General features: G+C 43.5%; 36 protein-coding genes and 1 pseudogene. 27 read left to right on the top strand and 10 right to left on the bottom strand.

The features are described from left to right. Window positions 1–829: division plane positioning ATPase MipZ (locus E1160_RS13500; protein WP_155156040.1), on the bottom strand; the 829-nt coding region annotated here is incomplete at its 3' end. 113 nt (window positions 830–942) lie between these two features. Continuing rightward, complete coding sequence (locus tag E1160_RS13495) at window positions 943–3300, bottom strand: Tex family protein (protein WP_155156038.1); 2358 nt, start codon at window positions 3298–3300, stop codon at window positions 943–945. Between the two features lie 130 nt (window positions 3301–3430). On the opposite strand from E1160_RS13495, the gene hrpB reads away from it, so the two are divergent. Beyond that, window positions 3431–5947 carry an ATP-dependent helicase HrpB gene (hrpB, locus tag E1160_RS13490; RefSeq protein WP_155156036.1) on the top strand — a complete coding sequence of 839 codons (2517 nt, stop codon included), beginning with the start codon at window positions 3431–3433 and terminating at the stop codon, window positions 5945–5947. A 3-nt stretch (window positions 5948–5950) separates the two neighbouring features. Here the strand turns inward: hrpB and E1160_RS13485 are convergent, their stop codons facing one another. Together E1160_RS13485 and E1160_RS13480 are read right to left on the bottom strand one after the other, a co-directional pair. Continuing rightward, on the bottom strand, window positions 5951–6409 hold the full coding sequence (locus E1160_RS13485; RefSeq protein ID WP_155156034.1) for a PAS domain-containing protein: 459 nt from the start codon (window positions 6407–6409) through the stop codon (window positions 5951–5953). A 132-nt stretch (window positions 6410–6541) separates the two neighbouring features. Continuing rightward, window positions 6542–7546, bottom strand: a complete 1005-nt coding sequence (locus E1160_RS13480; RefSeq protein WP_155156032.1) for a 4-hydroxyproline epimerase — start codon at window positions 7544–7546, stop codon at window positions 6542–6544. Window positions 7547–7734: 188 nt separating this feature from the next. Between E1160_RS13480 and E1160_RS17175 the strand changes: the two genes are divergently transcribed. The 3 genes from E1160_RS17175 (at window position 7735) to E1160_RS13470 (ending at window position 10938) form a co-directional block, all read left to right on the top strand. Beyond that, complete coding sequence (locus tag E1160_RS17175; protein ID WP_218048898.1) at window positions 7735–8100, top strand: EamA family transporter; 366 nt, start codon at window positions 7735–7737, stop codon at window positions 8098–8100. Window positions 8101–8111: 11 nt separating this feature from the next. Then, a complete protein-coding gene (locus tag E1160_RS17170) occupies window positions 8112–8603 on the top strand; it encodes a DMT family transporter (RefSeq protein ID WP_328597157.1) in 492 nt (163 codons plus the stop codon). A 124-nt stretch (window positions 8604–8727) separates the two neighbouring features. Next, a complete protein-coding gene (locus E1160_RS13470; RefSeq protein ID WP_155156030.1) occupies window positions 8728–10938 on the top strand; it encodes a methyl-accepting chemotaxis protein in 2211 nt (736 codons plus the stop codon). Between the two features lie 31 nt (window positions 10939–10969). Here the strand turns inward: E1160_RS13470 and E1160_RS13465 are convergent, their stop codons facing one another. After that, entirely contained in the window at window positions 10970–11605 is a 636-nt protein-coding gene (locus tag E1160_RS13465) for a GntR family transcriptional regulator (RefSeq protein ID WP_155156028.1), read from the bottom strand. A gap of 130 nt (window positions 11606–11735) precedes the next feature. Beyond that, window positions 11736–12308: a helix-turn-helix domain-containing protein gene (locus E1160_RS13460; RefSeq protein ID WP_218048897.1), complete on the bottom strand. Its 573-nt coding sequence runs from the start codon at window positions 12306–12308 to the stop codon at window positions 11736–11738. Between the two features lie 166 nt (window positions 12309–12474). On the opposite strand from E1160_RS13460, the gene metZ reads away from it, so the two are divergent. The 23 genes and pseudogenes from metZ (at window position 12475) to E1160_RS13345 (ending at window position 40636) form a co-directional block, all read left to right on the top strand. Beyond that, complete coding sequence (gene metZ, locus E1160_RS13455) at window positions 12475–13659, top strand: O-succinylhomoserine sulfhydrylase (protein WP_155156024.1); 1185 nt, start codon at window positions 12475–12477, stop codon at window positions 13657–13659. A 33-nt stretch (window positions 13660–13692) separates the two neighbouring features. Next, window positions 13693–13941, top strand: coding sequence for a rhodanese-like domain-containing protein (locus tag E1160_RS13450; protein WP_155156022.1), 249 nt, complete (start codon window positions 13693–13695; stop codon window positions 13939–13941). A gap of 462 nt (window positions 13942–14403) precedes the next feature. Further along, window positions 14404–14859, top strand: coding sequence for a division/cell wall cluster transcriptional repressor MraZ (locus E1160_RS13445; RefSeq protein WP_218048896.1), 456 nt, complete (start codon window positions 14404–14406; stop codon window positions 14857–14859). Beyond that, window positions 14859–15821: a 16S rRNA (cytosine(1402)-N(4))-methyltransferase RsmH gene (rsmH, locus tag E1160_RS13440; protein ID WP_155156018.1), complete on the top strand. Its 963-nt coding sequence runs from the start codon at window positions 14859–14861 to the stop codon at window positions 15819–15821. Before E1160_RS13445 ends, rsmH begins: the two co-directional genes overlap by 1 nt. Further along, window positions 15818–16183 carry a cell division protein FtsL gene (gene ftsL / locus E1160_RS13435; RefSeq protein ID WP_155156016.1) on the top strand — a complete coding sequence of 122 codons (366 nt, stop codon included), beginning with the start codon at window positions 15818–15820 and terminating at the stop codon, window positions 16181–16183. The genes rsmH and ftsL overlap by 4 nt, the downstream gene beginning before the upstream one ends. After that, complete coding sequence (locus E1160_RS13430; protein ID WP_218048895.1) at window positions 16180–17922, top strand: peptidoglycan D,D-transpeptidase FtsI family protein; 1743 nt, start codon at window positions 16180–16182, stop codon at window positions 17920–17922. Before ftsL ends, E1160_RS13430 begins: the two co-directional genes overlap by 4 nt. Before the next feature lie 47 nt (window positions 17923–17969). Then, on the top strand, window positions 17970–19409 hold the full coding sequence (locus tag E1160_RS13425; RefSeq protein ID WP_155156014.1) for a UDP-N-acetylmuramoyl-L-alanyl-D-glutamate--2,6-diaminopimelate ligase: 1440 nt from the start codon (window positions 17970–17972) through the stop codon (window positions 19407–19409). Beyond that, entirely contained in the window at window positions 19406–20899 is a 1494-nt protein-coding gene (locus E1160_RS13420; RefSeq protein ID WP_155156012.1) for a UDP-N-acetylmuramoyl-tripeptide--D-alanyl-D-alanine ligase, read from the top strand. Before E1160_RS13425 ends, E1160_RS13420 begins: the two co-directional genes overlap by 4 nt. Then, complete coding sequence (gene mraY, locus E1160_RS13415) at window positions 20889–21974, top strand: phospho-N-acetylmuramoyl-pentapeptide-transferase (protein ID WP_155156010.1); 1086 nt, start codon at window positions 20889–20891, stop codon at window positions 21972–21974. The genes E1160_RS13420 and mraY overlap by 11 nt, the downstream gene beginning before the upstream one ends. Before the next feature lie 33 nt (window positions 21975–22007). Further along, window positions 22008–23420 (top strand): UDP-N-acetylmuramoyl-L-alanine--D-glutamate ligase, encoded by a 1413-nt coding sequence (murD, locus tag E1160_RS13410; RefSeq protein ID WP_155156009.1) that lies wholly within the window; start codon window positions 22008–22010, stop codon window positions 23418–23420. Beyond that, on the top strand, window positions 23420–24559 hold the full coding sequence (locus tag E1160_RS13405) for an FtsW/RodA/SpoVE family cell cycle protein (RefSeq protein ID WP_155156007.1): 1140 nt from the start codon (window positions 23420–23422) through the stop codon (window positions 24557–24559). Before murD ends, E1160_RS13405 begins: the two co-directional genes overlap by 1 nt. Next, a complete protein-coding gene (murG, locus tag E1160_RS13400) occupies window positions 24556–25731 on the top strand; it encodes an undecaprenyldiphospho-muramoylpentapeptide beta-N-acetylglucosaminyltransferase (RefSeq protein ID WP_155156005.1) in 1176 nt (391 codons plus the stop codon). The genes E1160_RS13405 and murG overlap by 4 nt, the downstream gene beginning before the upstream one ends. Next, on the top strand, window positions 25728–27140 hold the full coding sequence (gene murC / locus E1160_RS13395; protein WP_155156003.1) for a UDP-N-acetylmuramate--L-alanine ligase: 1413 nt from the start codon (window positions 25728–25730) through the stop codon (window positions 27138–27140). The genes murG and murC overlap by 4 nt, the downstream gene beginning before the upstream one ends. An 8-nt stretch (window positions 27141–27148) precedes the next feature. Further along, window positions 27149–28099, top strand: coding sequence for a UDP-N-acetylmuramate dehydrogenase (gene murB / locus E1160_RS13390; RefSeq protein ID WP_155156001.1), 951 nt, complete (start codon window positions 27149–27151; stop codon window positions 28097–28099). Continuing rightward, window positions 28100–29029 (top strand): D-alanine--D-alanine ligase, encoded by a 930-nt coding sequence (locus E1160_RS13385; RefSeq protein WP_155155999.1) that lies wholly within the window; start codon window positions 28100–28102, stop codon window positions 29027–29029. It begins immediately after the preceding gene. After that, window positions 29017–29889 (top strand): cell division protein FtsQ/DivIB, encoded by an 873-nt coding sequence (locus tag E1160_RS13380; protein ID WP_155155997.1) that lies wholly within the window; start codon window positions 29017–29019, stop codon window positions 29887–29889. The genes E1160_RS13385 and E1160_RS13380 overlap by 13 nt, the downstream gene beginning before the upstream one ends. Before the next feature lie 53 nt (window positions 29890–29942). After that, a complete protein-coding gene (ftsA, locus tag E1160_RS13375) occupies window positions 29943–31181 on the top strand; it encodes a cell division protein FtsA (RefSeq protein WP_218048894.1) in 1239 nt (412 codons plus the stop codon). A 150-nt stretch (window positions 31182–31331) separates the two neighbouring features. Then, a complete protein-coding gene (gene ftsZ / locus E1160_RS13370; RefSeq protein ID WP_155155995.1) occupies window positions 31332–33161 on the top strand; it encodes a cell division protein FtsZ in 1830 nt (609 codons plus the stop codon). 261 nt (window positions 33162–33422) lie between these two features. Further along, window positions 33423–34391 (top strand): UDP-3-O-acyl-N-acetylglucosamine deacetylase, encoded by a 969-nt coding sequence (lpxC, locus tag E1160_RS13365; protein WP_235914146.1) that lies wholly within the window; start codon window positions 33423–33425, stop codon window positions 34389–34391. Window positions 34392–34603: 212 nt separating this feature from the next. Next, window positions 34604–35413 carry an outer membrane protein assembly factor BamD gene (locus E1160_RS13360; protein ID WP_155155993.1) on the top strand — a complete coding sequence of 270 codons (810 nt, stop codon included), beginning with the start codon at window positions 34604–34606 and terminating at the stop codon, window positions 35411–35413. A 42-nt stretch (window positions 35414–35455) separates the two neighbouring features. Further along, window positions 35456–37123 (top strand): DNA repair protein RecN, encoded by a 1668-nt coding sequence (recN, locus tag E1160_RS13355; RefSeq protein WP_155155991.1) that lies wholly within the window; start codon window positions 35456–35458, stop codon window positions 37121–37123. A 1-nt stretch (window position 37124) separates the two neighbouring features. Next, a pseudogene (gene ligA, locus E1160_RS13350) lies at window positions 37125–39206 on the top strand (NAD-dependent DNA ligase LigA); the annotation flags it as partial. 131 nt (window positions 39207–39337) lie between these two features. Continuing rightward, complete coding sequence (locus E1160_RS13345) at window positions 39338–40636, top strand: S8 family serine peptidase (protein WP_155155987.1); 1299 nt, start codon at window positions 39338–39340, stop codon at window positions 40634–40636. 28 nt (window positions 40637–40664) lie between these two features. Here the strand turns inward: E1160_RS13345 and E1160_RS13340 are convergent, their stop codons facing one another. The 4 genes from E1160_RS13340 to E1160_RS13325 form a co-directional block, all read right to left on the bottom strand. After that, the gene (locus E1160_RS13340) at window positions 40665–42668 is read right to left on the bottom strand and encodes an aminopeptidase P family protein (protein ID WP_235914145.1); all 2004 of its coding nucleotides are present in this window, start codon (window positions 42666–42668) and stop codon (window positions 40665–40667) included. 357 nt (window positions 42669–43025) lie between these two features. After that, window positions 43026–43919 (bottom strand): 50S ribosomal protein L11 methyltransferase, encoded by an 894-nt coding sequence (locus E1160_RS13335; protein WP_155155985.1) that lies wholly within the window; start codon window positions 43917–43919, stop codon window positions 43026–43028. A gap of 35 nt (window positions 43920–43954) precedes the next feature. Continuing rightward, window positions 43955–46354 carry an ATP-dependent helicase gene (locus tag E1160_RS13330; protein WP_155155983.1) on the bottom strand — a complete coding sequence of 800 codons (2400 nt, stop codon included), beginning with the start codon at window positions 46352–46354 and terminating at the stop codon, window positions 43955–43957. A gap of 96 nt (window positions 46355–46450) precedes the next feature. Further along, window positions 46451–48319, bottom strand: a complete 1869-nt coding sequence (locus E1160_RS13325) for a chloride channel protein (RefSeq protein WP_155155981.1) — start codon at window positions 48317–48319, stop codon at window positions 46451–46453. Between the last annotated feature and the right edge of the window lie 204 nt (window positions 48320–48523).

Below are 48523 nucleotides of genomic sequence, written 5' to 3'. Positions count from 1 at the left end.
CGTCTAACCTTTTTGTTACTCTCGGCAACCATAAAGTGCGCAATATTTCTCTAATCTCTTGACGAGCTGCAATATGTGAAAGCGAAACTCTTTCGCCTGGCATTTTCGACTCAATCATATCTAGAACTGTTCGTCCGGTTGGAAATAGTTCCCGATAAATTGCACGTTCAGAGATACCCGGCGCTATACGAAACCCCATTTTATTGGAAAGAATAGCTAAAGCATCTAATATTCTAGCTGTATTTCTTGAACGCGAATTACCCAACCTATTACGCAAAACAATCCAATCCATGCCAGCGCGATCACGTTCAAATCTTTTTTGTCGTTGAGTCATGACAATACGTGCGTAATGATTTGGTTTACACTCTTCGATTGGTCCGTCATCCACCTCAACCAAAAGATCAAGATCAATAAAACTGTCATTCATAGGTGTCACCAAACTATCAGCAAATGTATGTCCGATACGTGATACATGAACATCCGCCCCAGGTGTATCCATAATGATAAAATCATATGAATCTCGAAAAGCCTCAATTTGACTTTCCAATTGTTGTGACATATCTCGTTTAGCTTCTTCCATGCTATCAAAAGCACTATTCACTAAACAAGTATGAGTAGGCATCGGAAGCCAAACGCCCTTATTCTCACAATGCTTTTTCCGATTTTCCAGATATCTGGTTAAGCTTTTCTGATTTATATCTAAGTCGATGGTGGCGACGGTAAAGCCAAGTCGCAACAACCCAATAGCCGAATGAAAAGCAGCGGTCGTCTTACCAGACCCACCTTTTTCATTCCCAAACAGAATGACATGAGCTTTATGATCTGCCACATAACACCTTAAAATGGTTTAATTCATTGAAGATTAAACAAGCTATTACGAAAGGCAAAGTAAAAAATGATAAAGAGAGAGTTTAGATTCCCTCTCTCTTTATCAACAAAGCATTATTTTTTCTTAGATTGTGCCTTTGCAAAAGCCGCTGCAAATGCATTATTTTGCATTGATGGCTGACTTGAAGAAGACTGACCTTTCCCCTTACCCATAGCATTCTTATTCTTATTTTGCTTGGCTGCAGGACGTTTATGAGTATTGGATTTAATATCTTGCTTACCCTGTCCTGCTTCCGGACTATCTCCCATCCGCATAGATAAGGAAATGCGTTTACGTGCGATATCCACTTCCATGACTTTCACTTGGACAATATCGCCCGGCTTCACCACCTCTCGCGGATCACTTACAAAACGATCAGCCAATGCGGAAACATGCACCAAACCATCTTGATGCACACCTACATCAACAAAAGCGCCGAAATTCGCCACATTGGTCACAACGCCTTCCAAGCGCATACCCGGCTTCAAATCTTTAACTTCTTCCACACCTTCTTGGAAAGTCGCTGTCTTGAATTCCGGGCGTGGGTCGCGTCCCGGCTTTTCCAGTTCTTGCAAAATATCCTTAACTGTTGGCTCACCAAATTTATCTGTAGTGAAATCATTTGCCGCTAATGTGCGGATAATAGATGCATCCCCCATAAGGTTTTTAATATTACTGTTTGTCGCTGTTAGAATCTTCTCAACGACTGGGTAAGCTTCTGGATGTACGGAAGAGCGATCCAAAGGATTATCGCCTTCCATCACTTTTAGGAAGCCAGCACATTGTTCAAATGCCTTGTCACCAAGACGCGGAACCGCCTTTAAATCTTCACGGTTAGCAAAGGCACCATTCGCTTCGCGATAGGCAACAATACTTTCCGCCAGAGCAGGACCAACACCGGCAACACGGGCCAAGAGCGGCGCCGAAGCCGTGTTTAAATCAACACCCACTGCGTTCACACAATCTTCAACAACTGTATCCAGCATGCGGTTTAACTTAAACTCACTCACATCATGTTGATATTGTCCAACACCAATAGATTTAGGATCAATTTTCACCAATTCCGCCAACGGATCTTGTAGACGGCGGCCAATTGATGCTGCTCCACGTAAAGATACATCTACGTCCGGTAATTCACGACTGGCGAATTCAGACGCGGAATACACAGATGCACCTGCCTCTGAAACCATCACGGGTGTGATTTTCAATTCTGGATGTTTTTTCTTTAACTCATTTGCTAATTGCTCAGTTTCACGCGACGCAGTGCCATTACCAATAGCAACTAAATCAATATTAAAGCGCAAACAAAGTGCTGCTAATACTGCTAGGGATTGATCCCATTGTTGTTGTGGTTGATGCGGATAAATAGTAGTTGTTTCCATCAACTTGCCTGTAGCATCCACCACAGCAACTTTCACCCCTGTTCTGAACCCCGGATCAAGCGCCAATGTTGGTCGACTGCCCGCAGGTGCCGCCAATAATAAGTCACGCAAATTCTTTGCGAAGACAAGAATAGCTTCTTCTTCCGCATCTTCCCATAGGCGACGCATCAACTCCATCTCAATATAAAGCGATAACTTAATGCGCCATGCCCAGCGTGCAGTATCTTGTAACCATTTATCAGCCGCACGTCCTTCATTGCTTAACCCAAAATGCGTAGCAACTTTCATCTCACAAGGGTGTGGTGTTGAGCGGTCTTCAGGATCTCCGACAACGATAGAAGCTTGCAAAATTTCTTCTTTACGACCTCGGAAAATCGCCAATGCACGATGCGAAGGTACTTTATTTACAGGTTCTTCATAATCAAAGTAATCAGCAAACTTCTCGCCTTCCTTGGCTTTGCCTTCCACAAGTTTGGAGGTCAGTTTACCTTCCGTCCATATATAATCACGTAATTTACCGACAAGCGCGGCATCTTCTGCAAAACGTTCCACCAAGATTTGGCGCGCACCATCAAGGGCCGCCTTCACATCGGCAACACCTTTTTCATCATCCAAATATTTTGCAGCTTCTATTTCAGGGTCCAAAGTTGGCGTATCAAACAAGTCATTTGCCAATGGTTCTAGGCCTGCTTCCCGGGCGATTTGAGCTTTGGTACGACGTTTCGGTTTATAAGGTAAATATAAATCCTCTATCACAGACTTACTGTCAGCAAATTCTATAGACTTACGCAGCTCATCTGTGAGTTTGCCTTGTTCATCAATTGATTTAAGAATGGTTTCACGACGGCTATCTAACTCACGCATATATCCTAGACGTTCTTCCAGCTTACGAAGCTGGGCATCGTCTAAACCACCAGTTACCTCTTTACGATAACGTGCAATAAACGGCACTGTCGCCCCACCGTCTAAAAGTTCCATCACAGAAGCAATTTGAGCTTCTCGCACTTCTAACTCTTTTGCCAAACGTGTGGTAAGAGGCTGTACTGCCATGAAATAGTCTCCATAAGAAATCAATAAATTAACAGCAATCTTTTTGCGTAAGATTCGGCATCCCGACAAGTCGCTCAAATAACAATATTTTGGGTTTTATTTCTAAACAGAGGCTTATAAACTGCACATCATGAATGATCTTGCCTCAAACCTTCCAATCAAAGATGTTTTACCAGAACTCCTTTCATCTCTGAAAGACACTAACCGCCTTGTAGTGCAAGCTCCTCCGGGCGCAGGTAAAACCACTGCGATTCCACTTGCTCTACTGAAAGAAGAATGGACCGCAGATGGAAAAATCCTGATGTTGGAACCTCGGCGATTAGCGGCAAAAAACGCCGCTCGACATATGGCAAATATATTAGGTGAAGAAGTTGGTGAAACTATTGGCTATCGTGTTCAGATGGACAATTGCGTCGGAGACGGAACGCGTTTGGAAATTCTGACAGAGGGTATTCTTACACGACGCCTTCAAAGTGATCCTGAATTGACCGGTATTTCTGCAATTATCTTTGATGAATTTCATGAAAGAAGTTTGCAGGCTGATTTGGGTTTAGCTCTTTCTATCGACTGCCAAGAAGGCTTGCGCGATGATTTAAAAATCATTGTTATGTCTGCGACTTTGGATGGCCAAGGCATATCGACTTTGTTGGACAATGCTCCGATTATAACAAGTGAAGGCCGCGCTTTTCATGTTGAAACAAAATATCTAGGCAAGCCAAAAACCAATCGTTGGGGCCAAACTGATATCGTTTCAGCAACTGTCAGTGCAATCAAGCAAGCTTTAAAAGAAGAAACAGGCAGTATTCTTACCTTTCTTCCAGGAGAAGGTGAAATTCGAAAAGTTGAAGCAGAATTAAAACATTTAAAATTACCTCAAAATTGCTTTATCGCCCCTCTATTCGGCGCCATGCCACTTGCCGAACAAGATAAAGCAATTCGCCCTACATCAGCAGATCAACGAAAAATTGTGTTATCCACCAATATTGCTGAGACGAGCTTGACGATTAACGGTATCCGGATCGTTATTGATAGTGGTTATAGACGTATTGCCAAATACAATCCCAATAATGGCCTTACACGACTTGAAACTAAACAAATTTCAATGGCATCTGCTACACAGCGCCAAGGTCGCGCAGGTCGTGTAGAAACGGGTATTTGTTATCGCCTATGGGATAAACACGCCGAAGGCGGTATGGAAAGTTTTGATGTACCAGAAATACTCGAAGCAGATCTTTCTAGCTTAGCGCTTGATCTAGCGAATTGGGGAATAAAAGAGCCAACGGAACTAAAATGGCTGGACGTTCCCAATAAAGCTTTGCTTCAACAAGCTAGAGACCTGTTGATCAATCTTGAGATTTTAGATCAAGATTTACGAATTACGAAACACGGTAAACAAACTGCCCGCATGCCAATGCATCCTCGTCTTGGTCATATGATCCTCGTTGCAAACCAATATGGGTTGGCGAAAGAAGCATGTGATCTTGCCGCAATATTAAGTGAAAGAGATTTCTTAAATGATCGTCAAAATTCAAGTTTGATAGATCGGATTAAGGCTTTACCGAATAACCCAAAGTCCAAACGCATCAAAGCTTTATCTAGACATTGGTTTAGTCGGGTATCAAAAAATTCAAAAATTAAATCATCGGTTATAAATGAAGACTTGGAAAGCCAGTTTGGTTTACTTCTATCTCTTGCTTACCCTGACCGCATTGCCTTGCTGCGCAAACCAAAAGAGAGTCGCTATCAAATGTCCAATGGACGCGGGGCAAGCCTCGAAGAGACCGATAAATTACACGGGAATGCCTGCCTATGTATTGCGGATTTATCCGGTGAAGGGCGCGACAGTAAAATTCGTATGGCTGCCCCAATTAGCGTCATAAGTTTAAAAGAGTTCTATAAGGATAGTTTAGAAGAAGGTTCTTTCGCCACTTGGGATAAAAGAACCCGATCAATTCTAGCAAGAAAACAAACACGTCTTGGTAAATTGATACTTTCGGATGAAACGAGTAACGACCTTCCAAATGATCAAATAGAGGCAGCTATTTATATTGGCATCCGAGATTTAGGCTTACGAGCTTTACCATGGCACAAAGAAAGTAAAAGCTTACTTGCGCGAATGCGCTGCGCGCATTTCCTCGATAAACAGAACTGGCCTGATGTAAGTGACGAAACACTTCTTTCCTCTCTAGAGGAATGGTTATCTCCTTATTTATCTCCTTTATTAAATTCTGTAAGAAAACTAGAAGATTTAGCTTCTTTGGATTTAACATCAATTCTACTGAGTTTACTGGATTGGTCACAACAACAGGAATTGGACAAATTCATTCCAAGTCATTGGCAAGTCCCAAGTGGCTCACGCATTCGTATTGATTATGAAAATATGGAAGCACCTGTTCTCGCGGTAAAGCTACAAGAAATGTTTGGTGCTACGGAAACACCTGTCGTTGGGAATGGAAAACTACCATTAACACTACATCTATTAAGCCCGGCTCAGCGACCTCTTCAGGTAACGCAAAATTTAGTCAGCTTTTGGTCAGATAGCTATCATGCAGTGAAGGCTGAAATGAAAGGTCGATATCCTAAACATCCTTGGCCTGATGATCCTATGTCACATCAAGCGACAGCAAAAATCAAAAAACGCTTATAAATGTTAGATAGCAATAAAATAGGAAAGCCCTAAGAGAATATTAACTTCGTCACCATCTTCTGATAAGGGTAATAGAAGGCGTTCATAATGAACAAAGTCTTTTGACATCCAAGACGCGGATTGCTTGGAATAAATTACAGAAAAACTATTGGCGACTTCGCAATAGATATCCCAAAGCTCATCCGCCTCTGTTCCGCGATACATCTTGCTAAAATAATCACCCGTATTGTCACGGCCCATCACATCAACAAGATGGGTACCATGAAGGCGCATTTTAAAGTCAATTGGATTACGTATTACATCAAACATAAACATATGAGGTAACAAGTCGCGCAACTCTATCGGATCAATATCTTTCCGTGAGGGAGCTTTACGTCCCCCGCGCTTATCATCCCAATAGGCATATAATTTTTTATGCCCTTCATTCTCTAAATCTTGAAGGGAGCCTACAAGGCAGCGCATTCCAAAATATCCTTAATTCTCTAGTATCTTCAGACGTTCGGAAACTATATCACGGTACCTTAGTAATCAATACTTATAAGATGGATATAACATCAAATTTGTTTAAATTATTAATAGAAGGCTTAATGTAGATTACACAACCTGAAAACCATGCGCATAAGGATCACGATCATCAATATAAATCGTATTTAAACCATGTACACGCGCCCAGCCTCGAATAGATGGGATTATGCCGCTAAAATCGCCGATCTGTGCAGTATCTTCCACACGCCCAACAAACATACTGCCAATAATGCTTTCATGCACAAATTCATCACCTACTTTTAACATACCTTGAGCATATCTTTGCGCCATCCGCGCGGAGGTACCGGTTCCACAGGGGGATCGATCAATTGCTTTATCCCCATAAAAAACAGCATTTCGTGCATGCGATTCTGGTTGAGTTGGCTCGCCTGTCCATTGCATATGGGATAGCCCCCTAATTGTTGAATTTTCTGGATGAACGAACTCATATTTTTCATTAAGTAAATTCCGCAATTTCAAACTCATACGGATCAAGTCTCCGCCGGAATAATCCGCCATATCTCTGAAGTTATCTTGTGGCCCAACGATAGCGTAAAAATTCCCACCATAAGCAACATCAACCTTTAAATGCCCTAGTTCAGGGCACTCAATATCCAAACCTTCAGAATGTAGGAAGCTTGCAACATTTCGAATACGCACCCATTCAACCAAACCATCATCATTCATTTCATAATCAGCAACAACCAAACCCGCTGGCGTATCCAAACGCAATACACCAGGTTCCCTTGGCGTTACCAATCCATGCTCTAACGCTATTGTTACCGTGCCAATCGTGCCATGGCCGCACATAGGTAAACAGCCACTTGTCTCAATAAAAAGAATGCCGACATCGCAATCTTCACGACAAGGTGGATACAAGATTGAACCAGACATCATATCGTGACCGCGTGGCTCAAACATGAGACCGGTTCTGATCCAGTCATATGCAGCCAAAAAATGCTGACGGCGCTCTGACATTGTATCCCCGTTAAGATCAGGGCCGCCCGTTTTGACTACTCGGACAGGATTCCCACATGTGTGGCCGTCAATACATTCAAAAACATGTCTCGCCATTTATTTTCCTTCGCCAGTAACGATTTCATCTTAATACATTTGATATATTACTGATATATTAGTAAGGGTAAAGTAAATTCTTGTGCGTAATTGTCACAATTCCTTGCCAAACAAAAGAGTTACTGTTCAATACTGTAATATGCGAATAATTGATAACTTTACAAAATTTCCAAATGAAAGAAGTTCTTATGCCTCAGAATCAAAATGTCTATCTTGCAGCTTTATGGACCGCAGGAGCGCTGATCTCTTTCATGATTATGGCTGTTGGTGGGCGTGAAGCAGCCGCAGAATTAAATACATTTCAAATTCTATTTTTTCGAAGCATCGTAGGTTTTGTAATAGTCTCTACTCTTTTGAGCTATTTTGGCTGGGGGCAAGTGCGCACTACCAAATTAAAACTACATATTTTTCGCAATCTTGCCCATTACGTTGGGCAATATGGTTGGTTCTTTGGGATAGCAGTTATTCCTTTGGCAGAAGTGTTTGCTATTGAATTTACGACGCCAATCTGGATTGCTGTCATGGCAGTTATGTTTCTTGGTGAGAAGCGCTAACCCCCTCTAAAATCATTGCTATCACACTTGGTTTCGCAGGCATTTTAATCATCATCAAACCAGGTGCGGAAATTATAAATTATGCATCTCTTGCCGTTTTAATCAGTGCTATTGGATATGCTATCTCCCACTCGATGACCAAACATTTAACTTCATTTGATAGTCCACTTTGTATTATTTTTTACATGATTGCTATTCAGCTTCCAATTAGCTTTTTCCCTGCATTGGATGATTGGGTTTGGCCTTCATTATACACTTGGTTCTGGCTGATCATTCTTGGGAGCACAGCTCTTTCTGCCCATTATTGTCTGGCACATGCTTTTAGACATGCAGATGCCACTGTCGTCGTCCCAATGGACTTTATGCGCCTCCCGCTTGTGACTGCTATTGGTTACCTCGTTTATAATGAAACTGTTGACGTATGGCTTTTTATCGGGGCGTTTATAACTTTATGTGGAAATATGATAAATATTCGCTCCGCCCGAAAAAATGAAAAATTATAGCACCCTGCTTTTTTACGCTATAAACGCCATAAACTTGACATGTAGCGCCAAAAATTTATACCAGACTCAATTCGCTAATTTATATAATTTAAAACGACAATAATGCATCAACAGGAAACGGATAATGAAAAACAATAATATGGGTGATGGGGAAATATTAAAGCCTTCTAAGTTTGGCATTGGAAAACGCCTAATCTCGGCCTTCTCTTTAGTGTCAGGTTTAACTGTCATTATCAGCGCAGTAAGCTGGGTGAGCATCAACAATCTAACCGACGCGCAAAATGATTTAATCAAGACAAATGTGCCTGCTATTACACAGGCGCTAAATCTATCCAATGTAACCACATCTTTAGCGGCAGCGACACCGCAACTAAATGCAGCTACAAATCTGGAAGAAAAAGAAGCAAGCCTCTCACAAATTCAAGCGACAGTTAGTGAAGCCCAAAATCTTTTGGATCAATTATTGGAAAACAATCCAGATAACTCAACACTTCAAAGCATTGCGGAAGATCTGGCGATATTTGAACCAAACATACAAAAGCTAGCTGAACTTGTTGGCACGAGGCACACTCTTCAAGGGCATGTGAATACTATTACAGAGAAGCTGGCAAAATTACGTACAAGTATCGATACAGATACCAATCCTTTCCTACTTCCTTTACGCATTCAATATTTTGATTTGGTTGATGACTGGAAAGAGGCTTTAGGTGATGTTGAAGAACAAGTTAAAGCTGGTCAAGAATTAGATATTTCCGTTTCCGATCAGGAAGCAACAGGTTTAAAAATTCTAAACACACAAAGATCAATCTTTGAGTTTCGTTCTACGGGGCAGTTCCTTATCGGTGTCATTGCTGAAAGTGCACAGACAACAAATCCTGAATTACTTGCGGAACTGGAAAATCTGTTTGCACAAAATTTGTCTGTTATGGCGACCCCACTTTCTGTGATTGAGGAAATAAAGGAAGCACCAAAGTTAAAAGCCACTTTCAAAGAGCTTTTGACGATGGGCGTCAGAGGCGATGAAACAACCCAAGTTTACACAATTAGAAAAGCTCAATTTGCAACCCTTACTGAAGCACAGGAAATTCTATCAGCAAACAATCTGATCGCAGAAAACTTATCTGCAAAAGTTCAGTCTTTCGTTGAAGATGTAGAAAACGATACTGCCGCCGCCGCCCAAAATGCATATGCACTTGCGACGACAACCCTGACCACTTTGATCGTAATTGCCGTGATCTCTCTCCTCATAGCAATTGCGATTGGCTGGCTATATGTCGGTAGAAGTATTATTAGTCGCATTCATATGTTACTGGATTCAATGCAAAAATTGGCCGAAGGTGATCTAAATGCCAGCATTTATCGTGAAGGCAATGATGAGCTGGCAAAAATGGGACATGCTCTGGCTGTATTACGCAATGTGTCTCGTGAAGCTGAGGCTCTAAAATCTGCACAAGAAACAGAAAAACAACGTAATGAAGAAGAAAAACGTCAAGCAGCTATAAGAATGGCTGATGATTTCGATTCTTCTGTTGGACAAAGCATTTCTGTTCTTTCCAGCAATGTTGGTGACATGCGTGGACGTGCGGTAGAGATGCAAAAACTTTCTGCGCGCACTCAAGATGAAGCGAATGAAGTCAATCAAGCAACCAATGTCATGGCAAATGATATTTCTTCTGTAGCCAGTGCCGTAGAAGAACTATCCGCATCTGTATCTGCAATCGGCCACCAAGTGGAACGCAATGCTACCGTTTCTCATGAAGCGGTTAAACGTGCCGAGGAAATGAATGGTAATGTGGGTCGATTGGAAGAAGCCTCCAAGAAGATTGAAGAAGTGACAGAACTCATCAGTTCTATTGCTGAACAAACTAACTTATTGGCATTAAACGCAACTATTGAAGCTGCTCGTGCGGGTGAAGCGGGCAAAGGTTTTGCTGTGGTGGCGAATGAGGTGAAATCTCTTGCGAACCAAACAACAAGTGCCACAGAAGAAATCAACACATTGATTGCCAATATCCAGGTTGAAGTAAAAGGAGCCGCCGCAACAGCAGAAGGCTTCGATCATGTGATTAAACAGATTGATGCGATTTCAGCGGAAATCACCACCGCGGTTGAGGAGCAAGGCTCTGCTACACATGAAATTAACAGTACAGTAACACAAAGTGCAGAACATTGTTCCGAGATTGCCAATCGTGTTCAAGAAATCACCCAAGATCTCGGCAACGTTAGTGATTCAATGCGACAAGTATTGGATGGCGTAGGTCAGGTTGATGAGGAAAGCCAAGCACTCAATGATAATGTTGAAAACTTCCTTGGAAATATTCGACAATCAAACTAAGAAAAAAAGCCGCTCAATTGAGCGGCTTTTTTTAAAGAACCTTGCGAACTGCAGTTTCAAGATAATCCATAAACTCCGTTATGGTACTTTTCACTTTCTCGACCTCCCCAGATGCAATCGCCAGCATCATCGCACGATGCATTTGCGCCGACGTATTTAATTCTGACTGGCCCTGATAATAATACCAGAAACGGCGGCTCATACTTTGAAGTGGCATACATGATTTAAATGCATAATGATTTCTAGAGGCCTCACCCAGAATTATATCAAAACGCTTATCCGCACGCATAAATTCATCTACATCATGATCTTCAGCTGCCTTTGCAATTTCAGCAGCAACTCTTTCCAAAGACGCTCGTTCTTGTTCATCGGCCCTATTTGCAGCCAACTCACCTATCAACAATTCAAGCGGCCTACGCACTTCCAAAACACGTAACATCTCTGACGCGCTGACCTCACTTACGATCATAGCACGGCGCGGCTGGATTGAAATCAAACGATCAGTTGATAATCTTTGCAATGCTTCGCGAACAGGCGTGCGACCAATCTCTAAACGCTCACATAAATCTGGCTCGCTCAAAATACTACCGGGACGTAATTTGAGCGTCACAATCATTTCTTCAAGCTTCCGATAAGCTTGATCGGCCAGCTTTTCTTTTATTTCCATGAGAAACCCCTGCTCATTTGGAATAACGTCTGAATATATATTATGGATATATTACAGTGATTGGGACAAGATTTGCAAGAAAGAGACGAATAACCATTTCTCGAAGCTTTTCTAAAGACAAACTATTGCGCTACATCGGGCGCCCTAATACCACAACCATCAAGCCAGTAGCAACGATATCACTGTCATTAACTACAATATGATCTTTATCAGCAGGATATCGAATGGTTTCACCAGCATACACCAAATGGGAATCTTCGCCCGTCTCAATCTTTAGGCATCCATCCAGCACAGTTACATTTTCCAATGTTCCAAGATCATGTGCTTCAGAAAATAAGCGCCCACCGGGTTCAACAGTTACATGATACCATTGCAACCAGTTCACTGTATGAATAGGCCCCAAGATGCGTAAAGAACATTTACCATCTTCACTGTGAATAACAGGGGTTGCATTATCTGCAACTACATCAAAAACGCGCGGGCTTGCCTCTTTACGAAGCAATTCTTCAACCGTCACATTTAATGCAACACATATACGATGGATCGTAGAAAGTGTTGGGTTATTTTGATCTCGTTCAATTTGTGAGAGAACAGATTTAGAAACACCGGATTTATTAGCAAGATCATCCAAACTCATTTTATAAGCTTGACGTAAACGTAGGACTTTACGGCCAATTTTCGGAATTTCATTTTCTTCTGACATAGGGACTTTCCTGATTTTTTGCATCTGATATGATATCTTTATCTTTTTGACGTTCGATATAAAGCACAAAAAAAAACATATCGCAACATAAAATTCGATTGACAGAACGAGCGTTCTTTATATTGTACGATCCATATTAAATACCAAATAATTCAGGATTAAACCAATGGCAGATTCATACGAATGGCACCCGGAAACAGCCCTTATTCACGAAGGCATTAATCGCTCTCAATTCATGGAGACAGCTGAATCCATCGTTATGACATCCGGATATGTCTATGAATCTGCCGAAGAAGCGGAACATGCCTTCAAATCCGATGGCACCCGTTTTGTCTACAGCCGATATGCAAATCCAACAGTTGCCACCTTCCAAAACCGCCTTGCAAAGCTTGAAGGCGCCGAAGGTTGCTTCGCCACAGCAAGCGGCATGTCTGCCGTATACAACGCCTTGATTGCCTCCGTACAAAAAGGTGACCGCATTGTAGCCTCCAAAGCCTTGTTTGGGTCTTGCCAATTCATTCTATCTGAACTCCTACCACGTGGTGGTGTTCATACAGATTTTGTTGACGGTACTGATATCGACCAATGGGAAGAAGCCTTAAGCAAGCCAGCCAAAGTTGTATTCCTTGAAACACCATCTAATCCAACACTGGAAGTAATTGACCTTCCTAAAGTTTCAGAACTTGCTCATAAGGCGGGCGCAATTGTAATTGTTGATAATGTCTTCGCCACACCCGGCAACCAAAAGCCGTTAGAGTTAGGTGCAGATGTAGTTGTTTATTCCGCGACCAAACACATTGATGGACAAGGTCGCTGCTTAGGTGGCGCAATTTTAGGCACCGAAGAGTTCTTGAAAGAAAAAGTAACGCCATTTATTCGCCATACAGGCCCATGCATCAGCCCTTTTAACGCTTGGTTACTGCTTAAAGGACTGGAAACATTACCATTGCGCGTTGAACGGATGAGTAGTTCCGCCCTCAAGGTATCAGAAACCCTTGAAGGACATGAGAAACTAAATCGCGTTCTCTACCCTTTATTAGACAGCCACCCACAAAAAGCACTTGCTCAATCCCAAATGGGACATGGTGGTAGTGTTGTGACTTTGGATTTGAAAGGCGGAAAAGAAGAAGCCTTTAAATTCTTAAACGCCCTTCAAATCATTTCAATTTCCAACAACCTTGGGGATTCAAAAAGCTTAGCAACACATCCAACAACGACAACACATCAACGTCTAAGCGATGAAGAACGTGCTGGCATGGGCATTACAGATGGTATGGTACGCATTTCAATTGGACTGGAAAATGCAGACGATCTCATCCAAGATATAAGCAACGCCCTATCCAAACTATAAATTGGCCCAAGAAATTGAACAGGATTTAAGATTATGAGTATTGAATTTGAAGTGGTTGGAATTAATCCAGAAGAAGCCAAAATTCTTATTGATGAAGGCCGAGGTTTCTTAATTGACGTACGTGAAGATGAAGAATGGGCAGCAGGAAAAATTCCTGGTGCAGTACATGCCCCCCTTACTCGTTTCTCTGATAGCACATTCCCGCCAGCAGACGGAAAAACAGCAATATTCCATTGTCGCAGCGGAAAACCGCACCACGGATTACTTCGGCCTTTTTCTTGAAGTAGGATACGAGAATGTCGTCCATATGGAAGAAGGCATTCTTGGTTGGGCGCAACGTGGATATGATGTTGAAACCGGCTAAATCTTAAAATATTCGTTTTTTAAAACACCCTCAACTCACAAGTTGAGGGTGTTTTTTTATGCTCAATCTCCATCTGATTAAATTCCTATCACCCTCCATTCATAACTTCCCATGCCTTCCCATGGAAAAATTCGTGGGAAGTTATGGGCAAACTTACACAACGACCCCAACAACACTACATACAGATAAAAACACTAATCAAAACACAATATATAGACACATCTTTCCTCAAAACATATATATCTGAAACCCGCAGAAATCCTAGCTTTCCCATTGACAACCCATAGATTCCCATGATATTGATTATATTCCCATTACATATGGGTAGAAGTCTTATGACTTCAACAAGGAATTGGCTAAACAGAACTGGGAAGAGTGTAATGGCCCGTTTTACAGGGACATTTGAAGGGAAAGTAGACGATAAGGGGCGCGCCTCCTTACCGGCGGATTTCCGCGACGTTCTGAAACGCCAAGACGAAGTCAGCTTTTATGTCTTCCCCTCCCCTAATCTTGACTGTTTAGAAGCTTGTGACGATCGTTTCATGCAACGCGTGGAAGAAAGCATCGAAGAGCAAGCAGATATGTTTTCCGAAGAAGAAGACGGTTTGACATATATCGCCTCAGAAGCCCGTCGTGTTTCTTTCGATAGCACTGGTCGTTTTGTTCTGCCTGCTGAATTTCGCGATTATGCGGAAATTGAAGGGCGCGCAACATTTGTTGGTATGTTCCAACGCTTTCAAATCTGGCACCCAGATAATTACGCCGAACGCGCACCAATTAAGAAGCAACGTGCAAAAGGCATGACCCTCAAACTAAAACCGAGAGGGGAACGCTAATGTCTGCCCAGCAAGTTCACTACCCTGTAATGTTGCGCGAAGTGGTTCAGTATATGGAGCCTAAGGCAGGTGAAGTATATCTGGATGGTACTTTTGGTGCAGGTGGTTATAGTCGCGCCATTTTAGAAGCAGCAGATTGTACCCTTTATGCGGTAGATCGTGATCCGACTGCCCATGAACGTGCAAAACCAATCGTTGAAGAATTTGATGGTCGCCTGAAAATGTTACTTGGCTGTTTTGGCGATATGAAAGACTTGCTTGCAGACAAAGGTATTGGGCAGCTAGACGGTATCGTGCTGGATCTAGGTGTGTCCTCACCACAATTAGATGTAGCTGAGCGCGGTTTTTCTTTCCGTGAAGATGGCCCACTTGATATGCGAATGGGTGACACGGGGCCAACAGCAGCAGATATTGTAAACACATGGGAATGGCGTGAAATGGCGCGCATTTTCAGTGATTATGGCGAAGAACGTCATGCAGGTCGTGTGGCGCGTGCTATTGAAAAAGCACGTCAAGACAGCCCTATTGAAACGACCTTACAGCTAGCTGATATCGTACGATCCGTTGTGCGAAAAGCAAATGATGGTATCGACCCTGCCACACGTACTTTCCAAGGCCTTCGCATCGAAGTAAATGACGAGTTAGGCGAATTAGATCGCGCCCTATCAGCTGCAGAAGAATTATTGGCGCCGAATGGTCGTTTGGTTGTTGTATCTTTCCACAGCCTTGAAGACCGCCGTGTTAAACAATTCCTACGCGATCGCAATAAGGTAAGCGGTAGCGGTACTAATCGATACCTACCAATTGATGAAAGCAAATTAAAACAACCGAGTTTTAATGTTTTGACCAAGCGCGCCTTACCTCCGCAGGACGATGAAATCAAAGAAAATCCGCGCTCACGTTCTTCCAAGCTACGTGCGGCGATCCGTACCGAAGCTGATGCATGGGGAGAAATCAAATGAGAATGACCATTATCGTTTGCTGGGTTATTGGATTCATCATTGCTGCATCTGGCCTCTTCTATGTCACACTTCAAGTGGAAGCATTAGAAGATAAATTAGTGAACCTGAACCGTCAGATTATCAAAGAACAAGAAAACATTCATATGTTGCAGGCGGAATGGAGTTATTTCAATCGTCCGGATCGTATTCAAAAATTGACGGAAAACCTATTGCCACAAATGCAACCTGTTGAGGCACGTCAGTTTGTATCTTTCCAAACTTTGCCATTTCGCATTGAGGACGAAAAAGTAACACCGTCCAGCGCCACAGTTACAAATACCACTCAAGCAACCTCTATTTCTCATAATGGAGGCACTGAATGATTCTGTCTCATTGGAAAAAGCTGGGATACACCACAAAGCCTGTCAAACGGATGACTTTGAGTGATCTGAAACGTCAGGCGACCCTGCAAGGACAACAGACAGAAGCATTAGAGACCGGCCGTACCCGCCTAATGATCACAGGCGCTCTCATGGCGCTTGCCTTTACAGGTATTGGCTTTCGCATGATTGACGTGATGGCCTTAAGCAATGTGAGTGAGCCTAAAACACGTAACATTTCTCAATCACAAAACCTTACCTTTGATCGTGCCCCAATTGTTGATCGTACGGGTATGTTAGTCGCAACCACTGTTAAAACAGTCTCTTTGGCGGCTGATCCACGTAAAATTATGGATCCTCAAGATTCTGCCGAGAAGCTTGGTCAGATTTTGACGGATATTCCGGTGGCAAAGCTGTATAAGATGTTGAGCCGCAAAGCCAAATTCGTTTGGGTTGATCGTCGCATTACACCGACACAACAACAGAAAATTAACGCGTTGGGCATTCCGGGACTAGAGTTCCGAACACAGGAAAGCCGTGTCTATCCGCAAGGTAATTTAATGGCCCATGTTTTGGGCTATACAAATGTGGATAACAAAGGAATTTCTGGTCTTGAGAAAAGTTTTGAAGAAACACTAACATCTCAAGGCGAAGCTTTACGTTTAAGCATTGATGGCCGTGTACAACATATCGTGCGCGATGAAGTCCAAAAGGCAATGACTGAGTTTCAGGCTATTGGTGGCAGCGCTATCGTCCTTGATGCCAATAATGGTCAGGTTGTATCTATGGTATCTTTGCCTGATTTCGACCCAAACCAACCGGGTAAAGCATCTGTGGAATCACACTTCAATCGCACCACATTAGGTGTTTATGAGTTAGGTTCTACATTTAAAATTTTCAATTCGGCCATGGCATTGGAATCTGGAACTGCAAATATGAGCAGCAGTTACGATGCATCCAAACCAATTCGTATCGCACGCTTTACCATTAATGATTATCACGGTAAAAACCGCGTCCTGTCTTTACCAGAGGTATTTATTTACAGCTCCAATATCGGGTCTGCAAAAATGGCAGAAGCTTTTGGGGCTGGCTATCAAAAAGATTTCCTTCAAAAGATCGGTATGCTGTCCCCTTCACCTGTTGAATTGCCAGAAGTTGGCCGTCCACAATATCCAAAAACATGGCGCCCGATTAATATGGTAACCATTTCCTATGGTCATGGTATCGCTGTTAGTCCAATGCATGTAGCGGCAGGTGTTGCTTCCATGGTTAATGGCGGCACACATTATCAACCATCTTTGATCATGCAAGATACAAAGCCAAAAGGCACACGCGTGATTTCTGCACGCAGCTCCAAAGCCATCCGCAAATTGATGCGTGCAAATAACATTGCTGGTTCCGGCAAAAAATCAAATGCAATTGGCTATTTTGTAGGTGGCAAGACAGGTACTGCAGATAAGGTAAAAGCAACGGGTGGGTATGCAGATCGTGCACGTATTTCCTCATATGTAGCCGCTTTCCCAATGCATAAGCCGAAATATGTGGTTTATGTAATGCTGGATGAGCCCAAGGGAAATAAGAAGACTTTTGGTTATGCCACAGGTGGTTGGGTTGCAGCCCCTATCATTAAGCAAATTGTGACCCGTGCAGCCCCTATTCTTGGCGTTACACCGATTGATCCGACTTCAGAAGAAGTAAATCGTGAACTTGCCCTGAAGCTGCCACAGGATAGTCACACTTAGGAAATTAATTTAAGAGCAAGAAACGCGACATTATAGATACAGAAAGTATGAAAATGGTTCGAATGGACGACATCTCAAAGTTAAATCTGGCAGGCATGACCGCCGATAGTCGTGCGATCAAACCAGGTTATTTATTTGCTGCCATCCCAGGTACACAATTGGATGGTCGTGATTTCATTCCTAGCGCTCTGGATAAAGGTGCTACAGCCATCTTAGCCCCCCATGATCTAGATGACAGTCAACTTCCCGAAGAAATTGCCATCATCACAGATTCCAATCCTCGCCGCCGACTTGCAAAACTCGCAGCGGAATTTTATCAACCACAACCTTCAACTGCTGTCGCCGTTACCGGAACTAATGGTAAAAGCTCCGTCGCGGATTTCACACGTCAATTATGGATGATGTTAGATAAGCCGGCCGCAAGCATTGGGACCCTAGGAGTCGTTGCTCCGGGACATGAAGGTGGATATGGATTAACAACTCCCGATCCAGTTGATTTGCATAAAGCATTGCATGAATTGCAACAAGAAGGCGTCAATCATGTAGCGATGGAAGCTTCCAGCCATGGATTAGACATGTATCGCCTTGATGGGTTGAGCTTCAAAGTCGCAGCCTTCACCAACCTGACCCAAGATCATCTTGATTATCATGGTTCCATGGAAATTTATCGCTCTAGCAAATTGCGTCTATTCGATGAATTGTTGGAAAAAGGCGGTACCGCGGTTGTTAACACGGCAGCTGCCGAATATGACGCCATCCAGAATATTGGGCAGGAACGCGGATTTAAAATTTTAGCTTATGGCATCAATCACGGACAAATCCGTTGCCAAGACGTAAAAGCCACAGGAACCGGTTACGATCTCATTTTGGATATTATGGGAGAACGATTTGAAATTGCTTTCCCATTACCGGGTAAGTTTCAGATTGAAAATGCGCTTTGCGCCCTCGGTATGATCATGGCCACAGGTGTTGAAGCTAGAAAAGTTGCCCCTTTACTGGCGAACTTACAAGGCGTTCGTGGACGTCTGGAAAAGATTGGATCTTTTAATGGAGCCGATATCTTTGTTGATTTTGCCCATACACCAGATGCGCTTAAAACGGTACTTAACACAATCCGCCCCCATACAGAAAATAATCTCCATGTTGTTTTTGGATGTGGTGGGGATCGTGATCGTAAAAAACGCCCTTTGATGGGTAAAGCATGCTTGGAAAATGCAGATATAGCTATTCTTACCGACGATAATCCACGTAGCGAAGATCCAACAGATATCCGTGCTGATGTTACAGCTGAATGCCCAAACGTAGTGGAAATCGGCGGACGTGCAACCGCAATTCAAATGGCAGTCAAATCACTCAAACAAGGCGACATCTTAATTGTCGCAGGAAAAGGTCATGAACAAGGACAAATTGTTGGCGATAAAACATTGCCATTCGACGACGCAGAAGAAGTGCGAAAAGCGATTAAACTGGCGGAGGAAAGTCTATGAATATCCCACTATGGACATCCAGCGAAGCCGAAACGTTTACTTCTGGGAAAAGTACCGCCCAGTGGGAAGCACACAGTGTCTCAATTGACAGTCGCAAGATTGAAAAAGACGGATTATTCATTGCGATCCAAGGTCCAAATAATGATGGGCATGACTATATCGCAATGGCGCAAGAAAAAGGTGCGGCAGCCGCTGTAATCGCCGAAAGTAAAATCGGTGATTTCAAAGACTGCCCCCTTCCCCTGTTAGTCGTAACAGATACAACGCAAGCTTTATATGATTTAGCTGCGGGCGCACGTTTCCGTACAAAAGCAAAAGTTATCGCAATTACAGGTTCAGTTGGAAAAACAGGGACTAAAGAAGGCTTACGTTGTGCTTTCACAGCACTCGGAAAAACCCATGCGACAGAGGGTAATCTAAACAACGAATATGGCTTACCTTTAACTATGAGCCGTATGCCAGCAGACACAGATTTTGCCATTCTAGAAATCGGCATGAACCATGCTGAAGAAATTCGCCCTTTATCGAAGCTCGCAAAACCAGACCTAGCAATCATTACAACGGTAGCACCAGTGCATCTTGAATTCTTCCATGGAATTCAAGGTATTGCAGATGCAAAGGCGGAAATTTTTGACGGATTAGGTGACGATGGTGTTTGCCTGTTACCACGTGAACACGCGCTATTCCATCACCTACGTGCACGTGCACGTGATACAGGTGTGGCATTTGAAAATGTTTTAAGTTTTGGAAAACATGAAGATGCCACTTATCGACAAGTTGATACAGAATTCAAAACAACCTCCACCGATGTAACATGTCTTTATAAAAAACACTGTGAGAGTTTTTCCATCCAAATGCCGGGTGATCACTGGGCAACTAACAGTCTGTGCATTTTAGGTGCTGTTGATATTCTGGGTGAAGATGTCACAAAAGCCTTAAACGGCCTTAAAAATTGGAAACCAAGTAAAGGTCGCGGCCAACGGCATATCATCCCGCTTGAAGACAACGGTACAGCTATCTTGGTTGATGAAAGTTACAATGCCAGCCCACCAGCAATGAAAGCTGCCTTCAAAGTATTGGCAGATATGCCGCTAACACACGGAAAACGCATTGCAATTTTAGGCGATATGCTGGAATTAGGCGAAACAGGCTCCTCCCTACATATTGCACTGGCAAAAGAGTTGGAATCACGTCAGATTGATGCAGTCTATTGTTGTGGTCCGTTGATGGGGGAAATGTACAAGGCTTTGCCTACATCGATGCAACGCCTTCATGCAAAAGACAGTTCAACATTATTCGACGCAGTTCTCTCAGATTTGGAAGATGGCGACATCCTACTTATCAAAGGTTCACTCGGTAGCAAAATGGTGCCAGTGGCCGACGCCTTTATCGCCTTATCTGACGCTGCATCTCAGGATAAAACACCCATAAAAACGCCGACAGGCGCGATGAATTTGAAACCAAAAGAGGTTCATAGCCATGTTGTATAACCTGCTCTTCCCACTTGCTGAAGATTATCAGATCTTCAACTTGTTCCGGTATCTAACATTCCGGACCGGGGGCGCCATTATGACGGCCTTGATCCTCAGTTTTATCTTTGGGCCAAAGATCATCAATTGGCTTCGCGTAAAACAACATGGTGCAAGTAACGTGCGCGAAGACACACCGGAAGGGCATTTGAAAAAAGCAGGCACACCTTCCATGGGTGGCTTCTTGATTTTATTCGCCTTGTCTTTCAGCACCATCCTTTGGGCAGATTTACGTAATGGCTATGTCTGGATTGTGTTACTTGTAACAATGGGTTTTGGTGGCATCGGTTTTGCTGATGACTATTTAAAAGTTTCTAAGAAAAATTCCAAAGGATTACCGGGAAAATTAAAGCTTTTATTCCAAATCCTAATTTCCGGCACAGCAGCTTATTGGTATCAATCCATTACCGCAGATAGCGTTAGCACAAGTTTGGCCTTCCCATTCGTCAAAGATTTCCTATTAGATCTTGGCTGGTTCTTTATTCCATTTGCAATGTTTGTCATGGTAGGTGCCTCAAATTCCGTAAACCTGACGGATGGCCTCGACGGCTTGGCAATTGTACCCGTTATGATCGCAGCAATTTGCTTTGGTCTCATTGCTTATTTTGTGGGTCACGCGGGTTATTCAGAATATCTACAGCTGCATTCAGTGCCCGGAAGTGGTGAATTAGCGGTATTCTGTGGGGCAATCTTTGGAGCCGGCCTTGGTTTCTTATGGTTTAACGCACCGCCTGCAATGGTGTTTATGGGTGACACTGGCTCCCTTAGCCTTGGTGGTGCTTTAGGTGCCTTAAGTGTTGTCACAAAACATGAAATTGTATTGGCAATTATCGGTGGCTTATTTGTTTTAGAAACAGTCTCTGTGATCGTTCAAGTTATTTCCTTCAAAACGACAGGCAAACGCGTATTTGCCATGGCGCCACTTCATCATCACTTTGAGAAAAAAGGATGGGAAGAATCAACAATTGTTATTCGTTTCTGGATCATTGCAGCCATCTTGGCCTTGATCGGTTTGGCAACCTTGAAATTACGTTAAGAAAAAGAACTTAAGGAAAGAAAGCTTTTCATCATGGCAATAACCGTTACCAAATATACAGGTCAAACTGTTGCCGTTATGGGCTTAGGTCGCTCAGGTCTAAGTGCCGTCGCAGCTTTGTGCCGCGGCGGTGCCAATGTGATCTGTTGGGATGAGAAGCAAGAGTTGCGCCAAAAAGCTGAAGATTGTGGTGCTACATGTAAACAATTAACCGACGCGCCACTCTGGCAAGAAATCGTGGCCTGCGTCTGGAGCCCCGGTATCCCACATACTCTGCCGCAACCGCATCCTGTGGCAGAATTGGCAAAGGCTAATAATATTCCTTTAATGAGCGACATTAGCCTTTTGAAAGATGCCTGCCCTTTAGCTACCTTCATTGGTATTACAGGTACAAATGGAAAATCTACGACCACCGCTTTGGTTGGTCATATCCTGAAAACATGTGGTGCAAAGGTACAAATCGGTGGTAATTTGGGCATCCCCGTCCTTGATTTGGAACCTTTGGGCAATGATGGTGTTTATGTATTGGAAATGTCTTCCTACCAAATCGAACTTACGCCATCGCTTCCATTTAACATTTCTGTTTTACTTAACATCTCACCAGATCATCTGGACCGTCACGGCGGTATGGATGGATATGTTCAGGCAAAGCTTGGCTTATTTGACGGGCAAAATAAAGACCACACAGCGATCATTGCCGTTGATGACGATCGAATGCAAGGTTTAGCTGCATCTCTGTTTAACCGAGATACAACATTATTGCCTGTTAGCAGTCATGCAGATGAAAACACCGCAATTTACGTCAAAGACAATCATCTTTTTGATGCCATTGGCGAAGAACCACAGAAAGTATTAGACCTCTCTGTCGCAACGACATTACCGGGTAATCATAATCAACAAAATGCGGCTATATCCTATGCAATCTGCCGCCGTTTAGGTTTAGATGCAAAAAGCATTTGCGATGCTATCTGCAATTATCCCGGCCTACCGCATCGTCAACAAATGGCTGCAATTCTGGATAATGTTGCCTTTGTGAATGACAGCAAAGCCACCAATGCCGAGGCAACAGCCAAAGCACTCGCTTGCTATCCGAAGATTTACTGGATTGCTGGTGGTGTTGAAAAAGATGGCGGATATGACTTACTTGAACCCTATATTGGACAAATCCAAACAGGTTATTTCATTGGTGAAGCTGCTAAAAATTTAAACAGTACTTTTGCGGATAAATTCAATTGTGAAAATTCCGGTGATATGGAAAATGCTGTCAAAGCAGCTTTTGAACAAGCAAAAGCGGATCAAGAAAAAGGTGCCGTGGTGTTGCTAAGCCCAGCATGCGCCTCCTTTGATCAATTCACAAATTTTGAAACCAGAGGCAAAGCTTTCTGCGACATTGTTAAAGCTCTGCCTGCTTCATCACGCCAGATCCTGATTGAGGAGACAGCCTAATGAATATCGCACGCAATGACACCTCGATTTTAGGCCGCTGGTGGTGGGAAGTCGATCGTTGGACTTTGTTCTGCTTTATCGTTTTAGCAGGCTTTGGCTTGGTATTAACCGCTTCTGCTAGTCCTAGTGTTGCAGAGCGTATTGGCGCAGACAGCATGTTTTTTATCCGCAAACAAGCCGTTATGGTTGTTCCTGCGGTGATGCTAATGCTGACTATATCCCTACTCGATCTTAAAAACATCAAGCGTTTGGCTGGTATTCTACTGCTCTTTTCCATTGTTATGATGTTTGCCACACTTGCTTTTGGCTCAGAAATTAAAGGGGCAACCCGTTGGATCCGTGTCGCAGGTATCAATTTACAACCAAGTGAATTTTTAAAGCCTGCCTTTGCCGTCGTTGCTGCGACTATGTTTAGCGCCCAGCGCATGGGCGAAAAAGTACCAGGTTTCTGGATGGCGTCAGGCTTATATTTATTTATGGTCGCGCTCTTAATGGCGCAACCTGATTTTGGCCAAACCGTCATTGTATCTGCGATTTGGGGAGTTCAATTCTTTTTGGCCGGCTTGCCATTAGTTATCGTCTTGAGCCTTTTAATCATGATGGTTGTAGGCATTGCATCTGCTTATTTCTTTTTCCCACATGTACAAAGCCGGATTGATCGTTTTTTAGACCCTGCATCAGGTGACACCTATCAAGTGGATCGTGCTATGGAAGCCTTTAGCAACGGTGGTGTTTTAGGCATGGGCCCGGGCAATGGAACTGCAAAAAATGTATTACCTGATGGACATGCCGATTTTATTTTAGCCGTTGCCGGTGAAGAATATGGTTTGATCGCCTGCTTGGTGATTTTATTCATGTATGGCTTTGTCGTCTTACGTGGCTTTAGTTTGATTTTCTCTCGCAACAATATGTTCGTTATTCTAGCTGTAACAGGTCTTTTATTGCAGTTTGGCTTGCAGGCAATGATCAACATGAGTTCGACCTTGACCTTAATCCCGACAAAAGGCATGACCTTGCCTTTCGTTTCTTATGGTGGATCTTCCTTAATTGCGATGGCAATTGGTATGGGAATGGTTCTTGCCCTTACTCGCAATCGTCCGGGAAATTATCAATCCAGTAATGGGAGCTTCATTAAATGATCCAAGCCCCACAAAAGCTCGTCGTTTTGGCGACAGGTGGTACAGGTGGACATGTTTTTCCTGCTCAAGCTTTGTCCGAGCGTTTACAAGCGAATGGCTATAAACTTGTTTTGATTACAGATCGTCGTGGGGATGCCTATAGCGGTACTCTTGGTAATTTAGAAACTCATACGGTAAGTGCCAGCGCAGTATCCGGTAGAGGTAAACTAGGAAAAGTAAAAGCGGTTATCAAATTGATAAAAGGCTACTTCCAAGCGCGCCGTATTTTAAAACAATTGAGACCCGATGCAGTTGTTGGTTTTGGCGGTTACCCTTCTATACCAACTATGATTGCAGCAACACGCCTTGGCTTTAAAACCGTTATACATGAACAAAATGCTGTTTTAGGGCGCGCCAATCGTCTTTTAGCTTCATCTGTTGATAAAATCGCAGCTTCCTTTGAAGCAACAGCGATGATGAAAGACGCAGATATCCCCAAAGCCAGCTGGACAGGTAATCCTGTTCGACCAGAAATGGCTGCTTTGAGTGAAAAACCCTATCAAGCTATCAACGATGAAAAAATTAACATCCTGATTGTGGGTGGAAGCCAGGGTGCTGCAATATTTGGTGACGTAATTCCAGCAGCTATTGCAGCCTTACCAGAAGAATTGCGCCATAAAATCAACATCATTCAGCAAGTACGCGAAGAACAATTAAACGATGTGCATAACAAATATGCCAGCATTGATATGTCACCTACCTTAAAATCATTCATCAGTGATATGCCTAACCAGCTTGAAAAAGCTCATTTGGTTATTTGTCGCGCAGGCGCATCCACGATCTCCGAATTAGCAGCAGCTGGTCGTCCATCCATTCTTGTACCTTATATGCATGCCATAGATGATCACCAAACAGCTAATGGCGCAAGAATTTGTGATGCGGGTGGCGCATGGATGATTCCTCAACAAGATTTTAATGCGAATATGCTAGCTGATCGTCTCCAAAGTCTGATTGCAAATCCAGTTATGTTAACCCATGCAGCAAAAGCAGCAAAAAAGGTTGGACAGCCAGAAGCTGATAGCAGGCTTGCCGATGTGGTCATGAATCTGGTTGAAGGTAAATCTGATTCAGAACAACTCAAAAATGGCGGTGAACAACGACCTGCCAAGAAGGTAAAGGAATTGCAAGAATGATGCAGATCCCTCTCAATATCGGACGTATTCATTTTGTAGGTATCGGCGGTATCGGTATGTCCGGCATTGCCGAAGTATTACATACTTTAGGATACAAAATCTCCGGTTCTGATATGAGCGATAATGCAAATGTTGCGCGTCTTCGCAACCTCGGTATCGAAGTATTTGTTGGGCATAAGGCGGAAAATGTCGAAGGTGCAGCTGTTGTTGTTGTTTCCACTGCGATCAAACCTGATAATCCAGAAATGAATGCCGCACGTGAGAGTTTGATTCCCGTAGTTCGCCGCGCTGAAATGCTGGCTGAACTCATGCGTCTAAAATGGTCAGTTGCCGTTGGCGGTACACATGGAAAAACGACCACCACCTCACTAATCTCACAAGTTTTGGATAGCGCTGATCGTGACCCTACAGTCATCAATGGCGGTATTATTAATGCTTATGGTACAAATGCACGTTTAGGCAATGGTGACTGGATGGTTGTTGAGGCCGATGAAAGTGATGGAACTTTTATCAAATTACCTGCCACAATCGCCGTCGTAACCAATATTGATCCTGAACATATGGATTTCTACGGGGATTTTGACACATTACGCGCCGCATTTAAAACCTATGTAGAAAATATCCCATTCTATGGATTTGCAACTGTCTGCATTGACCATCCTGAAGTGCAAGCTTTGGTCGGTAAAGTTTCTGATCGTCGTATGATTACATATGGCTTTAATCCACAAGCAGATATTCAAGCAACTAATATGAAAGCTGGCACTGACGGTGTTCATTTTGATGTAAAAGTCAAACTACGTGGCCAAGAAGAACGCATTATCGAAGACGTTTTCCTTCCAATGCATGGTGAACATAACGTTCAAAACTCACTTGCTGCGATCGCTGTTGGCTTAGAAATGGAAATTTCTGATGAGAAAGTCAAAGAAGGCCTTGCTGCTTTCAGTGGCGTAAAACGTCGTTTCACGAAAACGGGCGAAACAAACGGTATAACAGTTATTGATGATTATGCACATCATCCGGTTGAAATTTCTGCGGTATTAAAAGCAGCGCGTTCAGCTACCAAACGCAGTGTTATCGCAGTGGTTCAACCTCATCGTTATTCTCGTCTTAAAGATTTGTTCGAAGATTTCTGTGCTTGCTTCAATGATGCAGATAGCGTGATCGTAGCTGATGTTTTTGAAGCGGGAGAACAACCGATTGAAGGTGCTGATAAATCCCATATGGTTCAAGGTCTTAAAACTCGCGGACATCGTGACGTAGTACCAATGGAAGGCCCAGATTCTTTAGCGGGTATTATCGCTGATAAAGCAGAAGAAGGCGATTTAGTTGTCTGCCTTGGAGCCGGTTCCATTACGCAATGGGCGCACGCCCTGCCCGATCAGTTAAATGAACGACTAAACGGAAAGTAAGATAAAAAATGAGCGAAGCGCTAGAAACTCAAAACTCACTGTTAGATCGATTACCGAAAGTTCGGGGTCGCTACAGTGAGAATGCGCTTCTATCTCGTGTTACATGGTTTCAAGTCGGTGGGCCAGCGGATGTATTATACAAACCTGCGGACCTTGAAGACCTGCAAGACTTCCTTAGGAATAAACCTAAAGATATACCTGTAATCGTTCTTGGTGTTGGCTCAAATCTCTTAGTTCGTGACGGGGGCGTACGTGGTGTCGTTATACGCCTTGGCGGGGCTTTTGCTGATATTTCCGTAGAAGGAACAAGAATTACTGCAGGTGCAGCTGCACTTGATTTAAATGTGGCGAGAACAGCAGCTCGTGCCCATGTGGAAGGCCTTGAATTCTTAAGTGGCATTCCCGGCACAATTGGTGGGGCTTTACGCATGAATGCAGGTGCTTATGGTGGCGAAACCAAAGATATTCTGAAACGCGCTTGGGCAGTTACACCAGAGGGCGAATTAAAAGAATTAAACCTTTCTGATATGGGTTTCAGTTATAGAAAATCTGCAATTCCGTCTGATTGGATTTTTGTAAAAGCGGAATTTGAAGGTTGCTCTGGTCAAGAACAAGAAATTCGTGATCGCATGGAAGATATCCAGACAAAACGTGCTGAAACCCAGCCAATCAAAAGTCGCACAGGCGGTTCCACCTTCAAAAACCCAGAAGGCCATAGCAGTTGGAAGCTTATTGATGAAGCTGGTGGACGCGGTCTAACCATTGGTGGCGCACAAATGTCCAATCAACATTGTAACTTTATGATCAACACAGGCACAGCCACAGCAAAAGATTTAGAAAATCTTGGAGAAGAAGTTCGCCAATTGGTGAAGAATCATTCTAATGTCGAGCTCCAGTGGGAAATCAAACGAATTGGCGATAAAGAAGTAACTTCTTTCACCTCAGGAAAGGATGAGTAAATGACTGAAAATAAAAAACATGTCCTTGTCCTTATGGGAGGATGGTCCGCAGAACGTGAAGTGTCCCTAACGTCAGGTGAAGCTTGCGGTGAGGCATTAGAACAAGCAGGTTATCAAGTCACCTATCATGACCTACAACCCAATCTATCTGCATTGATTAACTTAATCGAAGCCGTAAAACCGGATGTGGTCTTTAATGCTTTACATGGGCGTTATGGTGAGGATGGTAACATCCAAGGCGTTCTGAACATCCTAAACGTGCCATATACCCATTCCGGTGTAAAAGCATCTTCGACTGCCATGGACAAACCCGCTTCATTAGAATTGTTTAAGTCTGTTGGTATTCCTGTTGCCAAAGGCAATGTAATTCCCGAGGCTCATATTGTGAGTGGAGACTGGCAGAGTAAAAACGAAATCCCACGCCCTTTTGTCGTTAAACCAGCTTGTGAAGGATCCAGTGTCGGCGTCTATATCGTTGGCGAGAATGAAGCTGCACCAGATCTAAGCGAATGGACATTTGGTGATGCACTCATTGAAGAATTTGTGGATGGCAAAGAATTAACCGTTGCCGTTATGGATGGCAAAGCGCTGACTGTTACAGAATTATGCCCACATGAAGGATTCTATTCTTATGAAGCAAAGTATACTGACGGCAAAACCACACATATTTGCCCAGCCGAAGTTGATAGTTCACTTGCTGACAGAATGAAAGAACACGCGGTTCAAGCGCATAACGTATTAGGTTGTCGTGGTGTAACACGTACTGATTTCCGTTATAATCCAGCAACAGATCAATTGATCGTTATGGAAATAAATACCCAACCGGGTATGACCGCCCTTTCCCTTGTTCCGGAACAAGCCAATGAAATGGGGACCGACTTCCCTGCACTGGTTAGCTGGATGGTGGAGGCAGCAGCATGCGATCCATAAAATCCACAAAAAAAACAACTGCTAAAAAAACAACATCTCGTAAGAAAGCTGCACCTCGTCGTAAAAAACAGGCAAGCTGGAAGAAGCCTGTCTTTATTGGTCTGACCGTCGCTACATTATTAGGTTTACCTGCTGGGGGAACAGCTTATCTCTGGTCTCAAGGCATTATTCAGGATCACATTGAACGCGTTGAAAAAGCAAGTTTACACGCCTCCATGCAAGCAGGCTTTGTTCTGGATGAAGTTTTCGTTCATGGGCGTAAAGAAACATCTGGCGCTGACATCCTTGCAGCTCTTGCCGTGGAGCGCGGACAAGCTTTAATCAACTTTGATCCAGAAGATGCGCGTAAACGCATAGAAGCTCTTGGATGGATTGAAAAAGCATCCGTTGAACGCAAACTACCCAATAATATTGTGATACGTCTTACAGAACGTATTCCCGTTGCAATTTGGCAATCTGGTGATCGATATGTATTGGTTGATAAATCTGGTGCCGAAATTAGCACAGGTGATGTTGGACGATATACCCACCTCAAAGTTCTAACAGGCGAAGATGCGCCACAGCATACATTAGATCTTCTTAGAATCATTGATCAGACGCCAGAACTTCAAAAACGTGTTATTGGCGCAGCCTGGGTTGGAGATCGTCGGTGGACATTGCATCTTGATAATAAAGTATCAGTGCGTTTACCTGCAGAAAACCCGCATCAAGCATGGCGTAAATTAGCTGTTATGATCCAAGATCATGATTTATTAAGCCGTGATATTGAGTTGATTGATCTAAGACAACCGGATCGCACGATAATCCGAATGACTGGATCAGGTGCGAAAAGGTTATTGGGCAGTGAAGAGAACGCCTGATTGATATCATTATTATAAACGTCGCAATCGTTTAAAAAAGAGTGGAGAGAACCTTGGCGGCAGAAAAGACAATCGCAGCTTTAGATATCGGCAGTTCAAAAATGTGCTGCTTTATCGCTGTGACTGAAAATAATGGACGTTTACGTGTCACAGGGATGAGCCACCAAGCAAGTGTCGGTGTCAAAAATGGCGCAATTGTTGATATGGAAGCTGCCTATAACTCCATTATGTCTGCAGTCCATTCAGCAGAACAAATTGCTGGTATGACAATTACTGATGTTGTGGTTAGTTTGGCAGGTGCCCGCCCTGAAAGCCATCTTTCTATGAAAGATATGTCAATCGGTGGCGGCGCCGTTCGTGATCAGGATGTCAAACGCCTGCTTCACGAAGCAAGAACACAAGGTCAATCCCGCGATCACGAGATGATCCACGCCATCCCGGTTGGCTTTATGGTAGATGATACAGCCAGCATCAAAGATCCACGCGGCATGCATGGTGAGAAACTTGCCGTTAAGATGCATCATGTAAATGTGCGAAATACCATTGTTCGTAATATTGCTCATAGTGTGAATAGATGTCATCTTGGTGTAAAAGATTTAGTGGCCGGTGCCTATGCAGCTGGCTTGTCTTGCTTAACAGAAGAAGAACGCGACCTTGGCACGCTTTTGATTGATTTCGGTGGTGGAACAACTTCCTTTGCCGTGTTTTATGAAGGCGCCCTGCTCCATACAGACTCAGTACCTGTAGGCGGTATTCATGTAACAAATGATATTGCCCGTGGCCTATCCACACCATTAGATGAAGCAGAAAAATTAAAATGCCGTCATGGATCTGCTATGCCAACCACAGATGATGATCGTGAGATTTTGGAAGTTCCCCATCTTGGAGAAAGCCATGATGTACCTAATACGATCCCAAGAAGCTATTTAGTATCAATTATTGCTCCACGTATTGAAGAAACACTTGAATTAGTTCGTGACCGACTGGAAGCATCAGGCGTAGCAGGTTATGCAGGCCCACAAGTTGCGATAACTGGCGGTGCCTGCCAATTGCCGGGCCTCGCAGAACTTGCCGCACGCATTTTAAACCGTCAGGTACGTGTTGCAAAACCCATTGGAATTACAGGATTAGCAGAAGCCACATCCGGCCCTGCTTTTTCCTGCGCAGCGGGATTATTATCTTATGCTGTCGACAACCGCGGGGATGCCCGCCACATTGAAAAAAGCAAAACCCGCGACTCCGGAGGAGTCCTTGACCGAATCGGACATTGGGTTAAAGAAACTTTTTTGTAAAAAATGGAATAAAGTCCTTTGCGATTCGCGCGAAGCACCTTATCCATAGAACTGGATGAATCGTGAATCGAACGAAGTATTCGTAAATATTCATGAAATAAATCCAAATAAAACTGGCAAGAGTAACACACACGCATCTAGGAGGCTCAAATGGCTTTGAAATTGACCACACCGCCGCCGATTACAGAACTTAAACCACGCATCGTGGTAGTCGGCGTTGGGGGCGCAGGCGGAAACGCCGTTAACAACATGATCCAGTCAAATCTGGAAGGTGTTGAATTTATCGTTGCAAATACTGATGCTCAGGCATTGGAATTTTCTTTGGCTGAACGCAAAGTTCAATTGGGAACAGAATTAACCCAAGGTCTTGGCGCAGGCGCACAACCACATGTTGGACGTGCAGCCGCTGAAGAAGCAATTGAAGAACTTATGAGCGACCTTGAAGGCGCTAACATGGTTTTCATTACCGCAGGCATGGGCGGTGGCACAGGCACAGGTGCCGCACCTGTTATTGCTGAGGCCGCACGCCGTTCCGGCATTCTGACTGTCGGTGTAGTAACAAAACCATTCCAGTTTGAAGGTTCCCGTCGCATGCGTCTTGCAGAAGATGGCATTGATGATCTTCAACAATATGTAGACACACTTATTATCATTCCGAACCAAAACTTATTCCGCGTTGCGAATGAAAAAACAACATTTGCAGATGCCTTCAATATGGCTGATGACGTGTTGTATTCCGGCGTACGCGGTGTGACCGATTTGATGGTAATGCCTGGTTTGATTAACCTAGACTTCTCTGACATCCGCACCGTTATGAGCGAGATGGGCAAAGCCATGATGGGCACAGGTGAAGCCGAAGGTGAAAACCGTGCTATCACAGCTGCCGAAGCCGCAATTTCCAACCCTTTATTGGAAGATGTTTCTATGGCCGGTGCACGTGGCATTTTGATCAATATCACAGGTGGTTCTGATATGACCCTGTTTGAAGTTGATGAAGCTGCAAACCGTATTCGCAACGAAGTTGATCCAGAAGCAAATATCATCTTTGGCTCCACATTCGATGAAAACTTGTCTGGTAAAATGCGTGTATCTGTTGTTGCAACAGGTATTGATGCAGAAGCGTCTGACATCACCTTACGCCCAACAATGCCAACTTATTCTGCACGTTCCACAACTGAACTTCCTTCCGAACCAGAAGTTAACGAAGAAGAAGTTGCAGCATCTGCAGCGGCAACAACAAATCCTTTAGAAGATGTATTGGGTCAGATTTCTTCTGAACCAGCACCTTCTGTAGAGGCACAAGAAACAACAGCTGCAGTTGATGCTGCAATCACCGAAGCTATCGGCGCTGTTACTGAAGATGTAACTGATGAGATTACAGCGGATGACTTAGCGACACAGGATGTCTTTCAACTAGATAGTGAAGACATGATTGTGGATGAAGATGAAGAGATTGACTTCCATGCAGAAGTTGAACCATCACAATCATCTGTATCTGCACCACTTGCAGAAGAAACACATATTGTGGAAGAAAAGCCAACACAGGCTGAAATGGCGCCTATCTTACGCCCTCTCCCGCAAGATGAAGCAAAAGAAACACGCCCTTTACGTCGTAACCCGATGACAGCGGCGCCTCGTGATAGCTTCATTCCGGGTGAACCTGCAAAGGCACATGATTTTTCTGCACGAGTCCAAGAGGCGGAAGATGACAATCTAGACCCTTTCGCTGAAGCTGCGATGGAGAATGCCGGTAAGGAACCTCTGAAAGCCGAGAAAGCAAAACCACGTGGTCGCTTGCGCAGCTTATTCTTCAAACAAGAAGAGCAGGCTGACATCTTAAGCCATCCGACGACCGCGGGCAGACCTCAACAGGCCACATCACAACCTGTACAGTCTGAAACAGAAGCAGGAAATGGCCTTTCCAAAGCAGAAGAAGAACTGTTGGAAATCCCTTCCTTCTTGCGACGCCAAGCAAATTAAGCTTAGCGACAACACCTCCTCTGTGTGAGGTTAAGCCAGTTTGAAAAGGAAGATGTAGCGATACATCTTCCTTTTTTATTTATATTCAACACCTTAATAAAATGATTGCACTGCAACAATTCGTAACAGTAAGTGATTTGTCTCTGGACAGAACACTTGTTAGAAAGGGATCATCAAAAAAGGGGATGTTTTCCCAAATGAGAAAAGAACCTAATCCGTTCATAATCTCATTATTAAAAAGAATATTGGAAGGCAGCAGACATGCTCGACGGAATGAACACTACAAATAATTCTGAAGCTGGTTTTGGTAACCGCAAATCTACATTGCGCTTAAACCAAACAACGCTAAAGAATACCATTCATTGTAATGGTGTTGGTCTTCATTCAGGCGCTGACATCACACTAACTATGAAACCTGCTGCTGCAAATTCCGGCGTTACCTTCATCCGTACAGACGTTGAAGAAGGTAAAGGCGAAATCAAAGCACGTTACGACCTCGTATCTGATACTCGTCTTTGTACAAAAATTACCAATGAATATGATGTATCTATTGGCACTGTTGAGCATTTAATGGCCGCAGTAGCAGGATGTGGCTTAGATAATGTTGATATTGAATTAGATGGCCCTGAAGTTCCTGTAATGGATGGCAGCTCTGAACCTTTCGTATTTCTTATTGAATGCGCGGGCTTGTTGGATCAACATACCGCACGTCAAGTGGTGGTGGTTAAGAAAGAAGTATCCGTAAAAATTGGTGACTCTGTTGCTTCGTTGAAACCAGCTGATGATTACACGATCAGTTTAGCGATCGATTTTGAAAACAAAGCGATTGGGAAGCAAGAAAAGTATATCAGTGTTTCTGCCGCAAGCTTTAAGAATGACATCTCCCGTGCACGCACATTTGGTTCTGTACAAGATGTTGAAATGTTACGCCAAATGGGTTTGGCACGCGGCGCAAGCTTAGACAATGCTGTCGGCCTTGATGGTGACCGTGTAATGAATGAAGAAGGCCTTCGTTTTGATGATGAATTTGTACGTCACAAAATTTTGGATTGCATTGGCGACCTATCTTTGGCTGGCGCAACATTGATGGGACAATTCATTGGCTATAAAGGCGGCCATGCATTGAATAACGCTCTATTGCGTGAACTATTCGCAGATGAAAGTAACTGGGAACTTGTAAATGCAGCTGAGTTCACTCCTGCCCCTGCATTGTTACAAGCAGCTGACTAAGCATCCCAATACAACTTTTAATAGTTATGAACCTGATCAAAGCTCATTGATCAGGTTTTATTTTACCTAAAATTATAAAAATATGGCCCCAGAGACTCCCAATCTTCAGAATCTGATAGTATCCTCTGCTAAATTTGCCTATATAGAAACTTCACTTCGAAAATATACACCAATGTAATTCTGTTGGTATCCAAGGATGAGATAAAAGATCAATGTGGGATTTGCCTCGTAAACTATTCCTCACCGTTGCTATGGTGACTAGCCTTTTACTTGCTGGTTGTGGAGGTTCTGAAGAAGAACCTTATGTAGAGCGGCCAGTTGAGGAACTATATAACGATGCGATGAACTTGTTAGCCGAAGGCGAATATAAACTTTCGATTTCCGCTTTTAACGAAGTTGATCGTCAGCATCCTTATTCTATTTGGGCAACAAAAGCTCAATTAATGACGGCTTATGTTTATTACTTGCGCGATGATTATGACGAATCCATTTTGGCTATTGATCGCTTCATTGAATTACATCCAGGTAACAAAGATACGCCTTATGCATATTATCTTCGCGCTATTGTATATTATGAGCAAATTGTAGATATTGACCGGGATCAGCGTATTACACTTTTAGCCATGCAAGCCTTACAAGACGTATTACGTCGCTATCCTGACACAGCATATGCCCGTGATACTAAATTGAAAATTGACCTTACACGGGATCATTTGGCGGGTAAAGAAATGGCGATTGGTCGTTATTATCTTGAACGTCGCGAATATGCTGCTGCGATCAATCGCTTTAAAAATGTGGTAAGAGATTACCAAACAACCACACATATTCAGGAAGCATTACATCGTCTCGTTGAATCATATCTATCCTTAGGTATCAACTACGAAGCAGAACAAGCTGCTTCGGTATTGGGACATAACTTCCCAGCCAGCAAATGGTATGAAAAAAGCTACGCTTTGGTACAAGGTATCAGCCCAGAGATTAACGAATCTTGGTATGAAGAAGTTTGGAATTGGGTATTTTAATCTGGATATAATCAAAGAAAGAGATAGAGAAGTCATAGAACCATGCTAACCGACCTTTCCATACGTGATGTGGTACTTATTGATAAGCTGGATCTTAGCTTTCATAAAAGCCTGTCTGTATTAACAGGTGAAACTGGTGCAGGTAAATCTATCTTACTCGACTCTCTTGGCCTAGCCCTCGGCGCAAGAGCGGAAGCACGCCTTGTGAGACATGGTTGCGAACAAGCCGTAGTAACTGCAAGTTTTGATCTACCCGATCTTCATCCTGCCTATAATATTATGGCTGAACATGGTATTGATTGTGACGGCCAACTAATCTTGCGTCGTATACTATCAGCCGATGGGCGCAGTCGTGCCTACGTTAATGATCAACCTGTTAGCGTTGGGCTTTTGAGACAATTAGGCGATACGTTGGTTGAAGTTCAGGGACAATTTGACCAACATGGACTTATGGATTCAACCACTCATATCGATGTGTTGGATAGTTTCGCGGCAACCTTACAAAAACGCCTTGATTGTGCGAGCGCCTATAGTGAATGGAAAAAAGCCTCTAAAGCATTAAAACAAGCACGGGAAGATGCAGAAAAAGCGCGTGAAGATGAGGCATATCTCCGTCACACTTTAGATGAGATGGAACGTTTCGCGCCGGTTGATGGAGAAGAAGAAGAATTAGATAAAGAACGTTCCTTCCTGCAAAATGCTGAAAAGCTAACAGATGCCATTCGTTCAGCTCTTGCTAGTCTGGACCATAAAGGCGGTGCAGATGACAAACTTCGTGATGCGCAAAAATCCTTGGATCGTATTGCAGATAAAGCTGAAGGCAAATTGGATGAAGCGATCGCAACATTGGATCGTGCTAATGCTGAGATGATGGAAGCGATTAATATCCTCAATCAAGTTGGACATGATGTCACGTCAAATGACATGCGCCTAAATGATGTGGAAGAACGTTTATTTGAGCTACGTGATCTTGCAAGAAAACATAATGTTCAACCGCATGAGTTACCATCAGTATTAGACCGGTTGCGCCAAAGCCTCGCCTTGATTGACGATACCGCGGATAACATGCAAGCCCTTGAAGAAAAGGTTGCAGCCTCAAAAGCGCGTTATCTTAAGATTGCAAATTTATTGACCGAAACAAGGGTGAAGAAAGCCGCGGAACTAAACGACGCTGTAAACAGCGAGCTACCGCCATTGAAATTGGAAAAAGCGCGTTTTGAAACAACCATCATTGAGCTGGAAGAAAAAGAATGGACTGCCTTTGGTAAGGATAAAGTTGCCTTTCAAATCGCAACTAATCCCGGCGCCCCTGCTGGTCCGTTAAACAAGGTAGCATCTGGTGGTGAGTTAAGCCGTTTTCTTTTAGCGTTGAAAGTTAGCTTGGCTGAAACCGGCGCGACACCCTCCCTTGTCTTCGATGAAGTTGATGCAGGTGTTGGTGGTGCAACAGCCGCAGCAATTGGTGAAAGACTTCATAAGCTTGCACAACGTGTTCAAATTCTAGTGGTGACCCATTCACCACAAGTGGCTGCACGTGGGTTAGCACATCTACAAGTCGCTAAATCCATGCGTGGCGAAGCTATGGTGACCGATGTATCACAGTTAACCGAAGACCAACGATTGGAAGAAGTTGCCCGAATGTTATCGGGTGCTGAGATAACCAACGAAGCGCGGGCAGCCGCGGCAAAATTACTGGAAAGCAATAAATAAAATGAGTGCATCTCCTTTCGCATCTGTGGCTGTTGAGGATTTATCTTCTGAACAGGCCAAACAGGAATTGCTATTTTTAGCACAAGAAATCTCCCTACATGATAAATTATATCATGGAAATGACGCCCCTGTTATTTCAGATGGGGAATATGATGCCCTACGTAAACGCAACGAAGCTGTTGAAAAGCAATTTCCAGAATTGATTTTAGAAAACAGCCCCTCCAAAAATGTTGGTGCAGCGCCCGTTTCCGGTTTTTCAAAAGTCACGCATGCTCGCCCAATGCTATCTTTGGGAAATGCTTTTGCAGATGAAGATGTTACTGATTTTTTAGACCGTGTACGTCGTTTCCTTGGCTTAACAGATAATGAACCTGTAGAAGTTATGGCAGAACCCAAAATTGATGGTTTGTCTGCGAGTCTTCGATATGAAAATCGTAAATTCGTCCAAGGAGCAACCCGCGGGGATGGAGCAGTTGGCGAAGATATTACCCAGAATCTTATGACTTTGGACGATATTCCCAAAACTTTACCTGATGATGCACCAGATGTGATTGAAATTCGTGGCGAAGTATACATGGCACGTGAAGATTTCTTCTCTCTCAACAAATCCCAAGAAGAAAAAGGTGAAAAAATATTCGCTAACCCACGTAATGCAGCAGCAGGTAGTCTGCGCCAGTTGGATAGTAAAATTACGGCTAGCCGCCCTTTGCGCTTTTTTGGCTATGCACTTGGGGATACGTCAGAACAAATCGCACCATCCGTTTCAGAAATGCGTGAACGTTTTCAAAGCTGGGGATTTCAGTTAAACGAGCCAGCAAAATTATGTCGTAATGAACAGGAGATACTGGATCATTATAAATTAATTGGTGAAACCCGTGCAGATCTTCCATTCGATATTGATGGGGTGGTTTACAAGGTAAATCGTGTCGACTGGCAGGATCGTCTTGGTATGGTTAGCCGCGCACCCCGTTGGGCAATCGCCCATAAGTTTCCGGCAGAACAAGCGGAAACCACATTACGTGAAATTACGATCCAAGTTGGACGTACGGGCGCCCTCACCCCTGTTGCAGAATTGGAACCCATTACGGTTGGTGGCGTGGTTGTAAGCCGTGCGACATTACATAATGAAGATGAATTGGGTCGCAAGGATATTCGTGTTGGAGATCATGTTATCATTCAACGTGCAGGGGATGTTATTCCGCAAGTTGTGCGAGTTAACCTTGAAAAACGTCCGGCAGATAGCGTTGTTTATGAATTCCCCCATACTTGTCCGGAATGCGGGTCACATGCAGAACGCCCAGAAGGTGAAGCTGTTCGTCGCTGCACGGGTGGCTTAATCTGTCCGGCACAAGTTGTTGAACGTCTAAAACATTTCATTTCCCGTGATGCTTTGGATATTGATGGTTTAGGTGCAAAAAATGTGGAAGCATTCTGGAAAGATGGCCTAATTAAATCACCTGCAGATATTTTTCGTTTGGAAGAAAAGAAGCAAGAACTTCGCGATCGTGAAGGCTGGGGTGCACAATCCGTCAAGAAACTCTTTGACGCCATAGCCAATCGGCAAGAAGTCGAACTCAACCGTTTTATCTATGGCTTGGGTATAAGACAAATTGGTCAGGCGACAGCAAAGCTATTAGCCAAGAACTATTTATCTCTCGAAAATCTGCGCAAAAACATTGAAATGGCCAAGGATGAAGAAAGTGATGCATTCACGAATCTGAAGAATATTGACCAAATTGGCCCATCGATGATTCAGGATTTAATAGATTTCTTTACCGATGATAATAATCAGGCTTTACTCGATGATCTAGCATCTCAAATTATTATCAAAGAATACGAAGTAAAAGAAACGTCATCCCCTGTTACTGGACAAACTGTTGTCTTCACAGGTACATTGGTGGAAATGACTAGAAGTGAAGCAAAAGCACGTGCTGAAGAATTAGGTGCAAAAGTATCTGGTTCTGTTTCGAAAAAGACCGATTATGTGGTGGTTGGTGCCGATGCAGGCTCAAAAGAAAAAAAAGCACGGGACCTTGGCTTAAATATCTTGTCAGAAGAAGAATGGATTGCTTTGATATCTGGAGCAACAAAAAATGAAAATACAAAAAGTACACTAGAAACAGAAAATAATAACGATATTGCTTCTAGTCAAAATTCTGAAGACCAAGGTCAGAAGGATTTATTTAGCGACTAATTTGAACGGGGGGAGGATAAATGGTTGAGATGCGATTTGGTTTAAGGCTTGGTTTTATATCCACATTTTTGTTAGGGCTGATTACCTATATAGGCCCTTCCAGCACATATGCCCAAAGCACTTCTTGCTGGACGATCATTACATATGACAGCGATGGTACCCCACAAAGCGGTAGAAACTGTGTTGACCCTGTTGAAGCTGAAACCGAAAAACAAGAATCTCAAACCAAAAGACGCCAGCAGAAAATAACTGAATCCGGTGAAATTATGATCGCCGATCCCCCTTTTGGCACAAAAACCAAACTACGTCAGATGGGATACGAAATATCTGGTAAACATCGTTTAAGCACCCTTGATATGGAAATCATTGTGGTGAAAACACCAGAAGATAAAAATCTTGCCGATGCTTTAAAAGAACTCATCGCGGCCTTCCCAAATTCTATCATTGATACAAATGATCTCATGGATTTATCTGCGAAGGCATCTGCAGAGGACCTAGAACTTCCCTATGATCGTAAGACCGTAGGCTGGGGGCTAGTAGACCCGCAATGCGGATTTGGTTTGAAAATTGGCATGGTCGATGGCGCGGTCGACGTAAAACATCCAGCCCTAAAAAATCAGCGACTTTCATATAAAAGCTTTATTAAGAAAGGCCGGAAAGCAGCAGCTTATGAACATGGCACTGCAGTTGCGATTATGTTGGTCGGCGAACCCGGTGTCGAAGACAACATTGGTGGTATCTTGCCTGGGGCCAAGCTCTATGCTGCAAACATTTTTGAAGAACGTGCAGGCATGGTTAAAGGTAATCTAGCTGCAATGCTTCGCTCCCTCGATTGGTTTGCACAAAACAAAGTCAAAGTTGTGAATATGTCTATCGCCGGGGGCATAAACAAAATCATGAAACTTGCCTTGAGGAAAATTGAAAAGAAAGGGATCATTATTGTTGCGGCAGCAGGCAATAATGGATCAAAGGCTGCCCCGGTTTGGCCAGCAGCGGACCCAAGCGTTCTTGCTATCACAGCCATAGATCATCGTCTTGGCGTATATAAATATGCAAACCAAGGAAAATATATCGATTTTGCTGCCCCTGGCGTTGGGATTAAAACCCTCACCCCACAAGGGCCAAAGTCTCAAACAGGGACTTCCTTCGCGACCCCTTATATCACAGGTATCGTTGCACTTCACTTACAGATGGGCTTCAAAGGTAATGTCGAAGAACTTCGTAAAAGCATGCAACGATATAGTAAGGATTTAGGGAAATCTGGTAAGGATAAAACCTATGGCTGGGGTTTGGTTCGTATCAAACCCAGTTGTAGCTAATATAAACCCCAACCAACATTGTTAGATTTTAAATTGGGTGTGTTGCTTCTTTTAACCAATCTTTAACATGTTCTTCATCTAGCTGAGGGCTTACTTTATCCCATACTTGCTGATGATATTCATTCAGCCACTCAACTTCTGGGCCGGATAGAAGTTCTTTATTCACAAGATCAAGATTAATTGGCGCAAAGGTTATCGTTTCAAAGCCTAGAAGTTTTTTCTTACCGTCTTCACTCATACCCTTTTCGACCACAATCACCAAATTTTCAATTCGAATACCGTATTCGCCATCTTTGTAATAGCCCGGCTCATTACTCAGAATCATACCCGGTAATAATGGTTGAGAGCCAGATGTGGCGATACGTTGTGGCCCTTCATGAACATTCAGATAACTCCCGACACCATGCCCTGTCCCGTGATCAAAATCTAATCCATATTGCCATAATGGTGCACGTGCTAATGTATCAAGACGCGCCCCAGTGATACCCTCAGGGAATTGAGCTAAGGCAATTGCGATATGACCTTTTAGGACCAAAGTAAACCGATCCTTCATTTCCTGTGTTGGTTCACCAACAGGCATGGTACGCGTAATATCGGTAGTTCCGTCTGGATATTGCGCACCAGAATCTACAAGCAATAAAGTCCCCTTCCCCGCGACCAGATTAGTTTTCTCTGTCACCCGATAATGGCAAATTGCACCGTTAGGGCCAGCACCAGAAATTGTATCAAAGCTGCTATCACGGAAAGTTGGGTCCATACGACGGAACTCTTCTAGCTTATATACTGCGTCTAGTTCTGTCATTGTGCCATCTTTAGAAGCATCAGGTAACCAGCTCAAAAAACGTGCAATTGCTGCACCATCTCGAATATGACATGCGCGCGTTCCCGTTAATTCCACCTCGTTTTTAACGGCACGTGGAATCAAGACAGGGTCAGCAGCTTGCTTTATTGTTGCCCCGCCTTTTTTCAAATTCTCGAATATGGCGGATGCTACAGTTGCCGGATCGGCTTGTACAGTTTGTCCTGACTGACCTAACTGCTGTAAAGAGTTTGAAAATTCAGAAATATCTTTAATCGTAACTTTATTACCAAGATGCTGGCGAGTTGAAGGCAACATTTTGCGTTCATCCACAAATAGATCAACGGTGCCATCTTTAAAAAGAACAGAAAAACTTAGAGGTAAAGGGCAATTTGCCACATCCTGTCCACGAATATTCAAAAGCCAAGCGATACAATCAGGCGCTGCAATTACTGCTGCATCAACGTCCTTACTATTTAAATCGTCACCAAGGCGTACTGTTTTACTTTCTGCTGTTTCTCCGGCCAACTCCACAGGATGTTGCTGAATAGCAGATAAAGGTGCTGCGGGTTGTTGGTCCCAAATTTCATCTACGAGGTTCATCTCAACACTTCGCAGCTCAAATCCACCTTTTTCAGCCGCACGTCGTAAAGCCTCGGCACTATTATGACTATGAATCCATGGATCAAAGGCAACAACATCGCCTTCTCCAAAATTTTCAACAAGCCAATCCGAATAAGGATCAGAAATTAAATGACGATACTCAAATAGCTCTGCAGACACTTGTTGAGTGACCTGAATGGTATAACGACCATCCACAAAAATTGCTGCTTTCTTGTGACCAACAATTGCCATCCCCGCAGATCCAGCAAAACCAGTTAGCCACCAAAGGCGATCTGCCTTTGTCGGTACATATTCACCTAGATATTCATCTGTACGTGGGACAAGAAATGCAGAAATGCCTTCCTGTTTCATTGCTTCGCGAAGCTGTGAAACACGGCTCGCTGGTGCCGGCCCATCAGTAAAACCAGCATCATTACTTTCTTCCAGTTCTTTTCGTGCAGTTTTTAGCATATTGGACAAAGCATCACTTCGATCCATTTGGATCATATCCAGCCAGCTTTCATCATATCCGTCAGGTGCAGCAATGACACCGCGTAAAATCTGTAGAATCTCAGATTCGTTCAATTTGCAGTCTAATTCATCAAATCCAGTCATGGCATTCAGGGACATTTTTATCTCCTACAGATACAAAATAAGCAAAGTATAATATACTAATTATTCACACTGGTTTTAGAATTTAATATTTAGTGTGCTGTAATAAAAGAGTTAATCAAAATTAATCGACATTTCAGTTTTTAGAACAGTTTAAAAAATTAATTTTTCGTTAACGATGGGGTATTGAACTACTCCATAATTTGAGACATATATAGCCTCATGAGTCGCCCTCCCAAGACATGCGGCTCTGTCCTTATAGGACAGCGGCCCGTTACGCACCTCCCCCCAGTAGCGGGTCGCATTTATATTCTGACAAAAGAAAACAGGTAGAGATCTTAATTTTCTACCTGCCTCATATCCAAAATTTTGCTATCACCATTTCCGCAACAATAAAGCTGACCATCCATCAATGCGATATCGCTTTTCTAGTGTCACATTCTGTTGGCGATAGGCACGTAATACGGCTGTTTCCTGACTATTTAACAAACCTGAAAGAATAATATATCCGCCTGTCTCAACACGGGACGCTAAGTCCTTAGACATTTTACGAAGAGGATTTGCCAAGATATTAGCTACAATCAGGTCATATGGGGCTCTATCTGAAAGCGCACGCTGGCGGAAACCTGCTGATGTCACTGCGGTTACATAATCCTGTAACTGGTTAAGGCGCGCATTATAATTGGTCACACGCACTGCTTCCGGATCAATATCACTGGCAAATACAGGAATACGCCAAGCTTTGGCCATTCCCATCGCCAAAATGCCAGTACCGCATCCCAGATCCAATGGATTTTCAGGTTTAAAATATTTACTTAAGTCACTAATAGCCATTAAACAGCCCTTAGTGGTTGCATGTTCACCTGTACCAAATGCAGTCGCAGCATCAATTTTAAGAGGCCAGCTACCTGATGGTACAATGCCTTCGTAAACAGAAGGATAAATAAAGAAACGCCCAGCTTCAATTTCGTTAAAACTTTTCTGATTCTCTGCAACCCAGTCTTTATCCGGCAATGGTAAGCACGTGAAATCAGGTTCTTTTACGCCTGCCTGAATACTTGCCAAAGCGATCGTTGATACAAGAGAGTCGTGATCTGGTAATCCATCAATATACCCCTCATAACGCCAAGGTCCGATATCTGGAAGGACTTCAAATGCAGCAGCAGCAAATACGAAACTTTCTAACGCAGTTGCAAAAATCTCGGCGGCATCTTCTGTATCAACAAAAAGTTCCAACTTATAAATTGGCTGCGAGGCAATCGCCGTCATACCCGATCTCCTTAGGTTATATTTTTATTTTATTGCTACGGTTGCTCTACAAATGCAGCTACGACTTTCTTAACACCCGCATGATCAAACTCAATAGATAAATGATCACCATCTACAGCTTTGACATTTCCCATACCAAATTTTTGATGGAAAACGCGGTCTCCTTCTTTATATCCATGTCCAGACTTCGACGAAGCAGTTTTCTTTCCTTGCCCCTTATATCTAGAGGCAGCTGTCGTGAATTGTCGGCCTTGAGAAACCTGTTGGGCTTGCATCCGCTGCCAACCTGGTCCACCGGGACGCGGTGTTGAATAATTATCAAAGGAGGATCCACCACCATATCCATCAAAGCTGAATTGGGATCGGTCTTCTGCGCGGCCACCACCAGAACCGGAATATAAACCACGATCTACATCCACATTTAAATGTTCCTGCGGCAATTCATCTATGAACCGAGATGGAATGGCAGATTGCCATTGTCCATGGATACGACGGTTGGCTGCAAACATGATATGTAAGATTTTACGCGCACGCGTAATTCCCACATAAGCCAATCGACGTTCTTCCTCCAAACCCGCTAAACCATTTTCATCCATAGTACGCTGACTTGGAAACAATCCTTCTTCCCAGCCGGGTAAGAACACAACATCAAATTCCAAACCTTTTGCAGCATGCAAGGTCATCAGGCTGACTTTTTCATCATTCTCCCCTGATTTTTCTTCATTTTCCATCACAAGGGCAACATGTTCGAGATATTCCGCTAGGTTTTCAAAATCATCTAACGCAACTATCATCTCTTTCAAGTTTTCAAGCTTACCCGGTGCTTCCGGCTTCTTGGATTGCTTCCAAAAATCTGTATACCCAGACTCATCAAGTATCGTTTCCGTTAACTCAATATGATCAACACCAGCAGCTAGACTGCTCCATCGATTAAAATCATCCAGAATCTTGCCCAAGGCACGGCGACCCGCAGGCTTTAGCTCGTCTGTTTCCAGTAATCGTAATCCAGCACGGTATAAGGAAATATTTTCCAAACGTGATACTTGATGCATGGCTTGTAAGGTTGTTTTACCAATGCCCCGTGCAGGTTTGTTAATAATGCGTTCCAACGCCAAATCATCATTAGGTTGGTGGACCACACGTAAATAAGCCAATGCATCACGAATTTCTTCGCGTTCATAGAAACGCGCACCACCGATCACACGATAAGGAATACCCAATGTAATCAAGCGTTCCTCGAACTCACGGGTTTGGAAGCCGGCACGGACCAACACAGCCATTTCATTTAAGGAAAAGCCTTTACGTTGTTGATTCTCTATTTCATCGCATACATTGCGGGCTTCTTCTTCACCATCCCAGACCCCATGAATAGATACTTTCTCCCCACCTTCTTCGTCGGTATAGAGAGTTTTACCTAGACGCCCTTCATTTTGTTGGATGATACCTGCCGCAGCCCCAAGAATGTGATTGGTGGATCGATAATTACGCTCCAACCGCACAACTGTTGCCCCGGGAAAATCTTTCTCAAATTTTAGGATATTACCAACTTCGGCGCCACGCCATCCATAAATAGATTGGTCATCATCCCCCACACAGCAAATATTCTTGTTTTTCTGTGCCAATAAGCGAAGCCACAAATACTGACTTACGTTGGTGTCCTGATACTCATCCACCAAAATATATTGAAACAGATTTTGAAAACGCTCCAAAATCTCCGGGTTCTCGGTAAATAATGTCAGACAATGTAAAAGCAAATCGCCGAAATCTGCCGCATTTAAGGTCTTTAGACGCTCTTGATATTGTCGGTAAATCTCAACAGCTTTACCATTCGCAATATCCCCAGCTTCGCCACGACCAACTTTATCCGGTGTCCACCCTTTATCTTTCCAGCGTTGGATAACATGAATGAGCATGCGTGCTGGCCAACGTTTCTCATCCACATGTTCTGCTGTTAAAATCTGTTTCAACAAACGGATTTGATCATCTGTATCTAAAATGGTGAAATTACTTTCAAGCCCCACCATTTCCGCATGACGACGCAACATCTTTGTTGCTAGTGCATGGAATGTGCCAAGCCACATGCCTTCAGCAGAAGGACCGACAAGTTGAGTTACACGTTCCTTCATCTCCTTAGCGGCCTTATTAGTAAAGGTTACGACTAACATCTGATAAGGACGTGCCCGTTGCGTATGAAGGATATTTGCCAAACGCGTGGTCAAGACACGTGTTTTACCAGTTCCTGCACCTGCAAGAACCAAAACAGGACCATCCATCGCATCAACGGCTGTGCGCTGTGCATCATTTAATCCATCCAACCAAGCAGGAGGTGGAGCCTCAACCGCAAAACGGGAAGTTGGCGGAGGTGGTGCGGGACGTCCAGCTACGGAAGGGAAGCCAAGATCGTCTTCATCATCGAAATCAAGTGGATCAGACATAGGCTGAATATACTTGCCTGCCCCAAAACTTCCAGCATGAAATCCAGCTATATTGACTCTTTTTGAAATATTTTAATGTAGATGAGGAATTGATCCCTAAGATCGGTAATTTTTCCTATGCGTATCACGTGCATCCAGCACCGCATGATGGTATTCAGCCATCACATGACGCTCATGTAATACACCAATCAGTTTGCCTGATTCTTTACTATCGACCACGGCGACATGTTCTTCACCGCAACCTTCCATAAAGCTAATTGCTTGTTCCAAATCGCGATCTTCGGTTATGGCAGGTGGTTTTTTACGTGCGACGACCTGTGCATTCCACTCCATGTCGTGACATTTATCAAAGGCACCTTCTGCCAAATTCTGAAGCATAATCGTCCCACGTAAGACTCCATTCTCATCAACCATAAATAATTCACCATATGGGCATGCTTGAAGTTTCTCTCGAATTTCCTGCATTCCTGCATCAGGTTGAATAGTAATGAAATCGTCCCTCATGACTTCTTTAACACGTTTATTCCTCAGCAATGTACTTTCACGCCCACCGGACACATTGATCCCTCGTTGCATTAATTGCCAAGAGAAGAAACTATGACCGAAGACTTGCACCATAATCTGTGAGGCAATCACAGTAGAAATCATCACAGCCACCGTTAAGGCATAATCCCCTGTTAGTTCAAAGATCATAAGAATTGTCGACATTGGCGCTCCTAATACGGCTCCTGCGACAGCTCCCATGCCAACAATTGTATAGGCGCCATGACCAGAAGAAAGATCTGGAAAAATTTCTGTGGCAATCAATCCAAAAGCCCCACCGACCATAGCGCCAAGGAACAATGACGGTGAGAAAATACCACCACCAAAACCGGATCCAAGGGTGATGGATGTGGCTGTAGTTTTAACCACAATCAAAACCAATAGCATTGATAATGTTAACTCTTCTCTTAGTGCTTGGTCAGTTGTTTCATAACCAACCCCTAATACTTGCGGAAAAGCTAAAGCAATAATACCAATAGCAAAGCCCCCTGCCATAGGACGCGTCCATCGGGGAATTGGGAAACGTGCCATAATCGATTGAGCTACACCAATCGACCAAACCAAGGAAATCGCCATTATTGCGGATACCAAGCCTAATAAGGCAAAAGCAGGAAATTCCAGCATAGAAGCGATGGCATGTTCAGGAATGACGAAGGCTGTCATATCACCATAATAAGCACGATGAATTAAAGTACCTGAAACAGCCGAGATCACGACAGGGGTAATACTTGATAAAGCATAATTACCCGTCACGACCTCCATCGCAAAGAAAATACCCGCAAATGGCGCATTAAAAGAAGCAGCAACACCGCTTGCCACACCACATCCAAGCAATGTGCGCCCCAACGGTCGTCCCAAATGTAAGCGGCGAGAAAAATTATCTGCCAACATTGCTGCAAAATGGACAACAGGTCCTTCTCGACCGGCTGAACCACCGCACCCTAACGTAACGGCATTGACAAAAAACGTACTTAAACCTCGGCGAATAGACATACGACCGCCATGTAATGCAGTTACTTCGATAACATCCGCCACACCATAGGCACGTCTTTCCGGGATCATATACTTAACGAATAGACCCACAATTGCACCACCAATCGTTGGTGCTAAAAGAATATGCCACCAAGGCAGATTCATCATCCAGTCATTCACCACTTCACTTTTGATACCGTAGAAAAGGTATTGAATAGAATCAATGGCTTCACGAAAAGCAATAGCTGCGCCTCCACCAAGAAAACCGACAAAAATCGCAAGGAATCCGATAATGATCATTTCATGTTGAGAGGCTTCACGAAGATAAAACAACCAATCCAGAATTGTTTTCCTTCGCCAAAAAGATGTGCTTTCCACCTTATCTGTCTTTTTCGATTCTGTCTTCTCTTTAGGAGATTCTTGATTTGGTGTCGGTGTCTGCGAAGACATGGGACTTCAACCATTTGTGATGGGGTTATTATTCTTACTTTTCTTATTATGAAAGTTTTTCACTCAAAAGGCCAGAAAATTGTGCTGAAACAATCAATTACCCCTTCTATAACAGAGATTAAATTAACAAAAACTTGCCACCATCGCAGGAGTGTTCCTAAAATATTAAAATTATTTAATCATTTGAATCTTGAGTCCTTTAGA

Origin of the sequence: Curvivirga aplysinae, assembly GCF_009711445.1 — a bacterium.
GTDB classification, from domain to species: Bacteria; Pseudomonadota; Alphaproteobacteria; order UBA8366; family Aestuariispiraceae; genus Curvivirga; species Curvivirga aplysinae.
Note: the sequence above shows the minus strand (reverse complement) of the source record. Positions and strands in the feature narration are given on the sequence as shown.

What these genes read in the sequence shown, in the direction of transcription:
- E1160_RS13495 (WP_155156038.1), bottom strand. Translation starts at nt 3,300, where the DNA reads ATGGCAGTACAGCCTCTTACCACACGTTTGGCAAAAGAGTTAGAAGTG.
- hrpB (WP_155156036.1), top strand. Translation starts at nt 3,431, where the DNA reads ATGAATGATCTTGCCTCAAACCTTCCAATCAAAGATGTTTTACCAGAA.
- E1160_RS13485 (WP_155156034.1), bottom strand. Translation starts at nt 6,409, where the DNA reads ATGCGCTGCCTTGTAGGCTCCCTTCAAGATTTAGAGAATGAAGGGCAT.
- E1160_RS13480 (WP_155156032.1), bottom strand. Translation starts at nt 7,546, where the DNA reads ATGGCGAGACATGTTTTTGAATGTATTGACGGCCACACATGTGGGAAT.
- E1160_RS17175 (WP_218048898.1), top strand. Translation starts at nt 7,735, where the DNA reads ATGCCTCAGAATCAAAATGTCTATCTTGCAGCTTTATGGACCGCAGGA.
- E1160_RS13470 (WP_155156030.1), top strand. Translation starts at nt 8,728, where the DNA reads ATGAAAAACAATAATATGGGTGATGGGGAAATATTAAAGCCTTCTAAG.
- E1160_RS13465 (WP_155156028.1), bottom strand. Translation starts at nt 11,605, where the DNA reads ATGGAAATAAAAGAAAAGCTGGCCGATCAAGCTTATCGGAAGCTTGAA.
- E1160_RS13460 (WP_218048897.1), bottom strand. Translation starts at nt 12,308, where the DNA reads ATGTCAGAAGAAAATGAAATTCCGAAAATTGGCCGTAAAGTCCTACGT.
- metZ (WP_155156024.1), top strand. Translation starts at nt 12,475, where the DNA reads ATGGCAGATTCATACGAATGGCACCCGGAAACAGCCCTTATTCACGAA.
- E1160_RS13450 (WP_155156022.1), top strand. Translation starts at nt 13,693, where the DNA reads ATGAGTATTGAATTTGAAGTGGTTGGAATTAATCCAGAAGAAGCCAAA.
- E1160_RS13445 (WP_218048896.1), top strand. Translation starts at nt 14,404, where the DNA reads ATGGCCCGTTTTACAGGGACATTTGAAGGGAAAGTAGACGATAAGGGG.
- rsmH (WP_155156018.1), top strand. Translation starts at nt 14,859, where the DNA reads ATGTCTGCCCAGCAAGTTCACTACCCTGTAATGTTGCGCGAAGTGGTT.
- ftsL (WP_155156016.1), top strand. Translation starts at nt 15,818, where the DNA reads ATGAGAATGACCATTATCGTTTGCTGGGTTATTGGATTCATCATTGCT.
- E1160_RS13430 (WP_218048895.1), top strand. Translation starts at nt 16,180, where the DNA reads ATGATTCTGTCTCATTGGAAAAAGCTGGGATACACCACAAAGCCTGTC.
- E1160_RS13425 (WP_155156014.1), top strand. Translation starts at nt 17,970, where the DNA reads ATGAAAATGGTTCGAATGGACGACATCTCAAAGTTAAATCTGGCAGGC.
- E1160_RS13420 (WP_155156012.1), top strand. Translation starts at nt 19,406, where the DNA reads ATGAATATCCCACTATGGACATCCAGCGAAGCCGAAACGTTTACTTCT.
- mraY (WP_155156010.1), top strand. Translation starts at nt 20,889, where the DNA reads ATGTTGTATAACCTGCTCTTCCCACTTGCTGAAGATTATCAGATCTTC.
- murD (WP_155156009.1), top strand. Translation starts at nt 22,008, where the DNA reads ATGGCAATAACCGTTACCAAATATACAGGTCAAACTGTTGCCGTTATG.
- E1160_RS13405 (WP_155156007.1), top strand. Translation starts at nt 23,420, where the DNA reads ATGAATATCGCACGCAATGACACCTCGATTTTAGGCCGCTGGTGGTGG.
- murG (WP_155156005.1), top strand. Translation starts at nt 24,556, where the DNA reads ATGATCCAAGCCCCACAAAAGCTCGTCGTTTTGGCGACAGGTGGTACA.
- murC (WP_155156003.1), top strand. Translation starts at nt 25,728, where the DNA reads ATGATGCAGATCCCTCTCAATATCGGACGTATTCATTTTGTAGGTATC.
- murB (WP_155156001.1), top strand. Translation starts at nt 27,149, where the DNA reads ATGAGCGAAGCGCTAGAAACTCAAAACTCACTGTTAGATCGATTACCG.
- E1160_RS13385 (WP_155155999.1), top strand. Translation starts at nt 28,100, where the DNA reads ATGACTGAAAATAAAAAACATGTCCTTGTCCTTATGGGAGGATGGTCC.
- E1160_RS13380 (WP_155155997.1), top strand. Translation starts at nt 29,017, where the DNA reads ATGCGATCCATAAAATCCACAAAAAAAACAACTGCTAAAAAAACAACA.
- ftsZ (WP_155155995.1), top strand. Translation starts at nt 31,332, where the DNA reads ATGGCTTTGAAATTGACCACACCGCCGCCGATTACAGAACTTAAACCA.
- lpxC (WP_235914146.1), top strand. Translation starts at nt 33,423, where the DNA reads ATGCTCGACGGAATGAACACTACAAATAATTCTGAAGCTGGTTTTGGT.
- E1160_RS13360 (WP_155155993.1), top strand. Translation starts at nt 34,604, where the DNA reads ATGTGGGATTTGCCTCGTAAACTATTCCTCACCGTTGCTATGGTGACT.
- recN (WP_155155991.1), top strand. Translation starts at nt 35,456, where the DNA reads ATGCTAACCGACCTTTCCATACGTGATGTGGTACTTATTGATAAGCTG.
- E1160_RS13345 (WP_155155987.1), top strand. Translation starts at nt 39,338, where the DNA reads ATGGTTGAGATGCGATTTGGTTTAAGGCTTGGTTTTATATCCACATTT.
- E1160_RS13340 (WP_235914145.1), bottom strand. Translation starts at nt 42,668, where the DNA reads ATGTCCCTGAATGCCATGACTGGATTTGATGAATTAGACTGCAAATTG.
- E1160_RS13335 (WP_155155985.1), bottom strand. Translation starts at nt 43,919, where the DNA reads ATGACGGCGATTGCCTCGCAGCCAATTTATAAGTTGGAACTTTTTGTT.
- E1160_RS13330 (WP_155155983.1), bottom strand. Translation starts at nt 46,354, where the DNA reads ATGTCTGATCCACTTGATTTCGATGATGAAGACGATCTTGGCTTCCCT.
- E1160_RS13325 (WP_155155981.1), bottom strand. Translation starts at nt 48,319, where the DNA reads ATGTCTTCGCAGACACCGACACCAAATCAAGAATCTCCTAAAGAGAAG.